Annotated in this window: 58 protein-coding genes (1 of these 58 running past the window's edge); 45 read left to right on the forward strand and 13 right to left on the reverse strand. The window is 41.9% G+C overall.

Features of this window, described 5'->3' with window-relative positions; translation table 11 throughout:
• Positions 1-412: 412 nt before the first annotated feature.
• A complete protein-coding gene (gene cspD / locus HFA01_RS10925) occupies positions 413-613 on the reverse strand; it encodes a cold-shock protein CspD (protein WP_146816158.1) in 201 nt (66 codons plus the stop codon).
• Positions 614-916: 303 nt separating this feature from the next.
• On the opposite strand from cspD, the gene HFA01_RS10930 reads away from it, so the two are divergent.
• From HFA01_RS10930 to HFA01_RS11040, 23 genes are all read left to right on the forward strand, one after another.
• Positions 917-2,587, forward strand: a complete 1,671-nt coding sequence (locus HFA01_RS10930; RefSeq protein ID WP_146816160.1) for a formate--tetrahydrofolate ligase — start codon at positions 917-919, stop codon at positions 2,585-2,587.
• A 109-nt stretch (positions 2,588-2,696) separates the two neighbouring features.
• Positions 2,697-3,551, forward strand: coding sequence for a DUF72 domain-containing protein (locus HFA01_RS10935; protein WP_146816162.1), 855 nt, complete (start codon positions 2,697-2,699; stop codon positions 3,549-3,551).
• Positions 3,552-3,560: 9 nt separating this feature from the next.
• On the forward strand, positions 3,561-4,178 hold the full coding sequence (locus HFA01_RS10940) for an HD domain-containing protein (protein WP_146816164.1): 618 nt from the start codon (positions 3,561-3,563) through the stop codon (positions 4,176-4,178).
• The gene (locus tag HFA01_RS10945; protein ID WP_146816166.1) at positions 4,165-5,124 is read left to right on the forward strand and encodes a thymidylate synthase; all 960 of its coding nucleotides are present in this window, start codon (positions 4,165-4,167) and stop codon (positions 5,122-5,124) included. Before HFA01_RS10940 ends, HFA01_RS10945 begins: the two co-directional genes overlap by 14 nt.
• 362 nt (positions 5,125-5,486) lie before the next feature.
• Positions 5,487-5,981, forward strand: coding sequence for a dihydrofolate reductase (locus HFA01_RS10950; protein ID WP_146816168.1), 495 nt, complete (start codon positions 5,487-5,489; stop codon positions 5,979-5,981).
• The gene (gene mobA, locus HFA01_RS10955; RefSeq protein WP_146816170.1) at positions 5,981-6,580 is read left to right on the forward strand and encodes a molybdenum cofactor guanylyltransferase; all 600 of its coding nucleotides are present in this window, start codon (positions 5,981-5,983) and stop codon (positions 6,578-6,580) included. Before HFA01_RS10950 ends, mobA begins: the two co-directional genes overlap by 1 nt.
• Before the next feature lie 131 nt (positions 6,581-6,711).
• The gene (locus tag HFA01_RS10960) at positions 6,712-6,888 is read left to right on the forward strand and encodes a twin-arginine translocase TatA/TatE family subunit (protein ID WP_089652603.1); all 177 of its coding nucleotides are present in this window, start codon (positions 6,712-6,714) and stop codon (positions 6,886-6,888) included.
• Between the two features lie 45 nt (positions 6,889-6,933).
• The gene (gene tatA / locus HFA01_RS10965) at positions 6,934-7,122 is read left to right on the forward strand and encodes a twin-arginine translocase TatA/TatE family subunit (RefSeq protein ID WP_146816172.1); all 189 of its coding nucleotides are present in this window, start codon (positions 6,934-6,936) and stop codon (positions 7,120-7,122) included.
• A gap of 111 nt (positions 7,123-7,233) precedes the next feature.
• Entirely contained in the window at positions 7,234-7,956 is a 723-nt protein-coding gene (tatC, locus tag HFA01_RS10970; protein WP_146816453.1) for a twin-arginine translocase subunit TatC, read from the forward strand.
• Positions 7,957-8,137: 181 nt separating this feature from the next.
• Positions 8,138-8,356 (forward strand): YozE family protein, encoded by a 219-nt coding sequence (locus HFA01_RS10975; RefSeq protein ID WP_146816174.1) that lies wholly within the window; start codon positions 8,138-8,140, stop codon positions 8,354-8,356.
• A 15-nt stretch (positions 8,357-8,371) separates the two neighbouring features.
• Positions 8,372-9,526 carry an exonuclease SbcCD subunit D gene (locus HFA01_RS10980; RefSeq protein ID WP_146816176.1) on the forward strand — a complete coding sequence of 385 codons (1,155 nt, stop codon included), beginning with the start codon at positions 8,372-8,374 and terminating at the stop codon, positions 9,524-9,526.
• A 1-nt stretch (position 9,527) separates the two neighbouring features.
• Positions 9,528-12,641, forward strand: coding sequence for an AAA family ATPase (locus HFA01_RS10985; protein WP_146816178.1), 3,114 nt, complete (start codon positions 9,528-9,530; stop codon positions 12,639-12,641).
• 179 nt (positions 12,642-12,820) lie between these two features.
• Complete coding sequence (locus HFA01_RS10990; protein WP_146816180.1) at positions 12,821-13,525, forward strand: uracil-DNA glycosylase; 705 nt, start codon at positions 12,821-12,823, stop codon at positions 13,523-13,525.
• A gap of 44 nt (positions 13,526-13,569) precedes the next feature.
• On the forward strand, positions 13,570-14,118 hold the full coding sequence (gene vrrA, locus HFA01_RS10995; protein WP_246139318.1) for a VrrA/YqfQ family protein: 549 nt from the start codon (positions 13,570-13,572) through the stop codon (positions 14,116-14,118).
• A 97-nt stretch (positions 14,119-14,215) separates the two neighbouring features.
• Entirely contained in the window at positions 14,216-15,175 is a 960-nt protein-coding gene (gene msrB / locus HFA01_RS11000) for a peptide-methionine (R)-S-oxide reductase MsrB (protein ID WP_146816182.1), read from the forward strand.
• Between the two features lie 66 nt (positions 15,176-15,241).
• The gene (locus HFA01_RS11005; protein WP_146816185.1) at positions 15,242-15,814 is read left to right on the forward strand and encodes a TetR/AcrR family transcriptional regulator; all 573 of its coding nucleotides are present in this window, start codon (positions 15,242-15,244) and stop codon (positions 15,812-15,814) included.
• An 85-nt stretch (positions 15,815-15,899) separates the two neighbouring features.
• The gene (locus tag HFA01_RS11010) at positions 15,900-16,928 is read left to right on the forward strand and encodes an AbrB family transcriptional regulator (RefSeq protein WP_146816187.1); all 1,029 of its coding nucleotides are present in this window, start codon (positions 15,900-15,902) and stop codon (positions 16,926-16,928) included.
• Positions 16,929-17,033: 105 nt separating this feature from the next.
• Entirely contained in the window at positions 17,034-17,633 is a 600-nt protein-coding gene (locus HFA01_RS11015; protein ID WP_146816455.1) for an alpha/beta hydrolase, read from the forward strand.
• Between the two features lie 70 nt (positions 17,634-17,703).
• A complete protein-coding gene (locus HFA01_RS11020; protein ID WP_146816189.1) occupies positions 17,704-17,907 on the forward strand; it encodes a DUF6501 family protein in 204 nt (67 codons plus the stop codon).
• Positions 17,908-18,058: 151 nt separating this feature from the next.
• Positions 18,059-19,654, forward strand: coding sequence for an amidohydrolase (locus HFA01_RS11025; protein ID WP_146816191.1), 1,596 nt, complete (start codon positions 18,059-18,061; stop codon positions 19,652-19,654).
• Positions 19,655-19,736: 82 nt separating this feature from the next.
• Positions 19,737-20,285 (forward strand): histidine phosphatase family protein, encoded by a 549-nt coding sequence (locus HFA01_RS11030; RefSeq protein ID WP_146816193.1) that lies wholly within the window; start codon positions 19,737-19,739, stop codon positions 20,283-20,285.
• A gap of 172 nt (positions 20,286-20,457) precedes the next feature.
• Positions 20,458-20,697: a ferredoxin family protein gene (locus HFA01_RS11035; protein WP_089652514.1), complete on the forward strand. Its 240-nt coding sequence runs from the start codon at positions 20,458-20,460 to the stop codon at positions 20,695-20,697.
• Positions 20,698-20,973: 276 nt separating this feature from the next.
• Complete coding sequence (locus tag HFA01_RS11040) at positions 20,974-21,714, forward strand: SDR family oxidoreductase (RefSeq protein WP_146816195.1); 741 nt, start codon at positions 20,974-20,976, stop codon at positions 21,712-21,714.
• Positions 21,715-21,748: 34 nt separating this feature from the next.
• Here HFA01_RS11040 and HFA01_RS11045 read toward each other — a convergent pair whose 3' ends face one another.
• Entirely contained in the window at positions 21,749-22,024 is a 276-nt protein-coding gene (locus HFA01_RS11045) for an acylphosphatase (protein WP_146816198.1), read from the reverse strand.
• Positions 22,025-22,098: 74 nt separating this feature from the next.
• Between HFA01_RS11045 and HFA01_RS11050 the strand changes: the two genes are divergently transcribed.
• The 16 genes from HFA01_RS11050 to HFA01_RS11125 all read left to right on the forward strand — a co-directional run bounded on the left by HFA01_RS11050 (position 22,099) and on the right by HFA01_RS11125 (position 39,350).
• The gene (locus HFA01_RS11050; protein ID WP_146816200.1) at positions 22,099-23,073 is read left to right on the forward strand and encodes a P1 family peptidase; all 975 of its coding nucleotides are present in this window, start codon (positions 22,099-22,101) and stop codon (positions 23,071-23,073) included.
• A gap of 1 nt (position 23,074) precedes the next feature.
• A complete protein-coding gene (locus tag HFA01_RS11055; protein ID WP_167506226.1) occupies positions 23,075-23,956 on the forward strand; it encodes a gamma-glutamylcyclotransferase family protein in 882 nt (293 codons plus the stop codon).
• Positions 23,953-24,777 carry an alpha/beta hydrolase gene (locus tag HFA01_RS11060; RefSeq protein WP_146816205.1) on the forward strand — a complete coding sequence of 275 codons (825 nt, stop codon included), beginning with the start codon at positions 23,953-23,955 and terminating at the stop codon, positions 24,775-24,777. Before HFA01_RS11055 ends, HFA01_RS11060 begins: the two co-directional genes overlap by 4 nt.
• Positions 24,774-25,823 carry a C45 family autoproteolytic acyltransferase/hydrolase gene (locus HFA01_RS11065; protein ID WP_146816207.1) on the forward strand — a complete coding sequence of 350 codons (1,050 nt, stop codon included), beginning with the start codon at positions 24,774-24,776 and terminating at the stop codon, positions 25,821-25,823. Before HFA01_RS11060 ends, HFA01_RS11065 begins: the two co-directional genes overlap by 4 nt.
• Before the next feature lie 75 nt (positions 25,824-25,898).
• Complete coding sequence (locus HFA01_RS11070; protein ID WP_167506227.1) at positions 25,899-29,486, forward strand: dynamin family protein; 3,588 nt, start codon at positions 25,899-25,901, stop codon at positions 29,484-29,486.
• 160 nt (positions 29,487-29,646) lie between these two features.
• Positions 29,647-30,144 carry a superoxide dismutase family protein gene (locus tag HFA01_RS11075; RefSeq protein ID WP_146816211.1) on the forward strand — a complete coding sequence of 166 codons (498 nt, stop codon included), beginning with the start codon at positions 29,647-29,649 and terminating at the stop codon, positions 30,142-30,144.
• A gap of 251 nt (positions 30,145-30,395) precedes the next feature.
• A complete protein-coding gene (locus tag HFA01_RS11080) occupies positions 30,396-30,596 on the forward strand; it encodes a cold-shock protein (RefSeq protein WP_027954344.1) in 201 nt (66 codons plus the stop codon).
• 76 nt (positions 30,597-30,672) lie between these two features.
• Positions 30,673-30,885: a cold-shock protein gene (locus HFA01_RS11085; RefSeq protein ID WP_146816213.1), complete on the forward strand. Its 213-nt coding sequence runs from the start codon at positions 30,673-30,675 to the stop codon at positions 30,883-30,885.
• Positions 30,886-30,945: 60 nt separating this feature from the next.
• A complete protein-coding gene (locus tag HFA01_RS11090; protein ID WP_146816215.1) occupies positions 30,946-32,286 on the forward strand; it encodes a DUF2252 domain-containing protein in 1,341 nt (446 codons plus the stop codon).
• 81 nt (positions 32,287-32,367) lie between these two features.
• A complete protein-coding gene (locus tag HFA01_RS11095) occupies positions 32,368-33,984 on the forward strand; it encodes an ABC-F family ATP-binding cassette domain-containing protein (protein ID WP_146816217.1) in 1,617 nt (538 codons plus the stop codon).
• A 329-nt stretch (positions 33,985-34,313) separates the two neighbouring features.
• Positions 34,314-35,120: a 3D domain-containing protein gene (locus HFA01_RS11100; protein WP_146816219.1), complete on the forward strand. Its 807-nt coding sequence runs from the start codon at positions 34,314-34,316 to the stop codon at positions 35,118-35,120.
• 120 nt (positions 35,121-35,240) lie between these two features.
• On the forward strand, positions 35,241-36,236 hold the full coding sequence (locus HFA01_RS11105) for a zinc-dependent alcohol dehydrogenase family protein (RefSeq protein WP_146816221.1): 996 nt from the start codon (positions 35,241-35,243) through the stop codon (positions 36,234-36,236).
• A 143-nt stretch (positions 36,237-36,379) separates the two neighbouring features.
• On the forward strand, positions 36,380-36,766 hold the full coding sequence (locus tag HFA01_RS11110) for a helix-turn-helix domain-containing protein (RefSeq protein WP_246139319.1): 387 nt from the start codon (positions 36,380-36,382) through the stop codon (positions 36,764-36,766).
• A gap of 18 nt (positions 36,767-36,784) precedes the next feature.
• On the forward strand, positions 36,785-37,777 hold the full coding sequence (locus HFA01_RS11115; RefSeq protein WP_146816225.1) for an LLM class flavin-dependent oxidoreductase: 993 nt from the start codon (positions 36,785-36,787) through the stop codon (positions 37,775-37,777).
• 497 nt (positions 37,778-38,274) lie between these two features.
• Complete coding sequence (locus HFA01_RS11120) at positions 38,275-38,361, forward strand: YjcZ family sporulation protein (RefSeq protein ID WP_008640034.1); 87 nt, start codon at positions 38,275-38,277, stop codon at positions 38,359-38,361.
• Between the two features lie 116 nt (positions 38,362-38,477).
• Positions 38,478-39,350, forward strand: a complete 873-nt coding sequence (locus tag HFA01_RS11125) for a CvfB family protein (protein WP_146816227.1) — start codon at positions 38,478-38,480, stop codon at positions 39,348-39,350.
• Between the two features lie 84 nt (positions 39,351-39,434).
• Here the strand turns inward: HFA01_RS11125 and HFA01_RS11130 are convergent, their stop codons facing one another.
• Positions 39,435-39,923, reverse strand: a complete 489-nt coding sequence (locus tag HFA01_RS11130; protein WP_146816229.1) for a YusW family protein — start codon at positions 39,921-39,923, stop codon at positions 39,435-39,437.
• A 152-nt stretch (positions 39,924-40,075) separates the two neighbouring features.
• Between HFA01_RS11130 and msrB (HFA01_RS11135) the strand changes: the two genes are divergently transcribed.
• From msrB (HFA01_RS11135) to HFA01_RS11145, 3 genes are all read left to right on the forward strand, one after another.
• Positions 40,076-40,660 carry a peptide-methionine (R)-S-oxide reductase MsrB gene (gene msrB, locus HFA01_RS11135; protein WP_146816231.1) on the forward strand — a complete coding sequence of 195 codons (585 nt, stop codon included), beginning with the start codon at positions 40,076-40,078 and terminating at the stop codon, positions 40,658-40,660.
• Positions 40,661-41,012: 352 nt separating this feature from the next.
• Positions 41,013-41,567: a nitroreductase family protein gene (locus tag HFA01_RS11140; RefSeq protein WP_146816233.1), complete on the forward strand. Its 555-nt coding sequence runs from the start codon at positions 41,013-41,015 to the stop codon at positions 41,565-41,567.
• 302 nt (positions 41,568-41,869) lie between these two features.
• Entirely contained in the window at positions 41,870-42,805 is a 936-nt protein-coding gene (locus tag HFA01_RS11145; protein ID WP_146816235.1) for an exonuclease domain-containing protein, read from the forward strand.
• 12 nt (positions 42,806-42,817) lie between these two features.
• Here the strand turns inward: HFA01_RS11145 and HFA01_RS11150 are convergent, their stop codons facing one another.
• Positions 42,818-43,357: a YiiX/YebB-like N1pC/P60 family cysteine hydrolase gene (locus HFA01_RS11150; protein WP_146816238.1), complete on the reverse strand. Its 540-nt coding sequence runs from the start codon at positions 43,355-43,357 to the stop codon at positions 42,818-42,820.
• Between the two features lie 137 nt (positions 43,358-43,494).
• Here HFA01_RS11150 and HFA01_RS19085 point away from each other — a divergent pair, with 137 nt between their 5' ends.
• Entirely contained in the window at positions 43,495-43,722 is a 228-nt protein-coding gene (locus tag HFA01_RS19085; RefSeq protein ID WP_246139320.1) for a helix-turn-helix domain-containing protein, read from the forward strand.
• Between the two features lie 28 nt (positions 43,723-43,750).
• On the forward strand, positions 43,751-44,143 hold the full coding sequence (locus tag HFA01_RS19090) for an LAGLIDADG family homing endonuclease (RefSeq protein ID WP_246139321.1): 393 nt from the start codon (positions 43,751-43,753) through the stop codon (positions 44,141-44,143).
• Positions 44,144-45,139: 996 nt separating this feature from the next.
• Here HFA01_RS19090 and HFA01_RS11160 read toward each other — a convergent pair.
• The 3 genes from HFA01_RS11160 to HFA01_RS11170 form a co-directional block, all read right to left on the reverse strand.
• Positions 45,140-46,303, reverse strand: coding sequence for a glycosyltransferase family 4 protein (locus tag HFA01_RS11160; protein WP_146816240.1), 1,164 nt, complete (start codon positions 46,301-46,303; stop codon positions 45,140-45,142).
• A 13-nt stretch (positions 46,304-46,316) separates the two neighbouring features.
• Positions 46,317-47,465: an NAD-dependent epimerase/dehydratase family protein gene (locus HFA01_RS11165; protein WP_146816242.1), complete on the reverse strand. Its 1,149-nt coding sequence runs from the start codon at positions 47,463-47,465 to the stop codon at positions 46,317-46,319.
• A gap of 286 nt (positions 47,466-47,751) precedes the next feature.
• Positions 47,752-49,215, reverse strand: coding sequence for a flotillin family protein (locus HFA01_RS11170; protein WP_146816244.1), 1,464 nt, complete (start codon positions 49,213-49,215; stop codon positions 47,752-47,754).
• Between the two features lie 198 nt (positions 49,216-49,413).
• On the opposite strand from HFA01_RS11170, the gene HFA01_RS11175 reads away from it, so the two are divergent.
• Entirely contained in the window at positions 49,414-51,369 is a 1,956-nt protein-coding gene (locus HFA01_RS11175) for an AMP-binding protein (protein WP_146816246.1), read from the forward strand.
• 119 nt (positions 51,370-51,488) lie between these two features.
• Here the strand turns inward: HFA01_RS11175 and HFA01_RS11180 are convergent, their stop codons facing one another.
• The 6 genes in view from HFA01_RS11180 to HFA01_RS11205 are tightly spaced (at most 17 nt apart) and all read right to left on the reverse strand, a layout consistent with a single transcriptional unit that may run on beyond the window.
• A complete protein-coding gene (locus tag HFA01_RS11180; protein WP_146816456.1) occupies positions 51,489-53,018 on the reverse strand; it encodes an acyl-CoA carboxylase subunit beta in 1,530 nt (509 codons plus the stop codon).
• 15 nt (positions 53,019-53,033) lie between these two features.
• Positions 53,034-53,816 (reverse strand): enoyl-CoA hydratase, encoded by a 783-nt coding sequence (locus tag HFA01_RS11185; protein ID WP_146816248.1) that lies wholly within the window; start codon positions 53,814-53,816, stop codon positions 53,034-53,036.
• Positions 53,817-53,819: 3 nt separating this feature from the next.
• Positions 53,820-54,728, reverse strand: a complete 909-nt coding sequence (locus tag HFA01_RS11190; RefSeq protein WP_146816250.1) for a hydroxymethylglutaryl-CoA lyase — start codon at positions 54,726-54,728, stop codon at positions 53,820-53,822.
• 13 nt (positions 54,729-54,741) lie between these two features.
• A complete protein-coding gene (locus HFA01_RS19095; protein WP_146816252.1) occupies positions 54,742-54,954 on the reverse strand; it encodes an acetyl-CoA carboxylase biotin carboxyl carrier protein subunit in 213 nt (70 codons plus the stop codon).
• Between the two features lie 12 nt (positions 54,955-54,966).
• Positions 54,967-56,322 (reverse strand): acetyl-CoA carboxylase biotin carboxylase subunit, encoded by a 1,356-nt coding sequence (locus HFA01_RS11200; RefSeq protein WP_146816254.1) that lies wholly within the window; start codon positions 56,320-56,322, stop codon positions 54,967-54,969.
• Positions 56,323-56,339: 17 nt separating this feature from the next.
• On the reverse strand, positions 56,340-57,671 hold the 3' portion of the coding sequence (locus tag HFA01_RS11205; RefSeq protein ID WP_146816256.1) for an AMP-binding protein. The gene runs 309 nt beyond the window's last position; 1,332 of the gene's 1,641 nt are visible here — the last part of the coding sequence; its start codon lies off the right edge, out of view — the gene reads right to left on this strand; it ends in the stop codon at positions 56,340-56,342.

Consider the following 57,671-nt stretch of genomic DNA (forward strand, 5'->3'; position numbering starts at 1 on the left):
TCCTGTGGGGGAGTGGCGAGCTTCCTCGGGCGGCCTGAGAACTAAGGGGTCTCGCCTATATCTTTTCTCCCACGGGAGTTTCGCAGCTTCCCAACCACCCCTTTTAATGTACAGGAGAAACGAACCCTTGTACCAAATTGGAAGATCTTCCCCTATCCAGTTGTTAGAGGTATAAAGCGATCTGGATTAAGCTTTTAAGAGTTATGGAGGGGTTCTATAACCCACTTCCCATAATTATACGAGCTGGCCTTTTGATAGTGGTTTCGAGAATCTTCCATTCCACGCAGCCCCATCCACTCAATATTCAAGAAAAGGAAGCTAATCTTGAATATTGAGTGGGGATATATAGCTGGTTAGTCTTTAGAGGAAAAGAAAAAGCAATCTCCGGGGAGATTGCTTTTTGATGATCCATCTATTCTTTCACAACATTCGCAGCTTGTGGGCCGCGGTCGCCTTCTACGATTTCGAAACTTACAGCTTGACCTTCTTCTAGAGATTTGAAGCCTTCTTCCTGAATAGCAGAGAAGTGTACGAATACGTCGTTTCCACCCTCAACTTGAATGAAACCGTAACCTTTTTCTGCGTTGAACCATTTGACTGTACCATTTTGCATGATTTGTTCCTCCTAAATCTTGCACGTAAAACGTGGAAATTACAAATATCAGACCGAAAAAAACCTCATAGTAGGTCCGGAAAAATAAATTCCGAAGCACTTCTATGAGGAGTTACCTGTCATTTACGTTTCCGATCGTGTTATTTGCTTACCTCAAATATATCGTATGAAAAAAGGAGCGTCAACATTCTGACTATAATAAATTTCAGCAGTTTGTAATCGTTTACTAGGATGGGATACTATATCTCATAAGGAGAGTCAGGTACAATGATAAAAGATACATAAGGAAAGGAAAGATCTACAATGAAATCCGATATAGAAATTGCTTTAGAAGCTAACATGAAACCCATCCAACAGATTGCTGAACAGTTGAACTTATCCGAGGAAGACTGGGAACCTTATGGACACTATAAGGCTAAATTATCGGATCATCTGTTAAATAAACTCTCTGATCGAAAAAAAGGGAAAATTATCTTAACGACATCAATCAACCCGACACCGGCCGGAGAAGGGAAGTCCACAGTAACGGTCGGATTGGGACAAGCCTTAAATAGGTTGAATCAACGCGCAGTGATCGCACTGAGAGAGCCTTCCCTCGGACCTACGATGGGAATAAAAGGCGGAGCAGCAGGGGGAGGGTATTCCCAGGTTGTACCGATGCAGGAGATCAATCTGCACTTTACCGGAGATATCCATGCCATTACATCAGCGAACAATGCGCTTTCTGCTTTCATCGACAATCATATTCATCAAGGTAATGAACTGAACATCGATCCGCGAAGAATTACCTGGAAGCGTGTGATGGATTTAAATGACCGAGCTTTACGCGAAGTAATTGTCGGTCTTGGAGGCCCTGTAAAAGGGGTTCCGAGAGAAGATGGCTTTAACATTACCGTTGCATCAGAAATTATGGCTATCCTTTGTTTAGCGAAAGATCTTCCTGATATGAAGCAGAGACTAGCTGATATAGTGATTGGGTACACCTATGACAAAAAAACCGTTCAAGTTCACCAACTAGGAGTGGAAGGGGCTTTGACACTTCTTTTAAAGGATGCGATCAAACCGAACCTTGTGCAAACCCTTGAGAACACACCAGCGATTATTCATGGAGGACCATTTGCTAATATTGCCCACGGATGTAACAGTGTAATGGCTACAAACTTAGCGGCGAAATTAGGAGATTATGTGGTGACAGAAGCTGGCTTCGGAGCTGATCTTGGAGCAGAGAAATTCTTGGATATTAAAACAAGAGCTGGCGACCTTGAACCTGATGCAGTGGTCATAGTAGCTACAATAAGAGCTCTTAAAATGCATGGGGGTATGGAAAAAGGGTTGCTGGAAAGTGAAAACGTGGAAGCATTAAAGGATGGAATCGGAAATTTGAAAAAGCATATGGAAACCATCCAGCAGTATGGTCTTCCTTTTGTTGTAGCGATCAACCAATTCCCTTCCGATACGGATCGGGAAATTGAATTCCTCACTCAATGGTGTAAAGAGCAGGGGGTTGAGGTATCTCTTACAAATGTCTTCGCCGAAGGTGGCAAAGGCGGGGAGGATCTGGCAGAAAAAGTGATGGGTGCTTGTGAGAAGAAAAACGCCCCCATGAAGTATATTTACGAATTAGAAGATTCATTAGAAGAAAAGATCGATAAAATTGTGACGCATGTATATGGAGCAGAAGGGGCTGATTTTTCTTCGAAAGCTGAAAAGCAAATTCGACAACTGAAGGAGCTCGGTTTTGGGGATCTACCTATTTGTATGGCTAAAACTCAATATTCCTTATCTGATGATCCTAAAAAGCTGGGCCGTCCGCAAGCCTTCAGGGTGACCGTAAGAGAGATCTATCCATCGATAGGAGCCGGTTTCCTCGTTGCTTTAACAGGGGAAGTTATGACTATGCCAGGATTGCCTAAGCAACCTGCCGCTTTGAGGATGGATGTAGACGATAATGGCATTATCCATGGTTTATTTTAATACAAGGCTTGATAAAGATCTGCTATAATCGTGCAAGTCGGCCATATATTTTTAGGTTGGAAAGTGAATGAAGAGAAGGCACGGTTAAACGATGGTAGGGGGACTTAAGATGACGATACGCATTGGTTTGACAGGTTGGGGAGATCATCCTGCCCTTTATTCGGATCGGACGAGATCTGAAGAGAAATTATCTGCTTATGCTTCTCATTTTCCTGTCGTTGAAGTAGATACAGCCTTTTATGCGATTCAACCCGTTTCCCGTTATGAAAAGTGGCTGAAGGAAACGCCCGAGTCCTTTTCATTTGTCATTAAGGCATTTCAGCAATTGACAGGTCATGACAGAGAATCAAGGACTGTACAGGAAGCTAAGGATTTGATGAAGCATTATGAAGAATCCATTCAGCCCGTATGGGAAAATGGACAGGTAAATGCTCTGTTGTTCCAATTTCCCCCTTGGTTTGATGTACGTAAAGAGAACATAAGAAAGCTTCGTTATATCCGGGAGTGGATGGAAGATTATCCATTGGCGCTGGAGTTTAGGAACCGCACATGGTTCGAGCCTAATTATTATGAACAAACGTTATCTTTTATGAAAGATCAACAATGGATTCACAGCATTTGTGATGAACCACAAGCAGGAGAGGGCTCTGTACCTCGTATTCTTGTACCCACCCACCCTGAAAAGACATTGGTCCGTTTCCATGGGCGCAATATACATGGGTGGAACAAAAACGGAAGAAAAGACTGGCGTAAAGTCCGCTTTTTGTATCGGTACAACGAGGAAGAGTTACAGGAGTGGAAAGAGCAGGCGTTAAAGCTCGAAGAAAAGACACCAGAGGTCACTCTTTTGTTTAACAACAATTCTGGTGGCGATGCAGCAGACAATGCAAAACAGATGCAAGAGCTCCTTGATATTAAGTATGACGACCTTAACCCACGTCAAATGGACCTTTTTAACTTTTAGGAGGGAAGCATGGACAGAAGGCATGCACTCGAACAAATAAAGAATTATATTCATGATCTATTCAAAGACGAACCGAGTGGACACGATGACGTCCACATGACCAGAGTGGCCTCATGGGCTAAATACATCGCGGTGAAGGAAGATGAAGATCCATTTTTATGTGAAGTGACAGCCCTCCTTCATGATGTAGGGGATCGAAAACTGTTCTCTGAACCAGAACAGGCGGTTCATGAAAGGGATAAACTCCTTGTAGATCTCGGTTTTACAGAAGAGGAGGTCGATAGTATCGCTGAAGCGATTCGTACGGTTTCTTTTTCAAAAGGAATGGTGCCAAAATCCAGACTCGGAGAAATCACTCAAGATGCTGACCGCTTAGATGCCATAGGAGCCATAGGCATTGCAAGAGCTTTTACTTATGGCGGGACGATTAATCAACCGATTTATAAAAAAGACAGAAAGGATGCGATCGATCATTTTCATGAAAAACTTTTTAAATTAAAAGGATTGATGCATACCGAAAGTGGAAAGCAAGAAGCTGAAAAGCGCCATCAATTCATGCTTCAATACTTAGAAGAGTTCCACCGTGAACAAGCATGCAGGGAGGAGACCAGCCATGTCACAGAATGAAAAAGCTTATTTGAATATGTGTGAATATGTATTAAAAGAAGGAAATACAAAAGGCGATCGAACAGGGACCGGTACTCTTTCTGTTTTTGGACATCAGATGCGGTTTGATCTTCAAGAAGGTTTTCCGCTTATGACCACTAAACGTGTTCCTTTCAAGTTGATTGCTAGTGAATTGTTATGGTTCATAAAAGGGGATACGAATATCCGCTATTTATTGAAGCATAAGAATAACATTTGGAACGAGTGGGCTTTTCAAAAATGGGTGGAGAGTGAAGACTATCAAGGCCCTGATATGTCTAATTTTGGGCACCGGAGCCAGGTGGATGATGAGTTCAACAAACAGTACAAAGAGCAAATGGAAAAGTTCAAGGAAAAGATCCTCCATGACGATGCGTTTGCAAAAGAGTTCGGTGACCTCGGAGCGGTTTACGGAAAGCAATGGAGGGAATGGAAGACAAGCAGAGGCCAAACCATCGATCAGCTTCAAAATGTTGTCGAAAGTATAAAGAATAACCCTGATTCACGAAGACATATCGTTACTGCTTGGAATCCAGAGGATGTCCCGTCGAATATGGCTTTACCCCCATGTCATGCCCTTTTTCAGTTTTATGTCGCGGATGGGAAATTGTCATGTCAGTTGTATCAAAGAAGCGGCGACATTTTCTTAGGCGTTCCGTTCAATATTGCTAGTTATGCGTTGCTTACCCACTTGATCGCACATGAGTGTGGGTTGGAAGTCGGTGAATTTATTCATACGCTTGGAGATGCTCATATTTACAGCAACCATACGAAGCAGATCACTGAACAATTATCTAGAGAACCTAGGTCCTTACCGTCGCTATCCTTGAATAAGGAAAAAGAAAGCATCTTTGATTTTGAACTGGAGGATATCACCTTAGAGGGTTATGATCCTCATCCGAGCATTAAAGCTCCAGTAGCTGTATAACTCAAGGTTAATTTTCCCGAATTAAATATAAGCTCTCGATTGTAGAAGACTTCATTTCGAAATAACCGGAGTTTGATTGGCTGATTAAGTGGATGAGATGAACTCCTTCACCAAAGAGGGCTGTCCTCCACTGTTCCTAAGCTGTAGCGGTCTATATCTAGCATTAGGAATGCATATATAATCCGGGTAGATTAAACTACTCACCTCCGTCAAGTTGGAAATGAGTGGTTTCGAGACACTGTTATAGCAAAGGGAGCCATTCCCCGCCCCCCATCTACTCTATAAACATCTCGAAACGGAGTCTTAAAAGCTTCTACGAATTACTTTAATAACTGAAAATATTAATAAAAGAGGTGTTAAGGATGATTTCATTCATATTTGCAATGGATAAAAACAGACTGATCGGAAAAGACAATGATTTACCATGGCATATTCCGAACGACTTTAAATTTTTCAAGGACACCACATGGGGAAAAACCATCATCATGGGTAGGAAAACATTTGAGTCTTTTCCTCAACCTCTTCCTGAGCGTGAGCACATCGTAATTACAAGCAATGAAAATTACGACAGGGAAGGATGTACAGTGATCCATTCCATTGATGAAATTCTGCAAATGGAGAAAAACAACCCTGATAAAGAATGGTTTGTAATCGGGGGAAGCGTTCTTTTTGAAAAAATGCTCCCATCTGCAGACCGGATGTATTTGACTTATATTGATGCAAGCTTTGAAGGGGATACTTATTTTCCGGAGTATGACGAATCCGAATGGACACTAGTTTCCGAGACGAAAGGTCTGAAAGATGAAAACAACCCGTACGACTATTATTTCCGTACCTACGACCGGAAGAAATCTTGATGGATCAAAAGGATTTGTGTGCAGTGATTCTTAATGGTGGTGGATCGACAAGAATGGGGACCGCTAAGTCTTCATTGAATTTTGGTTCTAAGACCTCATTGGAGTTGATTGCTCACACTCTTTCACAAGTGACCGACACGATTATAGTAAATCAAAAAGAACGAAAAAATGAGCCTTATCACATCGTACGAGATCTCTATGAGGATGCAGGACCACTCGCTGGTTTGCATGCAGTGATGAAAGAAAAGCCGTCCACCTGGATTGTGATGGCCGCCTGTGATACTCCTTTCGTCAGTGAAAAGGTTTATCGTCATCTGATTAAGGAGGCGGATGAAACGTTTGATGCAGTGATTCCCATCTATGAGGGGCGTTTTCACCCTATCTCCGGCGTGTATAATAGCCGGATTTTAGAGAAGTTAGAAACCTATCTCTCTCAAGGCGGCCGGAAAGTCAGAGGGCTCTTCGATAGTATTAAGGTCAAAGAACTGGCCACTTATCCAAGCGTCGATCAGGAAGAGCTTTTCATGCACTTCTTTAATATGAATACGCCCGATGACTATGCTTTAGCATGTGACTTGTTTAAAAAGGGGAAGAAATAGAGACAATAGAATACAGCGCATGATATGATAGGGACGATAAGATGGGAAGAAATTTTTAGTGAAGTTGTTTCTTTTCTTTGTTCACTCTTGTAAAATGGATATAAAGTACGTGTTGAAGGCGGTGAATGGACATGCTGTCAAGTATCGGAATACCAGGTCTGATTTTGATTTTGACGATTGCGTTAGTCATCTTCGGTCCGAAAAAGTTACCTGAAATCGGTAAGGCTGCTGGAGAAACGTTAAAAGAATTTAAAAATTCTGCTCGCGATCTTACAAGTGACTCTAGTGAAGAAAAGACGAATAAATAACATAAGCACAAATTCCCTAAGACATAACTAATGGAGTGATTGACCATGTTATCAAGCATTGGTGTACCAGGTCTCATTCTGATCTTAATCATCGCACTTGTCGTTTTCGGTCCTTCCAAACTTCCTGAAATCGGGAAAGCATTTGGGAGTTCTCTTAAAGAGTTCAAGAAAGCTACAGGGGACATCATGTCTGATGATGAAAGCAGTAAGACAGATAAGAAAACCAGAGAATAAAATGAATAAAGAAGGTGTAAGGGTCTTTCCCTTACATCTTCTTTTTGTCAGGCTCCTATCAGCCTGGAGGTGAATGTAGTGTCAGAACAGAAAATAACTCAGGATATTGAAATGAATGTGACCGATCACTTAAGTGAACTGCGTAAACGCATTTTATGGACGTTAGCTTTTTTTATCACTTTCTTCATTGTAGGCTTTATCTATGTTGAAAAAATACAGACATTCTTTATTAAAGATTTGCCATTTGAATTGAATATGACGAGTCCAGGTGAGATTATTTGGATTATTTTTACAATTGCAAGCCTTGTAGCAATCGTAGGGACACTGCCTATCTTGTCACTACAAATATGGCTGTTCGTTAAACCTGCCTTAACACCAAAGGAACGGAGGGTCTCGCTCTCCTACGTACCCGCGATTTTCTTATTGTTCCTTGCGGGGCTTACGTTTGGCTACATCGTATTTGTCCAGCTGATTCTACCGTTCCTCCTATCACTAAATAATGGCATGTTCAATGAAATTTACACCGTTGAGCGGTATTTTCGATTTCTCTTCAGAGTAACGATTCCTTTTGCTGTTTTATTTGAGATACCGATCATCATTATGTTCTTAACAAGTCTAGGTATCGTCAATCCCGTCTTTCTAGTGAAAGTACGTAAATATGCGTATTTTATTTTGATCATCATAGGAACCATCATTTCTCCACCGGATTTCATCTTGCAATTGGTGGTTGCGGTACCTTTGATTCTCTTATATGAGGTAAGCATTATTCTATCAAGGATCGTCTACCGTAAGAAACTTAAAAATCACCGGGAATTCATGGAGTCTAAAGATTAGATCTGTAAATTATTGAATATAGAGGCACTAGAAGTGGCCCAGAGATGTACATCTCTGGGCTTTTTATTGATCGATTTTTAAATACAAAAAGGTCAAGTTTTCGTTTTACAATATTATCTTTTGCTGTGCAGCCCGGAACGTGATAAAAATAATGTAGGAATATGCGAGGAGGAACAAATGAATGAGATCATTTTATCACTACATGATGAGATACAGAGGAAACAAGAAAAATAACGAGGAAAAACAACTCGCTGAATGGATGTTCGATGACCACAGCTTCCCAAAGCAGGCGAAATCTTATGACGAAATCAGCTCCTACTTAGAATGGAATGCACCTTTTCCTTCTGCTTTATCCGTTTTTGATCAATTATATGAGAAATACCAAATAGAAGAAGAATAAAAGAGAGGTGGACCCATGAAAATTTTACACACGGCTGACTGGCATTTGGGGAAAATCGTGAACTATGTACATATGACGGAAGACCAGCGCCATATCCTTCAAAAGTTCGTTGAAATTGTAGGCAGAGAAAAGCCGGATGTCATTATTATTGCCGGGGATCTCTACGATCGCTCAATTCCACCCAAACAAGCGGTGGAATTGCTGAATGAAACGTTAACGACACTTATTAATGACTACCAGGTTCCTGTACTTGCCATTTCAGGTAACCATGACAGTCCCGATCGGCTGAACTTTGGGAGTCAAATGTTCAGGAAACAAGGGCTCTTTTTAGATACAAAAATAAAAAAGGATAGAGAGCCTGTGACGTTGTACGATCAAGACGGACCTGTTCATTTTCACTTGATTCCTTACGTAGAACCAGCTGAAGTGGCTTATGCGTTTGAAGATGAAAGTATTAAAACCCACCAACAGGCAGCAGAAGCTTTGATTAATGATATCGAGCAGCGCTTTAACATGGCCGATCGTCATGTATGGATTGGCCACTCCTTTTTGGCTGGGGGAATGGAGTCGGAATCTGAAGAGAGGCTTTCCATGATTGGTGGGAGTCCTTACGTGGACGCCCGTTTATTCAAAGCTTTTTCTTATGTCGCCCTTGGCCACCTTCATCAGCCTCAAAGAGTAACAGAGGATTATATAAGGTACAGCGGCTCCATTTTGAAATACTCCTTTTCTGAAGTTAATCATGAAAAATCTGTGACGATGGTTCACATGGATCAAGAAGGATCCTGCGAATGGGAAAAGATTCCACTCACTCCAATCAGAGACTTCCAAGTCATTGAAGGTTACTTCGAAGACCTGCTTGTTGGAGAAGCCACCGACAACCCTGAAAACTACCTGCACGTACGCCTCTTAGATGATGGACAGCTTGTGGATCCTATGGGCAAATTACGTAAAGTTTACCCGAATATCCTTCATTTGGAAAGGCGAAGGTCAAAGACGAACCTGCAAATGGAAGAACTTCAGGAAGTCAAAAAGCGCCAAAAGCTATCACACGCTGATCTTTTCGCTTCTTTCTATGAAGATATTAAAGGGGAATCCATACCTTCAGAACGGAAAGAATTGATTGAACAAGCCATAGATAAGTTAAGGAAAGAAGAGAGGGGGAAATAAGATGAAAGCACTCACTCTGACGATGGCGGCTTTTGGTCCTTATCGACATAAACAAGTTGTTGATTTTACAACTTTAGGAGAAGAATCGATTTTCCTCATCACCGGTCCTACAGGAGCAGGAAAAACAACAATCTTTGATGCGATGTGTTTTGCCCTCTATGGACGGGCAAGTGGAAGTGATCGGGATCAGGACTCTATGCGTAGTCATTTCGCAGATTCAGAAGAGCCGACCTATGTAGAATTCACTTTCGAATTGCGCGGCAAGACGTATCGAATTGTACGGATGCCGAAGCAGATGAAAAAAAAGGAGCGCGGGGAAGGGTGGAAAGAAGACCCGGCCCGGGCCGATTTTTATATCCATCAAGGGGAAGAAGAGAAACTGGTAGCATCAAAGATTAAAGAAGTGAACGAATATATTGAAGACATTCTGGGTCTTGATTATGAACAATTCCGAAAAATGATTATGATTCCCCAAGGGGAATTCCGTAAGCTGATTTCTGAGAATAGTAAAGAGAGAGAGGAAATCCTGCAACGCATCTTCAAAACGGAGTTTTTCGCAGAAGTGACCGATCACTTCAAGAAACAGTCGAAGGAACTGGAAACAGAGATCAACCAATTTGAATGGAAAATTTCTCAGGAGAAAGAGAGGATCGTTTGGGGAGAAGAGACCGACATTGAGATAGAAAATGAAGAACTCTCAAAGGTTCGGGAACGACTCAATCACCGGATCGATCGTCAAAAACAACTCATTTCTGATGAAAAAAGCTATGTGAATCAACTCCAGCAAACGACAGAGCACTTGCAAAACCAATACTATAAATCAAAGCAACTCCTGGATTTATTTGAAGAAAGGGACAAGTTGTCCACGGAGAATCAGAAACTTAAAGAACATTCACCTGTCATCAAAGTTCTGGAGGAAGAGCATGCCGAAGCTAAACGGGCAGCTCAGGTTCGTCCTTATGAGAAGCAGTATGAAGAACGAAAAACAGAGCTTGACCAGCTCCGCGAGAGTCAGAAAAAGAGAGAAGAAACATACAACCGTGTAAAGTCAGAGTTTGATTGGGTTCAGGAAGAGTATGCTAAAAAAGCAGATCAACAAGAAGAACGCGACAGGTTGAAAGAAGCCTGGCAACAAAAACTAAAAGAAAAAGAGCATTTGGAAGACTTCCAGAAAAAGAGTCAAGGACTGGAAAATCTCGAGAAAAAGATGGCCGATAATCATCGTTCCCTTTCAGATTTAAAGGAGACGGAACATAAGATTCATGAAAACACGAAATGGATGAAAGAAAAAATAAAAGGCGAAAGGTCTTTAAGTGAAGCGGCTTATGAGAAAAAGCAGGCCTATCAATCATTGAAAACCAGAAAGGAAATCGTTGAACGTTTATCCAAAGAGTGGTTGCAGTTGGCTAAGCTACGCACACAATATCAGTCAGTCTCTAAACACTATCAGGAGAAGAAACAAACGTTACAGTCAACAAAAGAGTCTTACGAAAAAGCGTTGGATGATATTAGAAAACATCATGCCTACACCCTATCCTTACATTTAAGCGATGGTAAACCGTGCCCGGTCTGCGGATCATCTGAACATCCAGAAACGGCCGGGAAACCGGATGGTGTAATGAGTGAAGAACAGGTCGACAGGCTTAGAAAGCGCTATAAAGAAGTGGAACAATCTTTCGAAAAGGCTCAGGATGAATTGATACAGGTGAAATCCGAAGGGGAAGCACAGCGGCAACTGACGGAGAGCATTTGGAGCGATCTAGAAATGAAACAGGACCTTTCTGAAGATGCGATTGAAAAAGAAAGACAGACCTGCGCAGGGAAGATGGAAAAAATACTGGAAGAATATAACGATCTTAAAGGGAAAATTGAAGAGATACAGGCGATCGAAAAGAAAATGGACGAGATGGACCAACAATTGGAATCCCTGCAAGGAAAAAAAGACGCGCTTCAGCAAACAATCAATGAACAGCAGCAAAAACAAACCAAACGAAAAACAGAATTGGAATCACTAGAAGAAAACTTACCTTCGTTGACGGTGCGCCCTGATCAATTGGTTGAAGAAGCAGCAAAGCTTGAACGTGCATATAAAGATGCGGATAAGAATTGGAAAGATACCCAAAACTTATATCAAAGAAAACGGGACGAATGGCAAAAGATCCAAACATCTGTAGAAGAAGGACAAAACTACTTGGAGCAAGGGAAAAAGGCTTTAGAACAACGAAAAACAGAATTTGATCAAACGCTTGTTCAATTTTCATTTGGTTCGATCGAGGATTATCAATCGTCCATTAGAACTCCTCAAAAGATGGAACAAATGATGAATGAAATACAACAGTATCGCCAACGAGTACATGTCGTCCATGAGCAATTGGAGGAGTTGAATGAAAAGCTCAATGATCAAGAGAGGCCAGAATTATCCAACGTACAAGAGAAATTAGAAGAAATGCAGGAAAAACTGAACGAGCAGCGGGGATTGGTCAATCAACTAAACATTTCACTGCAACAAAATGAAGCCATACGAGAAAACATCCAGAGACTGGTAGAAGAACAAGGAGAGCTCGCAGCAAAATATTATGATATTGCTGAATTGGCTCAAATCGCAAACGGGGACAATCACTTACGCCTCTCTTTGGAAAGGTATGTACTGGCTTCTTACTTGGATGAAATTCTTATCCAGGCCAATTTGCGCTTAGATCAAATGACGGACCACCGTTATCAACTGATCCGGAGCGATTCAATTGCGAAGCGAGGGGCACAAAGTGGGCTCGATCTTGAAGTCATTGACCATCATACAGGACAACAGCGTTCAGTGAGAACATTATCTGGTGGGGAAGGCTTTAAAACATCCCTAAGCTTAGCTCTCGGAATGGCCGATGTTGTTCAGGCCCATGCTGGTGGTGTTCAGTTGGACACATTGTTCATTGATGAAGGTTTCGGAACACTGGATGATCTTTCTTTGGAACAAGCGATTGGCTGTCTTAGAGGTCTCCAGGACGGCAACCGGATGCTCGGGATTATTTCCCATGTGCAGCAATTGAAAGAGGAAATACCTGCGAAATTACAAATAGAATCAGGACCGGAAGGATCAAAAGTTAAATTTGTCTTTCAATAAGGTAAGGAATATTTCCCGCTTTAGGTAAGAATTTGTGTGAAGAAACGCCACCGTTCAACAGCAGTCTCCAAATTCTATGTTTCTATAATGGAAATAAAGAAAAACTTGTGTCATATTATGCGCTTGCCCGGGAAATATCTGAAACATAATCAGTGATTGTTCATAGAGGAGGTGTTCGGATGTTCCTGCCAACGAATGATTGGGAACTTCGTCTGCACGACGAGTTTAAAAAAGATTATTTCAAAGATTTACAAAGTGTGTTAGAGAGAGAATATAAAGACAACTCTATCCATCCTGCTTGGGAAGATGTATTCGCAGCCCTCCAGTACACATCATATGAGTCAGCGAAAGTTGTGATTCTAGGGCAGGATCCCTATCACGGAAAGAACCAGGCTCATGGCCTCAGTTTTTCAGTTCAACCCGGCAACCGCATCCCGCCGTCCCTTCGTAATATCTACAAAGAACTAGAAGCGGATCTAGGTGTGCACCCCCCGAATCATGGCTTCCTCCGTCCTTGGGCAGAACAGGGAGTGCTTCTTTTAAATGATGTCTTAACAGTAAGGGAGGGGGAAGCAAATTCTCACAGAGGGCTAGGGTGGGAAACGTTCACCGATGCTGTCATCCAATCATTGAATGAAAGAAAGAAGCCGATGGTATTCTTCTTATGGGGGAAACATGCACAAAAGAAAGGGGCGTTCATCGATCGTGAAAAACATCTGGTGGTGACTTCTTCCCATCCCAGTCCTTTTGCAGCACATAGAGGCTTTTTCGGAAGTCGGCCCTTTTCTCAGGCGAATATGTTTTTATCCAGTAACGGAATGGATCCGGTGGATTGGTCGCTCCCCCATATGAGCACAGAGACAGGAGCCCAAACCAGTTCATAAAAAAGGCATATGCTAGAGTATTCTAATGTTTCGGAGGGGTTTTTATGTTTCCGACAGGTCAACCGCCTTTCCCTCCTATGGGCCAGTTTCCAGGGTTTCAGCAAGCTGCACCGCAAATGATGCGGTCGATGGCTCCGTATATAAATGCAGGAACTCGGGGGTTCGGAGGCTTTAGTGGCTTTGGTGCTCCAGGCTTTTTAGGAAATACAGGTTTCGGTTCTGGATTCCCGGGGGTTCTTGGTGGAGGTGGAGGTACTGGTTTTGGTGCACAGGCTCTTGGTGCTGCAGGTACAGCTGCAAAGTCAGGAGGAGTTGGGTGGCTCGGTCATATGCAGACGGCCCTAAAAGCCATGCAATCGGCAGCACCTATGATGCAGCAATACGGACCGATGCTCAAAAACATCCCAGCCATGATCAATATGATGAAAATCATGAATGAACCAGACGACGATGATGATGAGAGTCTCGTGTCATTGGATGAAAGCAGTGAAAAGACTTCTGTTTCTCAAGATTGGGAATCCACCAGTGTGCTTGAAAAGAAGAAAGTGAAAAAACGATCTCAAGGTGCATCACAGCCTAAACTATTCATTTAGGCTGTGCGTGTAGCTTGATTTTTTTTGTGGAGTTAGCAAGAATAAGAACATAACCACATTATAGAAATCAGAGCCCATGCCTTTAGGAGGTTTTATATTGAGTACACGATTAGAAAAAGCAACATTCGCAGGAGGATGCTTCTGGTGTATGGTCGAACCTTTCGATGAACGCCCTGGAATCGAATCCATTGTTTCAGGCTATACAGGGGGACATACAGAAGACCCGACATACATGCAGGTAGTCACTGAGACGACGGGGCACAGGGAAGCGGTACAGATCACTTTCGACCCAGCCATTTTCCCTTATGAGCGGCTGGTTGAGCTATTTTGGCAGCAAATCGACCCTACAGATGCTGGTGGTCAATTCGCTGACCGAGGTCACTCTTACACGACAGCCATCTATTACCATAACGAAAGACAAAAGCAAGTGGCAGAAAAGAGTAAAAAAGAGCTTGCAGCATCTGGAAAATTCAAAGACCCGATAGTAACAGAAATTCTGCCGGCTGAAACATTTTATCCAGCTGAAGATAAGCACCAGGATTATTATAAGAAGAATCGTTTTCATTACAAACGGTACAAAAAAGGGTCTGGACGAGCTGATTTTATAAAAGATCGATGGAGTTATGAAAAAGACCAGAAAGAATTAAAGCAGCGCCTTACTGATATTCAGTATAAAGTTACACAGGAGAATGCGACAGAGCGCCCTTTTCAAAATGAATTTTTTGACCACGAAGATGAAGGCATCTATGTTGACATTGTTTCAGGAGAGCCGCTGTTCAGTTCGAAAGATAAATATGATGCGGGCTGTGGCTGGCCCAGCTTTACAAAGCCGATTGAAAAGCAGCAGGTGAAAGAAGAAGTCGATCGGTCTCATGGAATGTTCCGTACGGAAGTCCGAAGTGACCGGGCGGATTCTCATCTCGGCCATGTGTTCGAAGATGGACCGAAAGATCAAGGCGGGTTGCGCTATTGCATCAATTCTGCTGCTTTGCAGTTCATTCCTAAAGAAGATATGGAAGAAAAAGGGTATGGATATTTGACGTACCTTTTTGAGTGAAGTCCCACGGGTGCCCTTCTCACCTTTGATGATGATATAATGAAGGTAGTTTGAGGAGGTACCGAATTGGGAAGGAAACGAATTCTTACAAAAGAAGAAATTTTAAATGAAACAGGTGCTTTGCTCAGGAGAGAGGGAATTCACGGAGTTCATTTTAAAAAACTCGCGGAGGAGCTCCAAGTGAGCAGAAGCACCCTTTACGAATATTTTAAGAATAAAGAAGATCTCATTCTATCTTATATGAGAACGATGATGGAAGACATGACTGCTCAAATTGATGCGATTCCTGAAGAGGATGCGCCCAATCAAAAGCTATATCATTTACTATTCATTTTTCTCGACCATGCAGAAACTCATCATATCGACCAAATGATCCGAGAGCTTCAGAGCAGTGACCATACCCTTGCTCTATTCTATCGCACAAAAATCCATGAAGACCTAATGGGAACGTATGACCAAATGCTGAAATGGATTGAAGATGCAAAGAGAACAGGTATTTGGAAGGATGATATAGAAAGTGAAATGGTTGCTGATCTCATTTTCCATTCCATATTATTTCCTACCAGACATAAATATGGGGTAAAAGAAATGACGGATCAACTTTTTAGAATGATTGAATATGGTTTGAAAAACGAATAAATATACCGCTTCCCAAATGGGGAGCGGTTTCTTGTATTTCTCATTTTCTAATTCTTTTAGAATTTCTGAAAGGAGCGCTCGCTCCATGAGACCTTCAAACAAAATGAAGACTTACTTAATTGCAGGGCCGGGCGGGCTTTTGTTCGATCTTTTGAACCTCCCGATCCCATGGATATTAGGGCCGTTTGTATTCATCGTACTTGCTAAATCATTCACTTCATTGGAATCGGAAGCAGCCCCGTCAACCAAAAATACGGCTTTCGTTTTACTAGGAATCCAGATTGGTCTTACATTCAGTGCGGAAACCTTTCGCTCTATCGGTCCTTATTTGGTTCCGTATACCATTCTAACATCAGCAATGATTGCGATCAGTTTACTAGCTGGTTGGTACATTTCCAAGTATGGGACTGTAGATACAACGACAGCGCTTGTAGGAAGCTCTCCAGGCGGACTGTCGGCCATGATTGCTGTGAGCGATTCAATGAAAGGGAATAGCGCACTTGTGACCATTTTCCATACATTACGTTTGATGAGCGTCCTGTTTATCATTCCTTTTTATGTCACACATGGGAATTTCGATGACTCATCAACAGTTGTAGCTGGTGTATCGGGAGAGGTGAATAAAGGCTCTATCTATACCATCCCTTTATACTTGGTAGCTGCTTGGACAGGCTGGAAATGGAGAAAATGGATACCAGCCTCACTCGTCATCATTCCCATGCTTTTTGTAGGTTCTCTCCAGACCACTGGTGTCCCTTTTTATCCTTTACCAGAGCTGTTTTTCACGCTTGCACAATTTCTTATAGGGGCATACTTAGGACATACGGTGTCTCTAAAAGAGATTATTTCAGCTGGAAAGACTTGCATAGCTTTCTTGGTTTTGGCTGTTTCCATGATAGGGGTAGGAATTGGAATGGCATTTTTATTGAGTTGGTGGACAACCATGGAAATTAAAACAGCTGTTTTGGCTCTCGCACCTGGAGGTCTGGTAGAGATGTCCATCACCGCTGAACAAACGGGTGGTGAACCTGCAATCGTCAGCTCCTTGCAGACGATTCGATTATTGATCATCGTCCTATTGCTTCCTATATTGTTCAAAAAGTTAAGAGCTTGAACTTTGACATTATCTCGAATTAAAGATAAAATATAAGAAGAATAGCTTAGTTATCCATAAAAATATTATGTAAATTAATGAAAGAAGGGATGAAGCACAATGAATATGAAACACATTTTCCAAAGAGGAAATTCAGAACGGACTTTGCTTCTTCTTCATGGCACAGGAGGGACAGAACAAGATTTGCTCCCGATTGCAAAGATGATTGATCCGGACGCCTCTGTCCTATCTGTAAGAGGGAATGTATCAGAAAATGGAATGCCGCGTTTTTTCAAACGTTTAAGAGAAGGAGTCTTCGATGAAGAGGACTTGATTGCCAGAACGGATGAATTGAATACTTTCCTAGAAGAGGCCAGTAATGAATATGGATTTGATCGTAACCAGGTCATTGCTGCCGGATATTCCAATGGGGCGAATATCGCAGGTAGCCTCTTGTTTCATTATAAAGAGAGCTTACGTGGGGCTTTGCTTTTTCATCCAATGGTGCCACGGAGAGGAATTGAACTCCCTGATCAAGCAGGTCTACCTGTATTTATCGGTGCTGGTGAAAATGACCCGATCTGTCCAGCTCAAGAAACCAAAGACTTAGAGGAGCTATTGACAGAGGCCGGAGCGGATGTAACTGTCCATTGGGAGCGTATGGGGCATCAATTGACTGAAAATGAAGTGAAAACAGCGGCCGATTGGTATAAAGGTCAATTTTAACCTCTTATTATATTGAGTCCTCTCATTGTTCATTGTATGATAAGAACACGAAGAGCAAGGAGGATGTTCTATGATTCATAAGAATTGGGAAAATAACGATACCATTAAACAAATCGAATGTGTTCATAACGACGCAAAAAAATTCGTCGTGAACAATGTGCTTACTCCAGGCAAAGTATATGATGTGAAAAACGAAAGTGAAGAATTTTACTTTGTCATTGATAATTCAGGCCGCATGGGCGGTTTTTATAAGGAGTATTTCAAAGAAGTGTAAATGACTAAAAAAGCCAGGGACTTAAGTCCCTGGCTTTTTATGTATATGTAAATTTCCTTTCAAGATTTCTATAGGAAATTGTTCTCAGGTTTATACAAAAGATTAAGTAGGGTAAGGGTAACTAAAAAGTTCTTGAAAGGAAGAGTATGCCATGATTTTGGATAACGTTCGAATCTATCAACCCGATCCAACTTATAAGAATGAACAGACTTATGCGGTTAAAGTAGAAGGAGAGAAGATCGAGGCCATCTATGAATCGCCTTATGAAGGAGAGGAAGATGTCATAGACGGGAGAGGACGAGTCCTTTGTCCTTCCTTCAACGATAGCCATATGCACCTGCTCCGTTACGGGCTGTTAAAGAAGGAATTAGACCTTACCCAAGTAACGAGCTGGGAAGAAATGAAAGCTGTGATCGAAAACCATTACGATGAACTTCAACAATACGACTGGATTTTTGGAAAAGGGTTCAACGATGGAAACTTTGATGATATCGATCACCTTTTAACCGCAGAAGATTTAAATGAAATTCAAGTGAATGCGTATATGTACTTCATGCATCAGGATGGTCATGAATGTGTCATTAGTGAACAGGCGATGGAACTGCTGAAAGAAGAAGAGGATTTCAAGAAAGAACCGGATGAATTTAAAGAAAAAGATGAACACGGCAACTGGAATGGCCGTTTTAAAGATACAGCGGTTCATTATATTAAGCATCATTTTTGGGGACGTTCTGCAGAGGATGCAAAAGAAGCATTAAAGAAAGCGATGCCCCACCTTAGTCAACACGGCCTAACCTCGGTGCATACGGATGATATTAACTTCATCGGCTCTTATGAACGGTTGTGGCAGGCATACACAGAACTAGAACAAGAAGAAGCATTACCGATCGATGTACAACTACATCATTATGTATTCAATATTGAGGACATGAAATCCTATTGTAAGGAAAACCGGCTCCGTACAGGTCAAGGAACACCTAAAGTAAGAGTGGGATCTTTCAAGATTTTCCTGGACGGTACCCAGCGACTTTATACGGCAGCCATGAGGAACCCTTATCCTGTAGAACCAAGTGCAGACGGCCGTTTGATTTACACCCAAGAACAGCTGGATGAAATGGTCAAATATGCAAGTGACAATGATATGCAGGTCGCTATGCATGCGATCGGCGATCGAGCTGTCGAACAGGCAATTACTGCTCTTGAGAAATCCAAGGAGGCTACGAAACGTTTGCGTCATCGGATTATCCATGCTCAGACATTAGCTCCCGATTTAATTGCCAGGTTAAGAGAGCTGAAGCCTTACATTGAAACACAGCCGTCCTTCCTTCTTGATGAGTGGAGTGAAAAAGGGAAATGGACACCTGAGAGTCTTCTTCCATACTGTGATGCCTATCAAAGCCTTTTGAAAGAGCACATTCCCTTGACGTTAAGTTCTGATCTTCCTATTGGTGCACTGAATCCTTTCACAACCATATTTACGGCTGTCAATCGCACAGACCTCAATGGGAACCCTGAAGGCGGCTGGATGCCGCAGGAAAAATTAAGCATCAAGGATTCCTTTCTTGGTTTTACAAAAACTCCAGCGGAACTTGAATACAGGGAAGAAGAAAAGGGTAAAATAGAACCTGGTTATCAAGCCGATTTTCTAATCCTGGACAAACACCCCGAGGAAATAAAAACTGAAAAGCTGAAGGATATTAAAGTATTGGAAACTTGGCATAGAGGAAAGTGCGTCTATCGGAAGTGATGTCTTCTGCAACTTTCCTTGTAAACACTCGTTCCATCAGCCATAATGGACATAAGTGATGGAAAGGGGAGGATGGGTAGCAATGGAGAAATTATTTTTAGTGCGTCACAGTGAAACAGAAGGTCAGCATGAAGATTCCCCGCTAACAAAGACGGGCATCAGGCAGGCTCAAATGCTCGCGACTTTTTTAGAGAAATATGGTCACAGCATTGACCGCATCATATCTAGCCCTTATTTACGGGCGATTGAAACGATTAAGCCTTTTGCCAGAAAAAACAATGTGACCATCGAAATGGATGATCGTTTAGAGGAGCGTGTCCTCAGCCGTGAACCATTGGATGACTGGGAAGAAGTCCTTCATGATACGTTCGTCGACCCAGAGTTGAAACTTACCGGAGGAGAATCTTCCACTGAAGCAAAAAAACGTGTCCTTTCTCTGATTGACCAACTTGAAAATGAGGATTGTGGAAACGTTCTCCTTGTTACTCACGGGAACCTGCTCGCCTTATTGCTACAAAAATATAACCGTGAAATCGGTTTTTATGAATGGAAGCGTCTCTCCCGTCCAGATGTTTTTCTTGTACAAAAGCAAGGGGGAGAATATACAGTAGAACGCATTTGGGAAGACTAAGATCCTACTTCCTATTTCTTTTTTCAGTTTGATGCGAAAATGGTCGAACAACTACAGGAATTGCGAATTTTTATCAAAATCGTTATAGTATATTGTGGTGTTTATCTTAGCCATTATGGGTGAATAGTATTTTATAAGCACACGAAATTTTATAAAAGGAGGAGAAATAGATATGGCATTTGTAATCACATCCCCTTGTAAAGATGAGAAAGCTGGAGAATGCGTGGATGTGTGCCCAGTTGATTGTATCGAAGAAGGGAAAGATATGTTCTATATCGACCCTGCGATTTGCATAGATTGTGGTGCGTGTGAAGCGGTATGTCCAGTTGAAGCGATTTATATCGAGGACGAGGTACCAGAAGAAGAAACTCCATACATCGAGATTAACCGTAAGTTCTTTGAAGAACAATAAGTATCATAACCAGACCGTCTCTTATCTAAAGAGACGGTCTTTTTCATCCCCTATTTTCCCCTTTCTTCCACTATAGCTCCCAACTGTGGAAGACCCAGTTTCGAGAACCCCTCCTAGTCACATTCACTCCAAATACGTCTCGAAGTTAAGTATTTTAGATCCTTCTATCAAGCTGAATTAGTAAGCAGATTTTTGTTTCGGTTGGTTAATGCGTGAATAAATTTTCATTAGGCAGGGTAGATAGAAAAGGAATGATTACAAGGGAGGACACAAAACATGACAAAACTTAAAAATCAGACAGCGATCATAACAGGGGCAAGTAGTGGGATCGGTAAAGCGATTGCCCATCACTTAGCAAATGAAGGTGCGAATGTCGTACTCGCAGCTAGACGAGCAGAGAAGTTGAATGAACTGGCAGAAGAAATTACTGAACAATACAACGTAGAAGCGAAAGTGGTAGAAACAGATGTGACCAAAAGAGAGGATGTCGAGAGACTAGTTTCTGAAACGAAATCAGCGTTCAATACTGTGGACGTTTTCATTAATAATGCAGGGGTCATGTTACTCTCCTTCTTAAAGAATGACCACGTAGATGAATGGGAGCAGATGGTTGATGTCAATATTAAAGGAGTTTTGTACGGGATCCATGCAAGCTTACCCTCAATGATTGAACAGGAGTCCGGTCATATTGTCAATGTTTCATCTGTTGCAGGACATGAAGTCTTTCCATCCAGTACTGTTTACAGCGCGACAAAATATGCTGTGAAAGCTCTCTCGATGGGTATGGAGAAAGAACTTTCTAAATCTGGGGTGCGGGTGACGAACGTTTCACCTGGTGCTGTAGATACAGAACTTACCGACCATATTACCGATGGAGATGTCATTGAAATGTTCAAGAACCGTAGTATGGATCCGCTTGAAGCTGATGACATTGCACGTGCGGTCTCTTATGCTGTGACCCAGCCCTCTTATGTGAATGTAAATGAAGTCATCGTCCGTCCGATGCACCAAAAATAAAGGAAAAAAGATGACCGCAGGGGTGCGGTCATCTTCATTGTACGACTTTGAATTTTTTATAATTGTTCATTTCACTCTTATTTTTAACGTCAAGAGCTTCAACTTTACTAAATGGTGTCGGCCCCTCGTCGATTTTTTTAATGAATTCCTGCAACTTTCCATGCTCACCTTCCGCTTCGATTAGAACGGTACCATCGGGCTGGTTTTTGACCCATCCTGAAACACCGATTTGTTCAGCGATTTGTTTAGTAGCAGCACGGAATCCGACCCCTTGAACACGGCCATGAACAGTTATTTGATTATTTTCCATTCTTCCACCTCCTCATCTATCCTCTTGTTTCCCCATAAATAGAATTCGGCAAACCTTAAAAGGAGTGAACTTATATGAGAGAGATTGACATAACAAAAGTTGAAGGTTTCCTTTTTGGTCAGAAAGAAAGTGAAGATCATCACACAGGGTGTACAGTCATCCTAAGTCAAGATGGCGCAACGGCAGGCGTGGATGTCCGTGGTGGAGCGCCTGGTACAAGAGAGACCGATGCGTTAAAATCCGAAAATCTTGTGCAGCACATTCATGGGCTGTTTTTATCTGGAGGTAGTGCTTTTGGACTGGAAGTCGGGTCAGGAGTGATGCGATATTTGGAAGAGAAAGGAATCGGATTTGATGCAGGGGTGACCCGTGTACCGATCGTCCCCGGGGCAATCTTATTTGATTTGAGGGAAAATGACCGAGGGATGCGCCCGGATGCTGCCATGGGGTATGAAGCTGCCTCTTACGCTTTCCAAAACTCCCACTTGAAACAAGGCAATTATGGCGCTGGTGCAGGCGCGACTATCGGAAAAGGGAAAGGACCGTCTTTCAGCATGAAAGGCGGATTGGGGCACTATGCCATCCAGGTCGGAGACGTGAAAGTCGGAGCTGTTGTCGCGGTTAATTGTTTTGGGGACGTCATTGAACCTGAGACTGGCCGGATTATCGCTGGTCTCCAGAGGAATGGAAAGTTTTTAAATAGTGAAGACGTGATGATGAGTGAAATCATGGAAGGTCACACCAATCGCTTTCGTGGAAATACGACCATCGGGGCTGTCGTTACGAATGCGAGTGTGGATAAACCAGCAGCAAACAAACTGGCGGCCATGTCGCATGCGGGACTCTCTCGTACCATCCGTCCCTCCCATACATTCGTTGATGGCGATACGATATTTTTTATGGGATCAGGAAAAATCTCTTGTGACTACAACAGTCTCGGAGTCATGGCTGTGAAAGCAGTGGAAAGAGCAGTCCAAAATGCAGTGACTCATGCACAATCAACAAACAGTTTTTTATCAGCTAACGATATTCAGCGGGAGGAACACTGAAATGAAGGTATTTGTTTACGGTTCTCTCTGCAAGGACCTTGAGAATCATCATTATATGAAAAAAGCGACATGCCTGTCTGAACAGTCTTTTGTGAAAGGGAGGTTATATAGTGGCCACTCTTATTACCCCCTCCTTATGAAGGATGAACAGGATGTCACCTATGGAGAACTGTATGACATTCCATCGTCTTTATTAATGGAGTTGGATGAATTAGAAGGCTATTCTGAAGAAACAGAAGAACCTTATTTCGTGCGACAGGTATGTGAAGTTTTCACCCCTCATGGAGTGACGGAGGCCTTTGTCTACTATTGGCCGCGAAAAGCCCAAGGTGTAATGGTTCACAATAACGATTGGAAAGTCCATCGATATATCCAAAATGAGCGTCTCCATTATTTTGCCTATGGGTCATGTATGGATAATTCCAGATTGTGTGCCCATGAAGTAGACCACCTATTTACTACAATTAAAGGGGTGGGGAAGCTCAGCGATTACAGGCTCACTTTTTCTACTCATTTTAAAGACGGTTCGAGAGCCGATATCACTGAAAACTTTGGGTCTTATGTAGAGGGGGTTGTCTATGAAGTCGGAAAAGAGGCTCGCGAGTATTTATACTTAAGGGAGGGGGTGGAAGCAAAAGTCTATCGTCCAACGATCATACATGTGACTGGAGACGACGGGATTCCTTTCCAGGCTCTTTCGTTCACTGTCATTGAAAAGAAAGCTGAAATTGCACCTCCTTTTCATTACGCAGAAGAAATTCACCGCGGAGGATCGAAATACCTCTCTGAAAGTTATATGAAATCCATAGAACATAAGTTTTTGGAAGAATGGAAGATACCCGAGTTTAGAGCATATTTAGAGAGAAAGGGATGGAAGAAATGACAGCAGTCAAGTGGTCCAGTTATATAGCCAGAGATTTTACTCGTTTGCAATATGCGGTGCTTAAGGAAAGAGCATCAGCGAAAGAAGCCATTATTATCATACATGGTATTACAGCTGAATTTCATCATCATGAAGGATTTGCAGATGAATGTACACGTGATGCGGATATTTATTTTCCAGTGTTGAGAGGGTATGATCAGAGCCTTAAGAGAGGTGACATTGACTATATCGGGCAATATGATGATGATCTGTTTGATTTCCTCCATTTTATTGAAAAGAAAGGGTATGAAAAAGTGACGCTGGTCGGTCACTCGATGGGGTGTGCCAATTTATTGAGACTCATTCAAAAAAACAAGACGGCTGCCAGTGAGTATCTTTTCATCGCTCCCTTTTTTCACCCTACTCTTCCTGTCTACCATGAGGATGCAACCGAACAATCCTCAGACCGAACCGATGTGGATTATACGGTTTTTGACAAAAGAGTCATGCTTCTCATGACTTTATATAAGATGAATATCCATCGATTCAATAATCGGACAGTTGCGGAAATTCCAGATGAATTTAATAAAAGTGAAAAACTAACCTTGAGTTTTCGTCTTCTAGCTTCAAGGTTTCTCGAAAAAATCCCTCCAGAATTGCTGAATGATGTAAAGGATCGAATATCCATCTATGTTGGGAGTAAGGATGAAGTTTTATTACATGAAGAGTTCAAACGTTATGCCAAAGAGCAATGGAATGTTCCGGTCTGCATCATTCAGGGAACAGATCACAACCATATCCTTCATCATCCTCAGCTACATAAGGAATGGGCGGAAAAATGAAACCTTTCTACTCTCAATTGATGGCTTTTCAAGGACGTCATGATGATTTCGGGTACGAACAAGGAGAACGTTTAAGACATACGCTTTTATATAAACATCATGAACAAAGACGGAAACGATCCAGGCTTCGATATGATGTGGATGTTCAAGTTGTAAAAGAACAAATGGATCTTTATTGCAAAGGTCTCTTCGATGAGCTTAGAGGCCTTGCTGAAGGGTTACAATGGTCGATGGATGAAGTCATTCATGAATACAGCGGCTATCAACAGGACTGGGAAGGTTCAGGCTGCTCTATTTTGACGGGAAACGGATACTTTGCAAGAAATTACGATTATTATCCGAAAACGTATGAGGGGCGTTTGATTTTGTTTCAGCCCAAGGATGGGTATGCAAGCATCGGACCCTCTCAACGCATCATCGGACGTACAGACGGCATGAACGAACATGGGCTTTGTATCGGGTATAATTTCGTAAACAGAATTCATCCGGAAGACGGCTTCATTTGTTGCCTGCTGACAAGGATGGTCTTAGAAACATGCAAGACGACCAGCGAAGCGGTTCTTCTATTGAAAAAACTCCCTCATAGACATTCCTTTAACTATGTCGTATTTGATCTTGAAGGCACATCAAAGGTCATTGAAGGCTCTCCGCGCGGGGTTTTTGTAAAAGAGGGGATCGCTTGTACCAATCACTTCACAGAAATTCCCGAGGAAAACCGCAGGCATTTGTCGGATTCACAAGAAAGATTAGATGACCTGAAAAGTCACCAGGCTTATATACTTGATGAATTAGAAGCTTTTCATTTATTGAATGATTCCTATGGACCGATTTTTTCTCATGGGTATAAACAATGGACGGGTACGATCCATACAGCGTGCTATAGTCCTGAGCGATTAACTCTCCATTTCGGACTGGGTGGAGATACGGAACCATGTGCCATTTCTTTTCGTGATTGGTTGAATGAAAAAGCCACTCTTCCAAATAAAATTTATGGAGAATTGGACACGGATGTAGACATTCCTTATATGGATCCCCCTTCGTTTTAAATAACTTCCCCTTGAGGAATCACAGCTCTTATGAGTAGAATGAGGGAGGACATTGTACGGCAAAGGAGACGAGACATGAGCCATTTGACAGATGTAAACATAGATAAAATTCAGAATTTATACGCTTTTTTAAAAGATCAAGGGGATGAAGAACAAAAAGAAAAGGTATTGGATTTATATGAAAAGTTGATCCATGAAGAATTGATTATCGGCTTTGCTGGTCATTTTTCCGCTGGTAAGTCGACACTGATCAATACGTTATTGGAAAATGACCTTCTCCCTTCAAGCCCGATCCCCACTAGTGCAAATATTGTTCGGTTGAAGACAGGCGATCCCTATACCCTAGTACATTTCCAGGACGGGACGGTCGTTCAATATGATGATGATATTGACCTGGAAACGATTAAAGCTCTTTGTAAAGATGGAGAGAAAATTACCGGACTTGAAATCTCACAACCAGGACAGTCTTTGCCTTCCCATGTATCGATCGTCGATACACCTGGAGTAGACTCAACGAACGATGCTGATCGGTTGATTACTGAATCTTCACTCCATTTAATGGACTACATGTATTATGTCATGGACTACAACCATGTACAGTCTGAAGTGAACCTTATGTTTCTATTGGAAATGCAAAGGAGGCAGACACCTTTTTCAGTAGTCATCAACCAGGTCGATAAACACGTAGAAAGAGAGCTTTCTTTTGAGGCTTATCAAAAGTCGATAAGAAATGCTTTTGAAAAGTGGGGCATTGAACCGGAAGAAGTCTACTTTACATCTTTAAGAAATTATTCCCTTCCTTTTAACCAGCTTCAATCACTAAAGGAAAACTTCCACTCTCTTTTTTCAACATTCCAACTTGAGAAACATGCGGAAACACAACTGGAGTGGATGGCTGAAGAAGCGGTGATGAATTATTCGGATCACGTTGAAGACGAGATGGCAGAGCTTCGGGAAGAAAAAGAAGGATGGGAGAAAAAAATTGATCAAAGTCCCTTCCATGTCACAGAGCTCGAAAATCAGCAAATTCTCCACGAAAAAGCAGAAGCAGACTTTCAGGAAAGGGTCAGTCAATTCATATCCAACGCCTACCTTATGCCGAGCGCGCTTCGGGAATATGCGGAGGCTTATTTAGAGTCTGTGCAGCCAGACTTCAAGGTAGGATTTCTTTTCACGCAAAAGAAAACAGAGGAGGAACGGTTGGCGCGTGAACAAGCGTTTTACACAAAGCTGAGAGAATCTGTGGAGAAAAACCTGTCCTGGCCCCTTCGTGAACGCATGATTCAGCTGATGGAACATTATTCAGTGAGTGATGAGAGGCTTCTTGAAAAGGTGCAAAAGGAGACTTTCCAATATCCGAAGGAACGGTTATATGCTCTTGTTGAACGTGGAGCATCTGTTACGGGATCTTACGTATTACGCTACACAGATGATCTATCCAAAGATATCCAAAAGGAAACAAGGCGCTTTATTCAGGAGTGGAAGCAGTTGTTCCTTCAGTCGATTGCAGCGAATCAACAAGAAATGGTAGAAAACCACAAAGAAGTTTTTGAGGCGGCTGAAAAAAAACAAGAATTAGATAAACAATTAGAGGACTTAAATGAAAAAATCAAAGAATACCGTTCCAACCTCGAAGAATATCTAAAAGGAGAAAGCTCAAAAGAAAATACGATAAGGATCAGGGATGCATGGGAGAAACGGAAAGAGAACGTGGTTTGCAGGAGTGCTGATGAAATCCCTTCCTTGACTTCGATCGTTGAAGAAGAAGAGCTTGATTCTCGTCCCGATTCTTCTCAAGGGAGTGGATCTTCCATTGAACAGGCGCTTCAAAGGGCAGATGAAACACTAAAAAACATTCAATCTATAGAAGGTACGAAGCGGCTTTATTCCCAATTAAAGAAAAAACGGAACCGTCTGGATGACAGACACTTTACAATCGCTTTATTCGGAGCATTCAGTGCAGGGAAATCTAGTTTTGCCAATGCTTTGCTTGGGGATCTTGTACTGCCTGTTTCACCCAATCCGACCACAGCTACAATCAATAAAATTTCTCCATCTACGGCTGAGAGACCAGACCGCACGATAGACGCTTATATAAAAACGGAATCGGAGATGCTTGAAGATCTGTCTTCGATCCTTGGTGACCTTCATCTCAGCGCACCAACACTGGAAGGCGTACACGCGAAAACTAAAAAACTGAAAGAAAAGGATTGGCAGGTGCTTGGTCATAAGCAACATTCTTTCTTACGAGCCTTTATAGATGGTTATCCGAACATGAAACAGAATCTAGGAAAACGCATCGATGTTTCTTGGGATGATTTTTCTTTGTATGTATCTAAAGAAGAAAAATCCTGCTTTATCGAGTCTATGGAACTTTTCTATGACTGTCCCTGGACAAATGCAGGAGTCACTCTCGTTGATACACCTGGAGCAGATTCTGTTAACGCTAGGCATACAGATGTAAGTTTTGAGTACATTAAGGATTCGGATGCCGTCCTATTTGTCACCTATTATAACCACCCATTCTCACATGCGGATCAAACGTTTCTAAAACAATTAGGACGTGTGAAAGATAGTTTCAGTCTGGATAAAATGTTCTTCCTCGTTAATGCAGCAGATTTGGCATCATCTGATGAGGAACGGAAACAGGTGGAAAGCTATGTGAGAGGACAGTTGAATGAATTCCAAATTCGTCACCCAAAACTATTCTCTATTTCGAGTTTACAAGCTCTAGATGAAAAAATGGAGGGAACGGACCTGGAATCAGGGATGCAAGCTTTTGAAGAAAGCTTTCGTTCTTTCCTTCACGAAGATCTCGCGCAGATGATGATTCATGCGATTGATGAAGATATTAAGAGCATCAGGCAAGTTCTTGAGAACTTCATTGCTGCAAGTCAGCTCAGTGAACAAGAGCGTCAGGAAGAAATAGAAAAGAGTAAACAGGAACAACATCACACATCTGAAATCCTTGAGAAGAGCTTTGATCAGGGGACAGAAAGTGCCATTCATAACAAAGCCGATAAACAAGTTCACTTCGTTCATGAACGAATGATGCTGAATTTCAACGATTTGTTCAAGCGTCATTTCAACCCAGCGACCATTCAAAACCAGGGAGATACAAAAGCAGCATTGAAAGTTGCTCAGAAGGAGCTTCTCGATGAATTGAGTTTTGAAATGCTTCAGGAAGTCAAAGCGGTTTGTGTACGTATGGAGCGGTTCTTGGATCAGTTAGTGAGTCAGACGAAAGAGCGCATCGAAAGCGATTTATACAAAATCCGCCCGACTCTTCAACTGTCAAGAATCGAAGAAGGAACCTATCCTCTTCCAATCTTAAGTGGAAAGGTTGATATTGGAGAAAAAGAAAAAGCAGGCCTGCTCAAGCTGTTCAGAAACCCTAAAGCTTTCTTTGAAAGAAATGAGAAAGAAGAGATGAGGGATTCTATGTCATCTATCATTTCTCCGGAACTGGAAGTCCAACTGGAAACTCTAGAATCACTGGTTATCGAACATTATACAAAATTATGGCAGAGAAAGTATGCGGAATGTATGAACATATGGAAGGAAGATGCATCGGATCATTTTACTCAACTTCAATCTCACCTTGAACGACCAGAAAACACGCAGGAACTTGAGGAGATTCTATCTCAAATTCCTAAGTTCTAATTCACGGATTCAAAACATAAGGTAACACATCAGCACTCCCCCCTTTCTAAGGATTTCTTCCTCCTCCTCGGAAAGGGGGAGTTGTTCTTTTGTGGAATCTGACTTGGTCTAAGGGGGAAGCGGGTGTCATAAGCATAGACTGAAAGGTGGGTGTTGTTCCATGTATATCCAAAACGGCCCTTACAGACAAACGTATGCTTCTGAAACAGCGCAAGCTAAATTTTTGAGTAGTCCCCTTGCTCCTAACTTGAAAGGGACCATCCAATTTTACCAAATGCCGTATGGTGTAGAAGTCTTTGTTCAGGTGGAAGGACTGCCTGATTTCAAGAAGACAAAAAACGGAAAGCAGATCGGCCCTCATGGGTTTCACATCCATGAAAAAGGAGTTTGCGAAATCGGGGATGGCAAAGATCCGTTTGCTTCTGCTGGGGGACACTGGAATCCAGATGATCAGCCGCACGGGAACCATGCGGGAGACTTCCCTGTGTTGTTCTCCAACCAAGGAAGAGCACGAATGATTTTTTTCACTGACCGTTTTAAGGTGCGGGACATCCTCGGCAAATCGGTGATCATCCATGAAGGACCTGATGACTATCAGTCCCAACCGAGCGGCAATGCAGGGAAGAGAATCGCTTGTGCCATCATAGAAAGATCTTGACGGAAAGGAATAATTCACCTTTTCACTGTATATACTAGTCGTGTAACGTTAATAGCACGCTCTGCTTGACTTCACCGGTGAGTCATAGTATAGTGTACAAAAGGATAAAATTTACCAATATTCTGAAGTTCGCACTTCCAATCACCTATTATAAAGAGTGATCAATCCTTATTGGTACTTTTTATAATATGTGATTTTTTCTTTATTGCAAAACGCATATTAATTTTTGAAACATTGGAGGATCCATCCCTATGAAAACAGGTACAGTGAAGTGGTTTAACGCGGAAAAAGGTTTTGGTTTTATCGAGGTTGAAGGTGAAGATGATGTATTTGTACACTTCAGCGCGATCAACGAAGAAGGCTTCAAGTCTCTAGAGGAAGGTCAAGCTGTAGAGTTTGAAGTGACAGAAGGAAATCGCGGACCACAAGCTGCAAACGTCACGAAACTATAATAAAATTAGAAAGAGACTGGCTTTTGAAGGTCAGTCTCTTTTATATCATGACATTCCAAAGGGGGGGGCTGCGCCGATGGCTTTCGGAAAGAAAAATCAAGCAGAGATTAAAGAAGAAGATACAAAGATTTGGGTATGTACATCTGAGGACTGCAACTGTTGGATGAGAGACAACTTCAGAACGAATAATAACAAGAAGTGTCCAATGTGCGGAAGTGATATGGAAGAAGAAAACAAAGTGCTACAAGTTGTAGAAAACAATAGTTTATACTATAAATCAGAGTCTTAATGAATCAAGCGGTTGCTCCCAGGGCAATCGCTTTTTCTTATATCCAAGGGAGGGGAAACAATGGATCATAAAATTAAGCAGATGCGGGAAAACAAACAGCTTTTGAGAAAACATTCGCTTTCTACTGTTTTAGATAAATTTGATGGGGATTTAATGGCATTAACCGAGAAGGAGCGAAAGAAGAAATATAACAAAATGAGTGCCGATCCTTACAGCTTTTTTAGAGGAAGTGCCTACTTGTTCTTTCATGATACTACAGAGCTTCCCTTTACCTTTCATACAGCCAGTGACAAACCGACTTGGATTATGGGGGATTTACATTTCAACAATTTCAGTGTCTTCCAAAACGAAAACAAACAGATTGTCTTCGATGTGGACGACTTTGATGAAGGATACCTTGGATCATATCTATACGACGTCTTACGCATGGTTGTTAGTATCCGTTTAATGATGCAATCACTTTCGTATGATGATGAGTCTAAGAATGAGATGGTTCATCGTTACTTGAAAACGTACGTAAAACAAATAAAAGCATACCACGAACGGGAATTAAGCCCGGAGACTGTCCAATTTACCAAAGAGGCCACGAAAGGTCCTGTCAAAAAGGCAATAAATAAAGCAGAAAAGAGAAGTTTGTCACACGAACTGGAAAAACAGACCATCATTAATCACGATTCCATTCGGTCTTTCGATCTTGGGAAGGACAAGCTGTCTTCTGTTCCTAAACACGAAAAACAACGGCTTGAAAAAGCATGGGAGGATTATTATCATTCTCTGGACACAAAGAAAAGGAAGTCGAAGGACTATTACCGGATCAAAGATGTCGTCAAAAAGACAGGAGCGGGGATCGGTTCGACAGGTTTGAAAAGATACTACATTCTTATTGAAGGTCAATGTGATGAAAATCATGAGGATGACATTATCCTTGAAGCGAAAGAGGCACGTACGCCTATCCCTGCTTACTTCTTTCCTTATGATGAAGCATTCTGGAATGATCATAAACACCAGGGAAGAAGAGTCATTCATACACAGCAGGCGATGCACCACCTTTCTGAACCGTTTCTCGGATATTTCACGATGGAAGGAAAAGATTTTTACGTTAGAGAACGCTCGCCTTTTTCTAGAGATGTGAAGGAAAAGCATTTACATGATCTGAAGTCTGTTAAACAGACGGTAAAGATTATGGCGAAAGTGAGTGCGAAAATCCACGCCAGGGCGGATGTGGACATCGATGAGGGAGTGCTCGGCTATCATAGTGAGGACAGCATTATGGAAGCGATCGGGACGGAGAAAAAGAGGTTCCGGCAACAACTCAGTTTATGGGCAGCTCATTATGAAAGAAAGGTATATGAAGATTATGAATTGTTTGTAGAGTGGGGTAAAGAGCGTGGATATTTTTAATATTTCAGGTGGCTATCATACAACGCTTAAGAATGATATAATTTCTATGTTATAGAAACGAGAGTACTGGAGGATTATCACATGTTAACAGTAAATAATGTAAGTCTTCGATTCGGCGACCAAAAGTTGTTTGAAGACGTAAATATAAAATTCACCCCTGGCAATTGCTATGGTCTGATTGGTGCGAACGGTGCAGGGAAATCCACATTCCTAAAGATTTTGAGTGGAGAAATTGAAGCCCAAACTGGTGATGTAAGTCTTAAAAAAGATCAGCGTTTGGCTGTTTTGAAACAGAACCATTTTGAGTACGACGAATATCAAGTGCTTGAAACCGTCATTATGGGTCATACCCGACTATATGAAGTAATGAAGGAAAAAGACGCGATCTATATGAAAGGCGACTTTTCTGAAGAAGACGGTATGCGCGCAGCTGAACTTGAAGGAGAGTTCGCTGAAATGAATGGATGGGAAGCGGATTCTGATGCAGCCCGTCTATTGAAAGGATTGGGCATTGGCGAAGAACTTCATGATAAGAAGATGAGTGAACTTCAAGGATCCGAAAAAGTGAAGGTTCTTCTTGCGCAAGCGCTCTTCGGCAATCCTGATGTTCTTCTTCTCGATGAGCCGACCAACCACCTGGATATTAAAGCGATCCAATGGCTAGAAGACTTTTTGATCGATTTCGAGAATACCGTGATTGTGGTTTCCCACGACCGTCACTTCTTGAACAATGTCTGTACACATATTGCTGACCTTGACTTTGGGAAAATCCAGATTTACGTCGGAAACTATGACTTCTGGTATGAGTCCAGTCAATTGGCTCAGAAAATGGCTGCAGAACAAAATAAGAAAAAAGAAGAGAAGATTAAGGATTTGAAAGAGTTCATCGCGCGTTTCAGTGCCAATGCTTCCAAATCCAAACAAGCGACTTCACGTAAAAAACTGTTGGACAAAATCACGCTGGATGATATTCAACCTTCTTCCAGGAAGTATCCTTACATTGCTTTCAATGCGGAACGTGAAATCGGAAATGACTTACTGACCGTTGAAAACCTCTCTAAAACGGTAGATGGTGAAAAGGTATTGGATAATGTAAGCTTCACACTTAACAAGGATGATAAAGTCGCTCTTGTGGGATCAAACGAAGTTGCAAAAACGACGCTTTTCCAAATTCTAATGGGAGAGATTGAGCCGGATGAAGGAACGTATAAGTGGGGTGTAACGACGTCCCAAAGTTACTTCCCTAAAGATAACTCAGAATTCTTCGAAGGTTCGAATTTGAACCTTGTCGAGTGGCTGCGTCAGTATTCTCCAGAAGATGAAACAGAAACGTTCTTACGCAGTTTCCTTGGACGTATGCTGTTCTCTGGCGAAGAGGCGCTTAAGAAAGCGAATGTCCTTTCTGGTGGAGAGAAAGTTCGTTGCATGCTTTCTAAAATGATGCTTTCTGGTGCGAACGTTCTTCTTTTAGATGAACCAACGAACCACCTTGACCTGGAGTCCATCACTTCCTTGAACAAAGGATTGATCAACTTTAAAGGTTCTGTCATTTTTGCCTCCCACGACCATGAGTTCATTCAAACCATTGCTAATCGTATTATTGAAATCACGCCTAATGGTAAGATTGTCAATAAAGAAATGACGTATGATGAGTTCTTGAATGACCCAGAAGTCCAAAAGCAAGTAGCAGCTAAATAAAGATAATCTAAAAGCACAGACCATACGTGGATCTGTGCTTTTTTTCGCTAGATTATGTTTTTTTCTATCATTTTCGGGTATGAAAATCCAAGAATAGGTACCCACTCACATTGTAGAATAATGACGAAATACTGAAAAACAAAGGCTATGCTGTCAGATACACGGTACAAATGCTCCTTTTGTAATGGCTGTGAAATATGGATGTTATGTTTGAAAACAAACTGTTGCCTGTTTGTTCTTAATTTATTCTGAGATTCTGTTAATCTTGTAATTGTGAACGGATCACCTAAATACATAGGGATCGACCAATCAAGAGGAGGCAGAATTTCATGAAAAAAACTGTATTTTCTGTTGTAGCTACTGTCGCATTAACGGGAGCATTCGCCACTACGGTAAGTGCCCACGAAACGGAATATAAAATCAATCAAGGAGATACTCTTTGGGGAATCTCACAAAAATATGACGTAAGCGTTCAAGACTTGAAGACTTGGAATGGGCTAAATTCAAATCTAATTTATCCAAATCAAACATTGAAAGTAGCAAGTGAGTCTAAATCCAGCACACCTTCATCTACTACGTCTTCCAACACATCCACTTATACAGTGAAGTCTGGAGACACGTTGTTCGCCATTTCTCAAAAATTTAATACTTCAGTCGATCAGCTGATGGCGTGGAACAACCTGACTTCCACCCTCATTTATCCTGGCGACCAGTTCAAAGTTGATGGACAGGCGGTTCAAACGTCTGCACCAAGTTCCAATAGCAGCTCTAGTAGCAATTCCAGCAACAGCACATCAACAGCAACGCAAACAAGTACAAGTCAAGATACAAGTAATGATGTAGTTAAAGAGTTTACAGCTGAAGCTACGGCTTATACGGCTTATTGCACAGGATGCAGCGGTGTAACGGCTACCGGAATCGACCTGCGTGCAAACCCAGACCAAAAAGTGATTGCCGTAGACCCGAACGTTATTCCACTTGGATCTAAAGTATATGTCGAAGGTTACGGAACAGCAATTGCCGGAGATACCGGCGGCGCCATCAATGGCAACCGTATCGATATTTTCATGCCTTCCCGTGAAGATGCACTTGACTTCGGTAGAAAATCAGTTAAAGTTCAGGTACTGGCCGACTAATTATTAACAAAAACTCCTTTCTGAATCTACAGAAAGGAGTTTTTTTATGCGGTTTATTTTGCGTTCCCATTACTTATTGATAGACTAAAGACAATTGTAAGAGGAAGGGAGCAGGTATAAATGAGAGCAATTGTACATGAAGGAAAAGATGGACTTGAGGGTTTAAAACTAAAAGAGATGCAGAACAGCCAGCCCAATGACAACGAAGTGAGAGTGAAAGTACATACAGCAGGAATGAACCGAAGGGATTTGGCTGTTGTAACGAAGCGGCATAAAGCGGAAGATCCAGCTTTAATTCCTGGTTCGGATGCTTCCGGCACAGTAGAATCCGTGGGAAAGAGTGTTACAAAGTTCCAAGAAGGTGACGAAGTCATTGTCAATCCTGGACTCGGCTGGCAGAAAAACAGCGATGCTCCTCCAGAAGGGTTTGAAATTGTCGGCCTTCCGGATCACGGAACTTTTGCCGAATATTACACGTGTACAGAGGACCATCTTGAAAGGAAACCTGAGCATTTGACTTTTGAAGAAGCAGGCGTACTTCCATTAGCAGCACTAACTGCCTATCGTGCTTTGTTTACAAGAGGAGATCTTGAAGCGGGTCAAACAGTCATGTTGCCGGGAATTGGAAGCGGAGTCCTAACTTTCTGCCTGAAATTTGCGAAAGCAATTGGAGCAAGAGTTATTGTAACTTCCCGGTCAGAAAGCAAACAAAAAGAAGCTTTGAAGCTCGGTGCGGATGTAGCCATTTCTACAGAAGAAAACTGGCAGGAAGCGCTGGCTTCTGAACAAGTAGATTTACTTATTGAAACGATAGGGAACGCCACTTTTAATAAATCCCTGGATATTGTTCGTAAGGGAGGAACGATTGTGACATTCGGTTCCACGACCGACGATGAAGTGACCATTAATATCCGGCAATTCTTTTACGGGCAATACAACTTGCTCGGATCCACGATGGGAAGTGCCGAAGAATTTAGGGAAATGCTCGGTTTTATTAGTGAACACAAAATAAAACCTCAACTGGATAAGGTTTTTTCAATGGAAGAGTACAAGGAAGCTTTCGAATACATTCAAAAATCTAAAAACTTTGGTAAAATTGGTTTTCACGTGCGTTAAAAGTTTTCACTTCAAACTTAGTAGTAACTCCGAATAAAAGTAAAAAACATAAACAATTAAGCGAACGAATGTGCGTATAATTGGACAATTCATCCATCTTTTGTAGTAGAATGATAGAAAGACCATTTTATGACAAGGGGTGGATGATTTTGTCACATAAAAACAATCCGAAACGATTCGCTTTAAACATGAGTGCCGCGCAATTTACGAAGTTTTATATCATGCACCTGTTACAAGTTCGTCAGCCGATGATCAGTGAGCACTTCAAAGCAGAGTTCAAAAAACTGACGAAGAACTGGATTCCAGCACCTTCGACATTACTTGATACCCTACATGAAATGACAGAGCAAGGATTATTATACCGTAAAGACGATTACAAATCATATGATAAAAAGAGACAAAAAGTGTACTGGTATTACCTGACGGATGAAGGTAAAGAAGAATTCGATGTGTTAAAAAAACGTTATAAGCTGTTATTTGAAGAACAAATGCAAATACTGAAACAAATTATGGATGATGTTTACAGATAAAAGAAAGGTGAGCTTGCAGTGAAATTAAGTGTTCTGGATCAAAGCCCCATATCCGAGGGGGAGTCTGCTCAAGATGCATTACAGAAGTCAGTAGAATTAGCGAAATACACGGAGAAATTAGGCTTTCATAGATACTGGGTTGCAGAACATCACAATACGAATGGTCTTGCGAATACGTCTCCTGAAATTCTTATATCCATGATTGCACAAGCCACAACATCCATTCGAGTCGGATCTGGAGGTGTCTTACTTCCACAGTACAGTCCATTAAAAGTAGCAGAGAATTTCCGTATGCTTGAGGCTTTGTTTCCAGGACGCATGGATCTTGGAGTGGGGCGTTCCCCTGGAGGTGGGCCCAAAACAAGGCTTGCCCTTACAGATGGAATTGAAAAGCCCCTCAGTTCTTTTTCTAGACAAGTAAAGGAGCTGAAACAGTTCTTACAAGATTCCATTCCTAAGGAAGACCGGTTTTATGGTGTAAAAGCACGTCCTGAAACCCATCATCAACCTGAACTCTGGGTCCTCGGTTTGACCGAGCGCGGAGCCAAACATGCAGCAGTGAATGGGACGGGGTTTACATTTGGTCATTTCATTAATCCTGATTATGGAAAGGCATCCATTGATACGTATAGGGAGCGATTTAAAGACCCTTATAAAAAAGAACCATGCGTCAATGTTTGTGTATTTGTTGTTTGCGGAGAGACAGAAGAAAAGGCAGAGGAGCTGGCAAAAAGTCAGGATCTCTGGTTGCTTCGGGTGGAAAAAGGCTTGGATACCCGAGTACCTTCTTTAGACGTGGCCAAAAATTACCCATATACAAAGGTAGATAGAGATAAAATCAGGAAAAATCGAAGACGCTGCATTATCGGAAACCCAGATCAAGTAAAAAATCAATTGGAAGAACTATCTGAATACTACGGTACGGATGAGTTTCTGATCATTACAAACATATTCGATTTTGAAGAAAAGAAAAAATCCTATAGGCGAATTGCTCAGTCGTTCAAGCATTAATCAAGCCCCATCAGAGATAAATGCACTATGGCAGAAGAATGACTTAGTTTTGAGAAGCTTTCAGCAGCAGTCTCCCGATCCCGCTAAGGCCCTTGTATTATAAGAAGACTAATCTCTATGCCTCCATAAAATAAATAAATTATCCCTAAAATGCTCCAATAATCCTTTTAAAATGTGACATCATTTAAATTCGGCAGGTCACGATGAAGAAAATTTGAGCCTTTCATAAGCTAGAGAAGAAAGGGGACTCCTATATGGTGTTAGGGCAACTGAGACCCCTCAGGACGTAGTTTAAAGAGGCTTAGCACCATGGGAAGCGAAAATCCCTTTACATCACACAAACATCCCGAATTTGAGTCCTCCACTACCCTGTCATACCCTTTAGTAATTATTATTTCTCATTAATCATAGATCCGCCTAATCAACAGGGAGCTCAGTCTTTTACCCATACCGATTCTTATCCAACCTCATATATAGAAGTAAAGGGGGGAATTGGAATGAGTAAAGGATATGGTGGAGGCTTTGCGCTAATCGTAGTTTTGTTTATTCTCCTAATTATTGTAGGAGCTTCTTGGTGGTATTAATTACTACAAAGCGTGGCAAATGCCACGCTTTTTCAATTATCATAAATCATCGTTTTAAAATGGATGGATGTAAGCTATAATAAGTACCATTACGTCACGAAAAAGGATGAAATTACATGAAAGATGTCAATATATTGGGAACAATCCAACAAGCAAAAATTAAAAAGAAAATCACAGAAGGCTTTATTGTACAGATTCAAAATGAAGAATTTGTACTCCAGGACGAAGATGTAACAGAAGATATTGAACTGGATGAAAGCAGAGACATGTTTATTTACGAAAACAAGAAAGGACAAGCTTCCGCGACCATGGAGATTCCGGAAGTTACAAAAGATACTTATGGATGGGCTGAAGTCGTAGAAGTTGTTCCCAATATGGGGGTCTTCGTTGATATTGGTTTAAATAATAAGGATATTCTTGTCTCCTCTGACCATCTCCCTTTGCTGAAATCTGTATGGCCTAAAGAAGGGGATCATTTATTTGTTAGTCTAGAACTCGATAAAAAAAATCGTCTTTTGGCAGAACCTATTTCTGAACAAGAAGTCATGGGTGACCTGGAACCTGCGCCTAAAGAGTTTCTTGGACAAGAAGTGACCGCGCGTGTGTACCGAGCAACAAAAGCAGGCTCTACGGTATTGACTGGCGAAGGATATCGGGGATTCGTCCATCCAAGTGAAAGAAAAGAAGAACCAAGACTTGGAGAAACGATTACAGCTAGAGTCATTGATGTAAAAGACGATGGAACCATCAACTTATCTCTTCGTCCACTAAAACAAGAGGGGATGAAGGAAGATGCAGAGATAATCTATGAGTATTTACAAGAAAACGACGGTGTGATGTTCCTTCATGATAAAAGTGATCCAGAAGATATCCGGAAAACCTTCAAAATCAGTAAGGCAGCATTTAAGCGCGCCATTGGGCAATTAATGAAAGAACGAAAAATTGTTCAAGAGAATGGTAAGACAGTAATCAATCACGATCGCACTTAAAACTTAGTAGCAACTCCGAAACTAAAAAATAAAAAACAAGCATCTAAGTCATAGTACAAAGGTGCTTGTTTTCTTTTCCATTATTTAATCCTCGTATTCTGCTTCTAACCCGTTGCTATATACAACTCTCAGCTTAAATTCCTTGTAGGTTTCATCAAGTCCAAAAACCTGTAAAACATCTTCAATTACTTCTTGTTCAGATGAATCTTCATCAAAACTGAGTTCCATGAAATGTGGAGTCAGTTGATCTAGCGCCTTTTCTCCTGAAATTTTCTCCTCGCCAATTTCATTGATGACTGCTCTGGTTTGAGCTTCATTAGATACATATTTGACTTGATATGAAAGTGTATCTACATAATCAATTTCCAGATCAAATTGTTGAAATGGAAGAGCTTTTCTTGCTTTATCCACCTTCTCATTTGTTTCATAATTCATATCATTAAGTGAATCGGTGGTGGGGGCAGTAGATAATGGCTGCTGTTCATAATCCATCATTTGCTCTCCATTGTTGTCAGCCGTACATCCGCTCAAGACGATGAGACTTATGGCCAGTATTGAGGTTACAGTTTTCATTCATGATCCCTCCATTCATGTCCTTTTCTTAGGATGGACGAAAATGACGGATTTCATAACTTCGTTTATGTATGATGAGCATTAGAATTTTTTGAACATAAGAACCCATGATAAGATGAAGATAGGATTCTTTTATCTAGGGAGGAGAAGGAATGAAAAAAATGACGGCCATAGCGATCACCCTGCTTTTTTTAATAAGTGTCGGCGTCCTTTTCTTTTTCAATAAAAATTCTGGTGCTTCTACAACCAGCAATTCTGAAGATGTGAAGAGAGTAGAGTTATATAACGGTGAAGTTGTAGACTATTCTCAGCATGACTTAAAAAGTAAACTAACGGATATCCAATATGAAGTAACACAGGAAGACGGGACAGAAAAAGCTTTTGATAATGCATACTGGGATAACAAGGAAGAGGGCATTTATGTAGATGTTCTCTCAGGAGAGCCATTATTCAGCTCTACAGATAAATACAAATCAGGTACAGGTTGGCCAAGTTTCACCAAACCGATTGCTGAGAAATACATCACTACAAAAGACGACCCAGGAATTTTCGGCATGAGGACGGAAGTAAGAAGTAAGCAAGGAGATAATCATCTTGGTCACGTATTTAAAGACGGTCCAGAACCGACAGGGTTGAGGTACTGTATGAATAGTGCAGCCATGGAGTTTATTCCTAAGCAGGAGATGAAGAACCAGGGTTACGGTGAATTTTTATATTTGTTTAAAGAAGAAGGGTGAGTTTCCCTTCTTCTTTTTTAATAGGAATTTCATTAGACAAGTGTCGTTTAAAGTGGTTTTATGTAGAGTCTATGCTGTCCTTACATATACGCCACCGGGAGTAGTACATAACCAAGGGAAGATATGGGGGGGATCATATGCCAATCCTATTTCGGTAATACCATTCGTTGAAAAACTGATTGACTCTAGAATAAATGGTGTAAAAAGCTCCCTGGACACAGCTAGCTATTATCTTCAAGTATGCATGGACTAGTACTTCAGAATCTCGCATTTAAAGGAATACGCCTTGACAAAACCAATGAGAACGATTATCATTACCGTAAATAAAACTTTAGATACGTAGGTGAGAGGTATGGAACAAACAAAAACAGAACTAGCAAGAATCATTCGTGAACGTCGCTCTGTAAAGAGTGGATATTTAGATAAAGAGGTCCCAACAGAACTTGTTACTGAACTGTTAGATGACGCAAGATGGGCACCAACTCACGGTTTACGTGAACCATGGAGATTCATTTTCATTCCTTCTCACGAAAAAGAAGAATTCGTGGAATCCCTTGTCCAAACATTTCCTCGTGACATGCAGGAAAACCGCAGAAACTACTTCAGTCAGCCGGCCGCTTTTCTAATAGCGATTATGGATGAAGATCCTCGTCAAAAACAGTGGGAGGAAAACTTCGGAGCGATCAGCAGCATGCTTCAAAACTTCCAACTGCTGGCTTGGGAACGTGAGTTAGGTGTATGCTGGAAGACAAACCCACAAATTCATGAGCCAAAAGTGCGTGAACTTTTAGGTGTTCAACCTGGGGAAAAAATTGTAGGTTTTATTCATATGGGCTTTTTTGAACAACAGCCAAAGCAGAAAAAACGCACACCAATAGAAGAGAAATTAACCATCTATAAAAAATAATGGTTGAACCAATTCAAAAGACGCCGATGATCGGCGTCTTTTATTTAATCTTTATACTTAGAATCCTAGGCGATTAAAACAACATTGAGTTGATTTTCAAGCTCTTTTACCTTAACAAGCTTTTCTTTCGGCAGCTCTGCATAATCAAAAGCCATAATCATTCGCCTCCTTAAGTTCTATCCTTTGCTTTTAAACAAGGAGTATTCCGATATCAACAATTTTGAATGGCAAGCCTTAATAATAGACGAACCTATGCTCGCCCATTTATGATAAAGATAAGACTATAAATAAAGGAGATCGACATGAACTTTGTAGCCCTTGATTTTGAAACAGCTAATTCTTCAAGAGGTTCTGTTTGTTCCATTGGTATGGTGGAATACGAACAGGGCTCCATAAAAAGAGAATACTACAGATTAGTGAAACCACAGAAAAACTATTTTGCTCCCATCAATATACGTGTGCATGGAATAACTAAAAGCGATGTTGAAGATGCCGAAGAGTTTGATGTGTTATGGGAACGTGAGATCAGGTCATGGCTGGAAGGTAAGTTTGTCGTAGCTCATAATGCGCAGTTTGATATGGGGGTTTTACGTGCTGTATTGGATCTATACAACCTTAGCTACCCGATGCTTGCGTACAACTGTACCGTCAATATATCTAAGAAAACGTGGCATTTTCCAAAGTATAACTTGAATGTTGTCTCTGACTATCTCGGATTTTCATTCAGCCACCACCATGCATTAGAAGATGCTAAGGCTTCTGCACATATCCTGATGTCAGCAAAAGAGGAGCTTGGCGCAACAGATACTAAAGACCTTGTAGACAAATCAGGAACGACAAACGGAATGATGTTTGATCGTGGTTATGAACCGGCACGCATAAACAAAAAGAAACGTGCTAAAAAAGCACATCCATCGTCGTATATAGCAGCAACCAACCAATTCGATCCTTCCCATCCCTTTTATGACGCTGCAGTTGTGTTTACAGGAAAGTTAAGTAAAATGAAGAGAGATGAAGCCAGTCAAAAAGTCGTTGATTTAGGTGGCCACCTTCACAACACAATTGAATCCAATACAAGCTTTGTAGTTGTTGGCGAACAAACGTTCGAGGCTTATAAAAACGGCACAAAAACCAATAAACTGGAAAGAGCAGAGACGCTGCTAAGCCAGGGATATCCAATCGAAATCATTTCTGAGTCAGAGTTTCACCAATATTTAAAACGCTCATCCCATAAATAGGGATGAGCGTTTTTATTTCCTGGATAGATACCTGCGATCTTTTATCCGCTCTGGGTGGACGGATTTAGCATGAGGAGATATTTTTCCTAAATTGACACCTGCACCAAAATAATAAGATTGCCACACGATTTTCGTGCAATACTGTTGTCCGTTCATCCTGCTTATAGGCGTCCATATCTTATAGTTGGCATGAGGATATTCTCGTTGAAGATTTACCGCATAATCAGCAGCCGCGTTACCTGATTTCCTATCCTTGGCTGAATAGATGCGTATATTGCTGAATTTTTTAAAATAAGCCTCCATATGATCTTGCACGACTCCTGAAGGAACTGAATGAATCACTTTATTATCTTTCGTTACAATCCCTACATGACCGATATAACGGGATTCTTTTTTGCCGATAGGAGAAAATAGCAAATCTCCAGGTTGGATGGGTAGGTTTGTACCTGGATATAGATGTTCATGTTTTTGAATCACTGGAGCAACGATTTTCTTAGGCTTTATGATGAATGCAAAAAATACAGTACTTAGGAAGAAAAGCAACTTTTTCATAAACACCTTCCTTAGTCTTTTTATATCATAATCCTAGCTGATTACATGCCAAATAACAAAGTAAAAGTGCTAAAAAGCACCCACAAGAACATATGTTCGATAATTGAAACGAACGAACACTTGGGAGGGAACCACAAATGAATAGACCATTGAGAAAAAGAATAATGTCCAAAGTAGAAATAGCTCAACTGTATAGTGCTGGCGAAAGTACAACTGTCATTGCTAAAAAAGCGAATGTTTCACCGGATTATATCCGAATCGTGTTAAAGGAATTAAGAGTTCCATTAAGACCTAGAGGCAGCTGGAAAAGAAAGTTTAAGGTCAACGAAGACTATTTTAAGACGTGGTCTAACAACATGGCTTAATATTTTAGGATTTATTGCAGCAGGTGGAATGATTTCATGTCATGCGCAGTTAATTAGCATAGCACAAAAAGAAAAAGATATACTGCTGTATATTAAGCGCGAAATGGATTCCAGCCATCCAATAACAAAAAATGAACGGACAGGTGTACATATGCATAATATCCGAAGTGAAATTCTCAAGGAGGATCTCATTCGCATACATGGAATAATACCAAAGAAATCAATGACTTTATCATATCCAAATGTACCAAGGGAATATCAATCACATTTTGTAAGAGGGTATTTGGATGGTGAAGGCTGTATATACAAGGATAAATATTTTATCAATATCGTAGGTGGATCCAAGTCATTTATGATGGAATTAATGGATGTACTTAGAGCAAATGATATGGAATCGAGATTAAATACGAATCCAGGATGACTTAATAGTAAGAGTTTATGTTAGCGGTAAGAAAGATGTAGAAAATTTCTTCCATTGGATATACGCTCAAGAAGATAAATGCCTGGAAAGAAAATATTCAACGTTCTTAAAATTGTTGAAGTAAAAAGAAGGAGAGGAAATCCCCCTTACTTTTTTGTTTTCATCTAGTTTACATAATATTTATTATACTTACTCATTTCAGAAATGATTGTTACATCTCAATAAAAAAGTATACTCATGATATTGAGACGAGATAGAAACAAATAAGCTAAAATTTAAGATGTTTCTTATTAATGTTTACTAATCACTTATCCTCCATAAGTTTTGCGCGTTAAATTCTCAGTAATAAATCCGGCTTCAAATTGTAGTTTCAGCTTCAGTTAGCTTCATTTGTTTTTATTTCATACATGACCTTTTATAGAATTTCAGAACGTTTGCTTTACGATCTCCAGCATGCTTTAAAATCATGTCTACACAATTTATCGTTCCATTTCAACCTGGTTAATCTAATATTTCTCATTCAACTTTCATACGCTTTTCGAATCTCCATTACTTGTTCATAAATTAAATGTAATTCCATCTATATTGAGATTTTTGCTACACATTTTTATATTTTTAATCTCGAGCTATCATTTGATTGACTCTCGGATTATGATTAAACATTATATACTCACGGTTAAGCTTTACTATTGTCTTCATTCGCATGCTGCTTTTCTTGATTAGACTTATTTCAATCTACATAACTCCCTTCTTTCCAGTTCTTGACCTATCATTTTATTTGCTCCCAGTTGCTTAAAAACTGAGAATTGATTTATTGATTGTTTTTTCTGAATATTTCGGAGTTGCTACTAAGTATGAATTAGTAACCCCCCCTCGCAGATGCTCATTTTATGGGGGTTAGAACATATGTTCTGTTATTAACGGTGATTTTATGTATTTGGAATTACTACTAAGTTCCTTGTTAAAAACAAACAAAAAAGAAAAGCCACAGAGCGCTTACTCTGTGACTTTAACCTTTGATTTTTTTGACGTTGTTGCTGCCTGCTCTTCATATACCTTTAACGTCTTATAGTAATACTCAAGGATCTGCTCCGAAGGTTTTTGCCAGCTATACTTTTCAGCTTCTTGGCGTGCATTTTTACAAAGTGTCTGATATAACTCCTCATCTTCCAATCTTTCGATCGCCTGAATCATGCTCTCGGTGTTCTCATTTTCAAATAATAAACCTGTTTTGCCATCTTCTACTTGCTCCATGGTCGGGCCGCTCTTGGCAGCAATGACAGGGAGACCAGAAGCCATAGATTCGAGGATGACTAGGCCAAGCGTTTCGGTAACCGATGGGAAAATCAGAGCATCAGAAGAAGCAAAAGCCTGAGCAAGCTCCTCTCCGTGCATAAGCCCTGTAAAAACTGTATTGGTATCCTTAAAAGTTTCCTCTAATTCATCCTTCACAGGGCCATCTCCAACAATGGCAAGAGAAATATCGTCTCTCTTTTCCAATAAAGGCTTGATTTTATGGATTTCTTTTTCAGGAGCCAATCTACCCACAAAGACAAGCAGTTTGTTATCTTTCCTGCCTGCAGACAGTCGCTCCCTCATCTCTTCACTTTTATGTCGAGGATGGTAATGATCGACAGCGACTCCCCGGTCCCACACACTCACATTATGGAAGTTCTTCTCATCCAGTTCCTTCTTAATAGCTCTTGAGGTACACAAATTCACATCTGCATAGTTGTGTAACTTTCTAAAATACCACCAAACAAGAGGCTTAAAAGGATATAACCGGTAATAATCCAAGTATTTAGGAACGTGAGTATGATAAGAAGCAATTAACGGATAGTCCAGTTTATCCGCATAATATACGCCAGAGACCCCTACAAGAGCGGGGTTGACCACATGGACGAGGTCAGGATTATGTTTTTGCAGCAAGTCCTTTACTCGTCGCTGTGGTAAGCTGAATTCTCGATACCTGTAGAAAGGCATTTTTGTCGTTTTGACCCCTTCGACGATCGCCCCTTCATATTCCGTCACACCAAAGTCTGGAGCAATGACGACGACCTCATGTTCTTGATTTCGCAAGTATTTGATGGACTCTTTTAATCGTGTGACGACTCCATCTGTTGATGGTAGGAATGTTTCTGTAATGATGGCGATTTTCAAAGCGGAAAACTCCTTACTTCCAAGTGATTGACGGCAATACGTTTTCTTCAATGATTCGGTTTTTATTTTCGACAGCTGTGCGCAGAATGTCACGAATAACATCGTCTGTCAATAAGTGAGGTTCTAGACCAAGGTCACGCAGTTTTGTATTCACAGCATTGTAATAATGGTCTTCATTCTCGATACGAGGATTCTCGATCTTTTTCACTTGTGTATCAAGGCCTTCTTCTTTAGCAATCTTTTGTACGCGTTCAGCAAGATCCTGAACAGAGAACCATTCAGTAAATTGGTTGAACACGCGGAATTCACCTTGATCTGCCGGGTTCTCAGCCGCAATCTCGACACATCTTACTGTATCTTCAATATTTAGGAACGCACGTGTCTGCCCTCCTGAGCCATAAACCGTGATATCATGTCCGATGGCTGCCTGGTTGACGAAACGGTTCAGAGCCGTGCCGAATACGCCATCGTAGTCTACACGGTTTACGAGCATCGGATCGAGACGTGTTTCGGCTGTATGTAAACCGTATACGATTCCCTGATTCAAGTCAGTGGCGCGGATGCCCCAGATTTTACATGCAAACATAATGTTATGGCTGTCATGTACTTTAGACAAGTGATAGAAGGAACCAGGTTGTTTTGGATATGGAAGGGTATCCTTCCGTCCTTTATGTTCAATTTCAATATATCCTTCTTCGATATCAATGTTAGGAGTACCATATTCGCCCATTGTACCCAGTTTAATCAGGTGACATTCAGGAGCGAATTCTTTGATTGCATAAAGAACATTCAAGTTCCCCATAACATTGTTCGTTTGTGTATAAACCGCATGCTCGCGATCGATCATTGAATATGGAGCCGAACGTTGTTCAGCGAAGTGAACGAATGCTTCAGGTTCCGTTTGACGGAATACTTCGCTAAGAAAATCATAATGGTTCAAGTCACCAATAAATGTTTTGATTTCTTTTCCTGAAACCTCTTTCCATTTAGCTACACGGTCTTCTAGTGTTGCAATCGGTGTAACTGAATTCGAGCGTAGTTCATCATCATACTTTCTGCGTACCAAATTATCTACGATGGTTACATCATGTCCTTGTTTGGATAGGTATAATGCCGTTGGCCAACCGCAAAAACCGTCTCCCCCTGCTACAATAATCCTCATAATCTACCTCCTAGTTACGTCTTGCATACTCGTATTCCATTATAGAATGACTCCTATGACTTTTCTATCTTCTCCCAATCGTTCGAAGACGGACAAAAGTCAAGGTCTCTACGTTTTTGACTTTACCATTAATTTAATTTTGAAACAATTAATTCTTTGTTAAACCGTCGATTCTATGTAGAGATATGCTTGTGAGACCTCAAACCTATTTACCCCAAATGAAGATTACTTCAAACCTACTTTTCAATAAAAGCCTGCAGAACAACAGGTTCTGCAGGCGGAGCTGTCACTTTTCTTCTTCCTTATTCTCATCCTCTTCTTTCGTAGCAGCCGCTTCCTTCAGTTCATCATCAGAAGATGCTCCAAATTCATGGACAGCCCCTCTTGATACATAGCTCTCAAGCATCGCTTTCAGATCCATACCTGTTGTCTCTTTTAAAGACTCCTGAATGCCAAGCATGGTAGAAGTCACACTGTTCGCTACTTTCGCAGAACCTCCACGTGAATCGTTTCCTCCCATATCAATGACCTTCATATCTTTAATTTGACTGATTGGTGCGGATACTTTTTCTGCATATTCCGGCAATACTTTAATGAGCATTTCCATAATGGCCGCTTCACCGTAATGTTCCATCGCTTTCGCCATACGTTCTTTCGATTCCGCTTCAGCAATTCCTCGTTGACGAATGACTTCCGCTTCGGATTCGCCTTTGATTCGTTCATTATCGGCTTCTGCCTGCGCACGTTTAGTCACTTCATAAGCTTCAGCATCAGCGATGGAGCGGCGTCGTTTGTTCTCTTCTTCTTCCAATTCGACCGCTCTCTGCTTTTCAATATACTGAACTTTCAATTCTTCTTCCTTGATTTGCTGAGCAAGTTTCTGCCTTTCCAATTCCCCTGATTGGTCTGCATTCGCTTTCGCGCGGTTCGTCTCTTTCTGGAATTCCGCTTCCTTGATGTCTTTTTCCTTTGTCGATGCCGCAACTGCAGTCAAACGTCGGTTTTCTTCATCTTGTGCTTCCTGGTCGTTTTTCGCCTGATAGATGCGCGTCTCTTTTGTTGCATCGGACTCTGCCATGTTCGCTTTCTTCTGAACCTCAGCGATATGAGGACGACCTAGCGCATCGATATATCCATTTTCGACATCCACATCCTCCACATCATTCAATGCAAAAGAAGTGATCTCAAACCCCATGCCTTTTAAGTCAGATTCAGCAATTTTCTTCACCTGAGTGTTGACTTCTTTGAAATCATTATAGATTTTTTCAATCGGAAGCGATGCGATGATCGAACGTAAATGACCATTCAACACATCTTTCAACTCTGATTCTCTTTCTTTCTGCTTCTTACCAAGGAATTTCTCCGCAAAGTTCGCCATGATCTCAAGTTCACTGCCAATACTGATGACCGCCGTACTAGCAACTCTAACGGGGATCCCCTCTTTTGTATAAGCCTTGTCTGAATTGACTTGTAGTTGGAAGGATGTCAAATCAATCGGCGTCGCTGTCTGGAACATTCTCAGGCGGTACCCACCACCACGAATGATTTTTACCGAACGTCCATTATCATCTTCAAATACATTCTTTTCTTTTTCCGGATCACCAAGTTTTGGACCTGTAACAATCAACGCCTCATTCGAACTGGCCGTCTTATAGCGCATTCGGAAGACGATAAAAGTTATGATTCCCCCAACTAGAACAACCGCTCCAATAACACCTAGAATTAACAAAAATAAAGCACCTTCAAACAAATAACCACTCCTTTTTCTTTCTCCCTATTTATGTAACAAAAGGGGTTATATTCCATAACGATTACAACTCTATTAAAGTTTCAGGAAATTTGCAATATCCGCCAAATTTCCTTTAAGGAACATAGACCTATGAATTCTATCAAGTAGAGAATTCAGTTATAATAGTAATAATAAAATTCTGAAAAAGGAGGAACATTCATGAGTACATCGATCAATGCATGGACCCCTACCGCAGAATATAAAGAAGCAACCCGATTATTCCGATGGATGAAGAAGTATGGCTGCACCTCCTATGATGACTTCCACTCTAAATCTATCGATGATCTTGAATGGTTTTGGGAAGAAGCAGTCAAAGAGCTCGCCATTGAATGGTATACCCCTTACAAAAGTGTATTGGACACATCCCATGGCCCTATGTATCCCCAATGGTTTCAAGGTGGGGAGCTTAATGCCACTCACTTAGCCCTTGATCGCTGGGCAGATGATCCATCTAAAGAAAATGACATTGCCCTTTACTGGGAGGGAGATAATGGACAAACCTCCTCCTTATCCTTTAAAGACTTGAAAAAGGAAGTAGACACTGTCGCTTGCGGTCTAGAGAGCTATGGAATATCTGAGGGCGATATCGTTACATTGTATCTACCTATGCTCCCTGAAACCCTCATTGCTATGCTGGCCATTTCCAAAGTAGGTGCAATCTTCTCACCTGCCTTCTCTGGTTACAAAGCAGATGCCGTCACAACAAGAATTCATGCAAGCAAATCGAAAGCGTTAATTACGGCTGATGGCTTTTATCGCAGAGGAAAAACGATACCTATGAAACAGGAAGCGGATCTTGCTGCGGATCAATGCCCATCTCTAGAGCATGTTTTCATCGTTGAACGTACTGGATCGCAAGTGAACTTACAAGAACCTCGTGATGTTCTCTGGAGTGATTTAAGAAAGAAGGAATCCGAGTACAAGACGAAGGTGAAAAGAGCGAATGATCCGTTTATGCTCATTTACACCTCAGGAACAACAGGTACACCAAAGGGAGCTGTCCATACTCATGCAGGATTTCCCATCAAGGCTGCCTTTGATGCTGGTGTGTGTATGGATGTTACGAAAGAAGATACGTTATTCTGGTATACGGATATGGGATGGATGATGGGACCCTTCCTTGTTTACGGAGGATTGGTCAATGGTGCATCCATTGTCATGTTTGAAGGCACCCCTGACTATCCAGACCCCGACCGCTTATGGAAACTTGTAGAGAAGTATCACGTCACCCATTTAGGTCTCTCTCCCACCCTTGTCCGCTCCATGATGAAGCACGGGAAAGATTGGATCGAGAAACATGATCTCAGGTCTTTAAAACTTATTGGATCAACAGGTGAACCATGGAATCCAGAGCCGTGGCATTGGCTTTTCAAACATGCAGGAGGTTCAAGAATACCAATTTTCAACTATTCAGGTGGAACAGAAATTTCAGGAGGGATTCTCGGTAATGTACTCGTCAAACCGATTCAACCAGTCACTTTCAATGCGGCTCTTCCTGGAATGGATGTTGATGTTTATGACGAAAAAGGACAGTCACTCCTCGATGAAGTTGGCGAACTCGTGATCAAATCCCCATGGGTTGGCATGACAAACAGTTTCTTTGGAGACGATCAGCGTTATGAAGAGACCTATTGGAGCCGCTTCAAAGATACGTGGGTTCATGGTGATTGGGTGATTAAAGATAAAGAAGGGTACTATACGATTACCGGACGATCGGATGATGTTTTAAATGTAGCCGGAAAACGATTAGGTCCTACGGAGGTGGAGTCTGTTCTCCTTAAACATAGCGCCGTTTTAGAGGCTGGAGTTATTGGAATCCCTCATGAGGTAAAAGGAGAAGAAGCCGTCGCATTTGTGGTCCTTAAGGAATTTCATCCTCCAGATGATCTAACGGAAGAATTGACCATGCTCCTTCATCATCAATTAGGCAAAGCCCTCGCACCTAAAAAGATATTCGTTGTCGATGACCTTCCTAAGACAAGAAATGCCAAAGTGATGAGGCGAGCGATCAAAGCTGCTTTTTTAAATAAGCCAGCTGGGGACTTGAGTGCGCTCGTCAATCCGCAAAGCGTTAATCAGATCCGGAGCATTGGCCAAAATGCTTCATCAACATGAAAAGTACGAATCGAGCAATTTTTTGTATCGGTTCATAAATAAATACACAGCTTAGAATCTTATTGATCACGATTCAACAAAGAAGCTCCTGGACATATCAAAGGTCCAGGAGCTTTTTTTTATACCGGATATACACCGTGTTTTCTTTCTGTAAATAGAACATCTTTTGTCTCGTAAGCATCATATCGAGTGGAAAGCTCTTCTCTGAGCTTATTCGGCTGAACGATGTCATCGATTACCATCTCAGAAGCCAAACGATAAATATCAATGTTCTCTTTGTATTCTTCATGCTTTTCTTTAATGAATGCCGGTCGCTCTTCTTCAGGAAGTGCGGCGATCTTATTCGCATAAACAGCGTTTACAGCCGCTTCTGGACCCATAACAGCAATCTGTGCGGTAGGCAAAGCGAGACATGCATCCGGCTCAAACGCAGGTCCTGCCATTGCATAGAGTCCTGCTCCGTAGGCTTTACGAACAACAACAGAAATTTTAGGTACAGTCGCCTCGCTCATCGCAGAAAGCATCTTCGCCCCGTGACGGATAATCCCTGCACGCTCAACTTTGGTTCCGATCATGAACCCTGGAATATCGGCAAGGAAAAGCAGTGGAATATTAAAGGCATCACAGAGCTGGATGAATTTCGCTGCTTTATCTGCAGAATCAGGGAAAAGGACGCCACCTTTTGCTCTTGGCTGGTTGGCGATGATTCCTACAGGCCGCCCTTCGATTCTCGCTAAACCTGTAATGAGCTCCGGAGCAAACTTTTTCTTGATCTCACAGAATGAATGATCATCAATGAGACGATCGATCAACTGATACATATCAAACGGGGCATTTTGGTTTTTAGGGATCAGTTCTTCCACGCTTTTCTCAAACGGAGCAGGCTCTCTTGATTCTGCCTTTGTCGGTAATTCCCTGTAGGACTGTGGGAAATAGCTTAAATATTTTCTGGCGAATGCAATCGCATCACTTTCATCTTTCGCGAGTACATCCCCACATCCAGAGACCGAACAATGCATATTCGCACCGCCCATTTCCTCAAGCGTCACTTTCTCCCCGATCACTTTCTCAGCCATTCGCGGAGACCCTAAATACATGGAGGCGTTGCCATCGACCATGACGACGATGTCACAAAAGGCAGGTATGTACGCTCCGCCCGCTGCAGATGGTCCGAATAATAAACAGACTTGTGGCACACGGCCGGATAGTTTGATTTGATTATGGAATATACGTCCTGCTCCTCGGCGGTTAGGGAACATTTCAACCTGATCGGTAATCCTTGCCCCCGCAGAGTCCACAAGGTAGAGCATCGGCACATTCAGTTTTAATGCGGTTTCCTGAATCCGTATGATTTTTTCAACGGTCCGCGCTCCCCATGAGCCCGCTTTTACGGTGGAATCGTTGGCCATTACACATACTTTTTCCCCGTTAATTTTCCCTATGCCTGTGACGACACCATCAGCAGGGAGGGAGTCATCTTGACAATTGGCGAAAAAAGCGTCTTCGATATCGATGTTATCATCAAACAAAAGCTGTAGACGTTCACGTACGAACATTTTCCCTTTTTCAGCGTTCTTGCTGTGATACTTTTCAGCACCACCAGAAGCAATCTTCTTTGCTCGTTCTTCTAACGTTTCATTTGTAGGCATCGTTTTTTCCACCTTTTATTCTCCTTTGTATTCCGGTTTCCTTTTTTCCTTAAATGCTTGAAGTCCTTCTACACGATCATCGGTTGGAATCGTCGTTTCATAACAGGCACGTTCAATCTCAAGACCTGAAGACAAATCGGTGTCATATCCCTGATTGATTGCTTTTTTCGCCTGCTTCATAGCAATTGGACCGTTCCGTGCGATGCAAGCAGCCAAGTCCTTCGCTTCTTCCATAAGGAATTGCGGTTCGTACATATATTCAACAAGACCAAGGGTATACGCTCGCTTTGCTTCCACCGGCTTCGCAGAATAAATCATTGCTTTCGCCTGACCGATTCCAATCAGTCTGGATAGACGCTGGGTTCCACCTGCGCCTGGGATGATGGCAAGCGATGTTTCCGTCAGTCCCACTTTTGTGGATGTACTCATCATACGTAAGTCACAGGCAAGCGCGAGTTCAAGTCCGCCACCAAACGCGACCCCGTTGATGACAGCGATTGTCGGTACATGAATGTCTTCAATCATCCGGACTGTATCTCCGATTTTTTTAACGGTCTGGATGACTTCTTCGTCACTCATTCCCCTTCGTTCTTTCAGATCGGCCCCTGCGCAAAAGGCTTTCGTTCCTTCCCCAGTCACTAGAACCACCCTGATTTCCTGTCGTCGATTGATTTCGTGAGCTTTTTCCTGCAGTTGAGACAGCAAGTCTGTAGACAATGCATTCGCTGCATCGGGACGGTTTAATTTCAGTACATATACATGGGGGGAAAGCTCCTCTAACGTGACTAGCTCCTCCATTCGTTACACCCTTTCTTTGTTTATCACCTGCATTTGATGACTTGGCAATGCCTTATTCAGGACGCGTTGGATATAAATGGCCGCTTCCTTCAGCTTTTCTTCATCGATCCCTGTTTCAATACCCATTTGATGGAGCATGTGCACAAGGTCGTCAGTTGCTAAGTTTCCGGAAGCTCCTTTGGCGTAAGGACAGCCCCCGAGCCCTCCTAGGGCCGCATCAAAAGTGGTGATGTTATGCTGCATGGAGACAAGGACGTTGGATAAGGCCATCCCTCTGGTATTGTGAAAATGCATAGCAAGCTTATCGAAAGGCAGCCATTGTTTCCATTCGGAAAGCGCTTGATCGACTTGTCTAGGATTTGCTACGCCAATCGTATCTCCTAATGAGAGTTCATCAATGCCCATCTCCAGTAGACACTCACTAACCCGTGCGACCTGGTCTGTAGCAATAGCTCCTTCATAAGGACATCCAAAAACCGTAGAGACATAACCTCTCACGCTCTTCCCTTCTAATTTTGCTTCTTGGACAACTTCTTTCAGAACCGGATACGTTTCTTCAATAGACTTGTTGATGTTTTTTTTGTTATGCGTATCGGAAGCGGACATGAACACAGAAACTTCATCCACGTCCGTATCAATCGCTGATTCAAGCCCTCTCCGGTTAGGGACAAGAGCGGCATAGGTGATCCCTTTCTTTCGTGAGATCATCTCTGCCACCTCTTTTGCATCTTTTAACTGTGGGATCCACTTCGGATGGACGAATGAACTAAATTCGATGTAGGAGTATCCCGCTTCAGACAAAAGGTCGATCCAGGCAACCTTATCTTGAAGCGGCACTTCTACAGGTTCATTCTGCAGGCCATCACGCGGACCGACTTCTTTAATGGTGACTTTTTCAGGCCATTCCAACATAAGAACCTCCTGTTTATTCGATGATTGCGATGACGTCCCCTTCGTTGACGAAATCCCCTTCACTCACTTTTAACTCTTTGACCGTTCCAGATGTTTCTGCGGGGATTGGAATCTCCATTTTCATAGATTCCAGGATGGCGATATCCTCCCCATCGTTCACTTGGTCCCCCTGGTTTGCAACAATTTTCCATACACTTCCTGCCATGGATGCTTTGATTTCTGTCATGATTGTTCCTCCTTAATGATTCGTCAATGTTGGTAGATAATAGTTTTCTACGAATGTGGTTTTTGTTTCGCCTTCTTTGAACTTCTCGTGGGTGACAACGCGCTTAAGCATCGTCAGGTTGCATTTGATGCCTTCAATCTCGTATTCATGAAGGGCTTTTGTTAGTCTTTCTATGGCATCCTCGCGATTCTCTCCATGAACGACGAGTTTAGCAATCATAGGATCATAGAACGGCGTCACTTGTGAATCTCCTTCTACCGCTAGCTCGTGGCGGACACCATGGCCTTCAGGCAGGACCATTTTCGTCAATTTTCCTGGAGAAGGATAGAAAGTATTGGGATCTTCCGCATAGATTCTCACTTCAATCGCGTGTCCATTGATGGTCAAATCCTTCTGTTTAAGGGATAACTTTTCACCATCCGCTACTCTCAGCTGTTGTTCGACTAGGTCGATCCCTGTAATCTGTTCCGTTACCGGGTGCTCGACTTGTAAGCGTGTATTCATTTCAAGGAAATAAAAATTCTCATCATCATCAACTAGAAACTCAATCGTACCGGCATTGGAATAGCCAAGAGAATAAACCGCTTTGAGCGCGCTTTCTCCCATTTTCTCTCGTGTTGCTTCAGAAAGAACCGGTGATGGAGCTTCTTCTACGACTTTTTGATGCCTGCGCTGGATGGAGCACTCTCTTTCAAATAAGTGAACAGCATTTCCGTGACGATCCGCTAACACTTGAATTTCGATATGACGCGGATCCTCGATCAATTTCTCAATGAACATTTTCCCGTCCCCAAAAAAGGCCTGGGCCCGTTTGGAGTTGCCTTCAAATGCTTTTTCCAGTTCTTCATCATTATAGACCGCCTGCATGCCGATGCCACCGCCGCCCGCTGCTGCTTTCAGCATGACCGGATATCCGAATTCACTAGCAATTTTCTTGGCATCCTCTGTGTTCGCAACAGCATCTTCCGTTCCAGGGATGATTGGGACACCAGCCGCTTTCATTTCTGCTCTTGCGGCAATCTTATCTCCCATTTTCGAAATGACATCTGCATTCGGTCCGATAAAGGTAAGCCCTGCTTCTTCGGTTCTTCTTGCAAACTCAGCATTTTCACTTAAAAGTCCGTATCCCGGGTGAATCGCTTCCGCTCCGGAATCTTTGGCTACTTGCAAAATTTTATCGATGTTCAAGTACGATTCATTGACACGTGGCTTCCCAATGAGATGGCTCTCATCCGCCATTTGTACATAAGGGGCATGTTGATCCGCTTCCGAATAGACAGCGACTGTCTGGATGTTCAGCCTTTGACATGTCCGAATGATCCGGGAAGCAATCTCTCCCCGGTTGGCAATTAGTATTTTTTGAAACACCAGTGATCACCTCTCCTTTAGGATTTTAAGTTCATCATTTCAAGCGCGTGTTCCCGGAGTCTGAATTTCTGAATTTTCCCGCTCGCCGTCATCGGGTATTCATCCGTAAAGCTTATATAACGAGGGATTTTATGTTTTGAAATTTTACCTTCGCTGAAATCCCTGATATCGCTTTCATTTAATTGTTTGCCTTCTTTCGGAATAATCCAGGCCATGATCTCTTCCCCATACTTTTCATCAGGGACCCCGACCACTTGCACATCGAGAATGTCCGGGTGCTGATACAAAAATTCTTCAATTTCTCTCGGATAGACGTTTTCGCCTCCGCGAATGATCATATCCTTGATCCTACCGGTGATTTCGATATATCCATTTTCATCCATGACCGCAATATCTCCCGTATGAAGCCAGCCATCCGGATCGATCGCAGTCATCGTTGCTTCCTCGTTTTTGTAGTAACCTTCCATAACAAGGTATCCTCGCGTGCAAAGTTCACCAGGGACCCCTGTCTCGACTTCTTCACCTGTAGCAGGCTCGATAATCTTCACCTCGACATTCGGATGAGCCCGGCCGACACTGCTTACTCTTAAATCAATCGGATCATCTGCTTTCGTCTGCGTAATAACAGGAGATGATTCCGTCTGTCCATAAGCGATCGTGATTTCTTCCGCTCCCATATCTTCAATCACACTCTTCATGACTTCCATCGGACACGTGGATCCTGCCATGATTCCTGTTCGTAAGGTCGTCGGCTTCAAGTCTTCGTATTCAGGATGGTTCAATTCGGCAATGAACATGGTGGGCACTCCATGAAGGGCTGTGCAGTTTTCTTCTTTCACTGCCTGCAGCACTTTTTTAGGATCGAATTGTTCTAAAATGACCATCGTGGTTCCTTTGGAAACAGCAGCCATCGTACCTAATACACATCCGAAACAGTGGAAGAATGGCACCGGAATACAAAGGCGGTCTTCTTCTGTCAGACGCATGCAATCTGCTACCTGGTTTCCGTTGTTCACAATATTGTAGTGACTTAACATGACTCCTTTTGGAAAACCTGTCGTTCCTGAAGTGTACTGCATGTTGATCACGTCACGATGATGGAGGCTTTGTTTCCGCTCTTTCAATTCATCGTCAGTGACGGTCATCGCCATATCCAGGACATCCTGCCATGAATAACAGCCGCGATAGGACTTGTCACTCAAAACGACCACGTTCTTTAAAAATGGCAGTCGATCACTCTGGAGATCTCCTTTTTCTGAAGTTTCAAGCTCTGGGCAGATTTCTTTCAGGATATCAATGTAAGAAGTGCCTTTGAAATCCTCAGCAAGAATCAAAGTGGACGCATCCGA

The organism is Halobacillus faecis, from assembly GCF_007991335.1.
GTDB classification, from domain to species: domain Bacteria; phylum Bacillota; class Bacilli; order Bacillales; family Halobacillaceae; genus Halobacillus; species Halobacillus faecis.

Excerpts from the sequence above, each read along its gene's own strand:
- cspD (WP_146816158.1), bottom strand. The coding sequence starts at position 613 with ATGCAAAATGGTACAGTCAAATGGTTCAACGCAGAAAAAGGTTACGGT.
- HFA01_RS10930 (WP_146816160.1), top strand. The coding sequence starts at position 917 with ATGAAATCCGATATAGAAATTGCTTTAGAAGCTAACATGAAACCCATC.
- HFA01_RS10935 (WP_146816162.1), top strand. The coding sequence starts at position 2,697 with ATGACGATACGCATTGGTTTGACAGGTTGGGGAGATCATCCTGCCCTT.
- HFA01_RS10940 (WP_146816164.1), top strand. The coding sequence starts at position 3,561 with ATGGACAGAAGGCATGCACTCGAACAAATAAAGAATTATATTCATGAT.
- HFA01_RS10945 (WP_146816166.1), top strand. The coding sequence starts at position 4,165 with ATGTCACAGAATGAAAAAGCTTATTTGAATATGTGTGAATATGTATTA.
- HFA01_RS10950 (WP_146816168.1), top strand. The coding sequence starts at position 5,487 with ATGATTTCATTCATATTTGCAATGGATAAAAACAGACTGATCGGAAAA.
- mobA (WP_146816170.1), top strand. The coding sequence starts at position 5,981 with ATGGATCAAAAGGATTTGTGTGCAGTGATTCTTAATGGTGGTGGATCG.
- HFA01_RS10960 (WP_089652603.1), top strand. The coding sequence starts at position 6,712 with ATGCTGTCAAGTATCGGAATACCAGGTCTGATTTTGATTTTGACGATT.
- tatA (WP_146816172.1), top strand. The coding sequence starts at position 6,934 with ATGTTATCAAGCATTGGTGTACCAGGTCTCATTCTGATCTTAATCATC.
- tatC (WP_146816453.1), top strand. The coding sequence starts at position 7,234 with ATGAATGTGACCGATCACTTAAGTGAACTGCGTAAACGCATTTTATGG.
- HFA01_RS10975 (WP_146816174.1), top strand. The coding sequence starts at position 8,138 with ATGAGATCATTTTATCACTACATGATGAGATACAGAGGAAACAAGAAA.
- HFA01_RS10980 (WP_146816176.1), top strand. The coding sequence starts at position 8,372 with ATGAAAATTTTACACACGGCTGACTGGCATTTGGGGAAAATCGTGAAC.
- HFA01_RS10985 (WP_146816178.1), top strand. The coding sequence starts at position 9,528 with ATGAAAGCACTCACTCTGACGATGGCGGCTTTTGGTCCTTATCGACAT.
- HFA01_RS10990 (WP_146816180.1), top strand. The coding sequence starts at position 12,821 with ATGTTCCTGCCAACGAATGATTGGGAACTTCGTCTGCACGACGAGTTT.
- vrrA (WP_246139318.1), top strand. The coding sequence starts at position 13,570 with ATGTTTCCGACAGGTCAACCGCCTTTCCCTCCTATGGGCCAGTTTCCA.
- HFA01_RS11010 (WP_146816187.1), top strand. The coding sequence starts at position 15,900 with ATGAGACCTTCAAACAAAATGAAGACTTACTTAATTGCAGGGCCGGGC.
- HFA01_RS11015 (WP_146816455.1), top strand. The coding sequence starts at position 17,034 with ATGAAACACATTTTCCAAAGAGGAAATTCAGAACGGACTTTGCTTCTT.
- HFA01_RS11020 (WP_146816189.1), top strand. The coding sequence starts at position 17,704 with ATGATTCATAAGAATTGGGAAAATAACGATACCATTAAACAAATCGAA.
- HFA01_RS11025 (WP_146816191.1), top strand. The coding sequence starts at position 18,059 with ATGATTTTGGATAACGTTCGAATCTATCAACCCGATCCAACTTATAAG.
- HFA01_RS11030 (WP_146816193.1), top strand. The coding sequence starts at position 19,737 with ATGGAGAAATTATTTTTAGTGCGTCACAGTGAAACAGAAGGTCAGCAT.
- HFA01_RS11035 (WP_089652514.1), top strand. The coding sequence starts at position 20,458 with ATGGCATTTGTAATCACATCCCCTTGTAAAGATGAGAAAGCTGGAGAA.
- HFA01_RS11040 (WP_146816195.1), top strand. The coding sequence starts at position 20,974 with ATGACAAAACTTAAAAATCAGACAGCGATCATAACAGGGGCAAGTAGT.
- HFA01_RS11045 (WP_146816198.1), bottom strand. The coding sequence starts at position 22,024 with ATGGAAAATAATCAAATAACTGTTCATGGCCGTGTTCAAGGGGTCGGA.
- HFA01_RS11050 (WP_146816200.1), top strand. The coding sequence starts at position 22,099 with ATGAGAGAGATTGACATAACAAAAGTTGAAGGTTTCCTTTTTGGTCAG.
- HFA01_RS11055 (WP_167506226.1), top strand. The coding sequence starts at position 23,075 with ATGAAGGTATTTGTTTACGGTTCTCTCTGCAAGGACCTTGAGAATCAT.
- HFA01_RS11060 (WP_146816205.1), top strand. The coding sequence starts at position 23,953 with ATGACAGCAGTCAAGTGGTCCAGTTATATAGCCAGAGATTTTACTCGT.
- HFA01_RS11065 (WP_146816207.1), top strand. The coding sequence starts at position 24,774 with ATGAAACCTTTCTACTCTCAATTGATGGCTTTTCAAGGACGTCATGAT.
- HFA01_RS11070 (WP_167506227.1), top strand. The coding sequence starts at position 25,899 with ATGAGCCATTTGACAGATGTAAACATAGATAAAATTCAGAATTTATAC.
- HFA01_RS11075 (WP_146816211.1), top strand. The coding sequence starts at position 29,647 with ATGTATATCCAAAACGGCCCTTACAGACAAACGTATGCTTCTGAAACA.
- HFA01_RS11080 (WP_027954344.1), top strand. The coding sequence starts at position 30,396 with ATGAAAACAGGTACAGTGAAGTGGTTTAACGCGGAAAAAGGTTTTGGT.
- HFA01_RS11085 (WP_146816213.1), top strand. The coding sequence starts at position 30,673 with ATGGCTTTCGGAAAGAAAAATCAAGCAGAGATTAAAGAAGAAGATACA.
- HFA01_RS11090 (WP_146816215.1), top strand. The coding sequence starts at position 30,946 with ATGGATCATAAAATTAAGCAGATGCGGGAAAACAAACAGCTTTTGAGA.
- HFA01_RS11095 (WP_146816217.1), top strand. The coding sequence starts at position 32,368 with ATGTTAACAGTAAATAATGTAAGTCTTCGATTCGGCGACCAAAAGTTG.
- HFA01_RS11100 (WP_146816219.1), top strand. The coding sequence starts at position 34,314 with ATGAAAAAAACTGTATTTTCTGTTGTAGCTACTGTCGCATTAACGGGA.
- HFA01_RS11105 (WP_146816221.1), top strand. The coding sequence starts at position 35,241 with ATGAGAGCAATTGTACATGAAGGAAAAGATGGACTTGAGGGTTTAAAA.
- HFA01_RS11110 (WP_246139319.1), top strand. The coding sequence starts at position 36,380 with ATGATTTTGTCACATAAAAACAATCCGAAACGATTCGCTTTAAACATG.
- HFA01_RS11120 (WP_008640034.1), top strand. The coding sequence starts at position 38,275 with ATGAGTAAAGGATATGGTGGAGGCTTTGCGCTAATCGTAGTTTTGTTT.
- HFA01_RS11125 (WP_146816227.1), top strand. The coding sequence starts at position 38,478 with ATGAAAGATGTCAATATATTGGGAACAATCCAACAAGCAAAAATTAAA.
- HFA01_RS11130 (WP_146816229.1), bottom strand. The coding sequence starts at position 39,923 with ATGAAAACTGTAACCTCAATACTGGCCATAAGTCTCATCGTCTTGAGC.
- msrB (WP_146816231.1), top strand. The coding sequence starts at position 40,076 with ATGAAAAAAATGACGGCCATAGCGATCACCCTGCTTTTTTTAATAAGT.
- HFA01_RS11140 (WP_146816233.1), top strand. The coding sequence starts at position 41,013 with ATGGAACAAACAAAAACAGAACTAGCAAGAATCATTCGTGAACGTCGC.
- HFA01_RS11145 (WP_146816235.1), top strand. The coding sequence starts at position 41,870 with ATGAACTTTGTAGCCCTTGATTTTGAAACAGCTAATTCTTCAAGAGGT.
- HFA01_RS11150 (WP_146816238.1), bottom strand. The coding sequence starts at position 43,357 with ATGAAAAAGTTGCTTTTCTTCCTAAGTACTGTATTTTTTGCATTCATC.
- HFA01_RS19085 (WP_246139320.1), top strand. The coding sequence starts at position 43,495 with ATGAATAGACCATTGAGAAAAAGAATAATGTCCAAAGTAGAAATAGCT.
- HFA01_RS19090 (WP_246139321.1), top strand. The coding sequence starts at position 43,751 with ATGATTTCATGTCATGCGCAGTTAATTAGCATAGCACAAAAAGAAAAA.
- HFA01_RS11165 (WP_146816242.1), bottom strand. The coding sequence starts at position 47,465 with ATGAGGATTATTGTAGCAGGGGGAGACGGTTTTTGCGGTTGGCCAACG.
- HFA01_RS11175 (WP_146816246.1), top strand. The coding sequence starts at position 49,414 with ATGAGTACATCGATCAATGCATGGACCCCTACCGCAGAATATAAAGAA.
- HFA01_RS11180 (WP_146816456.1), bottom strand. The coding sequence starts at position 53,018 with ATGCCTACAAATGAAACGTTAGAAGAACGAGCAAAGAAGATTGCTTCT.
- HFA01_RS11185 (WP_146816248.1), bottom strand. The coding sequence starts at position 53,816 with ATGGAGGAGCTAGTCACGTTAGAGGAGCTTTCCCCCCATGTATATGTA.
- HFA01_RS11190 (WP_146816250.1), bottom strand. The coding sequence starts at position 54,728 with ATGTTGGAATGGCCTGAAAAAGTCACCATTAAAGAAGTCGGTCCGCGT.
- HFA01_RS19095 (WP_146816252.1), bottom strand. The coding sequence starts at position 54,954 with ATGACAGAAATCAAAGCATCCATGGCAGGAAGTGTATGGAAAATTGTT.